This window comes from Halomonas sp. MCCC 1A13316 (assembly GCF_014931605.1).
Classification (GTDB): Bacteria; Pseudomonadota; Gammaproteobacteria; order Pseudomonadales; family Halomonadaceae; genus Halomonas.
In genome coordinates this window covers 4,252,121-4,307,062 of the sequence record NZ_CP053382.1, presented here as the reverse complement: position 1 = coordinate 4,307,062, position 54,942 = coordinate 4,252,121, and the positions used below count along the sequence as shown (strand labels likewise).

The 54,942-nt window shown below is 65.2% G+C and carries 54 protein-coding genes and 2 pseudogenes (2 of these 56 only partly in view); 22 read left to right on the top strand and 34 right to left on the bottom strand.

Annotated elements, in window-relative coordinates; all coding sequences use genetic code 11:
• On the top strand, positions 1–1,802 hold the 3' portion of the coding sequence (locus HNO52_RS20065; RefSeq protein ID WP_197566917.1) for a methyl-accepting chemotaxis protein. 268 nt of this gene lie to the left of the window's left edge; 1,802 of the gene's 2,070 nt are visible here — the last part of the coding sequence; its start codon lies beyond the left edge, outside the window; the stop codon is at positions 1,800–1,802.
• Between the two features lie 10 nt (positions 1,803–1,812).
• Here the strand turns inward: HNO52_RS20065 and HNO52_RS20060 are convergent, their stop codons facing one another.
• Entirely contained in the window at positions 1,813–2,739 is a 927-nt protein-coding gene (locus tag HNO52_RS20060) for a LysR family transcriptional regulator (RefSeq protein ID WP_197566916.1), read from the bottom strand.
• A gap of 146 nt (positions 2,740–2,885) precedes the next feature.
• Between HNO52_RS20060 and HNO52_RS20055 the strand changes: the two genes are divergently transcribed.
• Positions 2,886–3,662 (top strand): ferredoxin--NADP reductase, encoded by a 777-nt coding sequence (locus tag HNO52_RS20055; RefSeq protein ID WP_197566915.1) that lies wholly within the window; start codon positions 2,886–2,888, stop codon positions 3,660–3,662.
• Positions 3,663–3,767: 105 nt separating this feature from the next.
• Here HNO52_RS20055 and glnK read toward each other — a convergent pair whose 3' ends face one another.
• The 3 genes from glnK to HNO52_RS20040 form a co-directional block, all read right to left on the bottom strand.
• Positions 3,768–4,106, bottom strand: a complete 339-nt coding sequence (glnK, locus tag HNO52_RS20050) for a P-II family nitrogen regulator (protein ID WP_086509163.1) — start codon at positions 4,104–4,106, stop codon at positions 3,768–3,770.
• Positions 4,107–4,240: 134 nt separating this feature from the next.
• Complete coding sequence (locus HNO52_RS20045; protein WP_197566914.1) at positions 4,241–5,566, bottom strand: ammonium transporter AmtB; 1,326 nt, start codon at positions 5,564–5,566, stop codon at positions 4,241–4,243.
• Positions 5,567–5,603: 37 nt separating this feature from the next.
• Positions 5,604–5,942: a P-II family nitrogen regulator gene (locus HNO52_RS20040; RefSeq protein ID WP_163559241.1), complete on the bottom strand. Its 339-nt coding sequence runs from the start codon at positions 5,940–5,942 to the stop codon at positions 5,604–5,606.
• A 291-nt stretch (positions 5,943–6,233) separates the two neighbouring features.
• Between HNO52_RS20040 and HNO52_RS20035 the strand changes: the two genes are divergently transcribed.
• From HNO52_RS20035 to HNO52_RS20025, 3 genes are all read left to right on the top strand, one after another.
• Positions 6,234–6,563 carry an accessory factor UbiK family protein gene (locus HNO52_RS20035; protein WP_197566913.1) on the top strand — a complete coding sequence of 110 codons (330 nt, stop codon included), beginning with the start codon at positions 6,234–6,236 and terminating at the stop codon, positions 6,561–6,563.
• Between the two features lie 75 nt (positions 6,564–6,638).
• Positions 6,639–8,144 carry a YifB family Mg chelatase-like AAA ATPase gene (locus tag HNO52_RS20030; RefSeq protein ID WP_197566912.1) on the top strand — a complete coding sequence of 502 codons (1,506 nt, stop codon included), beginning with the start codon at positions 6,639–6,641 and terminating at the stop codon, positions 8,142–8,144.
• A 133-nt stretch (positions 8,145–8,277) separates the two neighbouring features.
• Positions 8,278–9,318, top strand: coding sequence for a sodium:calcium antiporter (locus HNO52_RS20025; RefSeq protein WP_197566911.1), 1,041 nt, complete (start codon positions 8,278–8,280; stop codon positions 9,316–9,318).
• 30 nt (positions 9,319–9,348) lie between these two features.
• Here the strand turns inward: HNO52_RS20025 and HNO52_RS20020 are convergent, their stop codons facing one another.
• Both HNO52_RS20020 and HNO52_RS20015 read right to left on the bottom strand, forming a co-directional pair.
• Entirely contained in the window at positions 9,349–9,828 is a 480-nt protein-coding gene (locus tag HNO52_RS20020) for a hypothetical protein (RefSeq protein WP_197566910.1), read from the bottom strand.
• Positions 9,822–10,805, bottom strand: coding sequence for an alpha/beta hydrolase (locus HNO52_RS20015; RefSeq protein ID WP_197566909.1), 984 nt, complete (start codon positions 10,803–10,805; stop codon positions 9,822–9,824). The genes HNO52_RS20020 and HNO52_RS20015 overlap by 7 nt, the downstream gene beginning before the upstream one ends.
• Before the next feature lie 306 nt (positions 10,806–11,111).
• Between HNO52_RS20015 and HNO52_RS20010 the strand changes: the two genes are divergently transcribed.
• Entirely contained in the window at positions 11,112–13,286 is a 2,175-nt protein-coding gene (locus HNO52_RS20010) for a malate synthase G (RefSeq protein WP_197566908.1), read from the top strand.
• Positions 13,287–13,439: 153 nt separating this feature from the next.
• Positions 13,440–13,853, top strand: a complete 414-nt coding sequence (locus HNO52_RS20005) for a PaaI family thioesterase (RefSeq protein ID WP_197566907.1) — start codon at positions 13,440–13,442, stop codon at positions 13,851–13,853.
• Here the strand turns inward: HNO52_RS20005 and HNO52_RS20000 are convergent.
• The gene (locus HNO52_RS20000; RefSeq protein WP_197566906.1) at positions 13,829–14,233 is read right to left on the bottom strand and encodes a DUF423 domain-containing protein; all 405 of its coding nucleotides are present in this window, start codon (positions 14,231–14,233) and stop codon (positions 13,829–13,831) included. The genes HNO52_RS20005 and HNO52_RS20000 overlap by 25 nt on opposite strands.
• Positions 14,234–14,335: 102 nt before the next feature.
• On the opposite strand from HNO52_RS20000, the gene thiS reads away from it, so the two are divergent.
• Genes thiS through trmB form a run of 3 tightly spaced genes read left to right on the top strand, consistent with a single transcriptional unit; the run spans position 14,336 to position 16,159 of the window.
• The gene (thiS, locus tag HNO52_RS19995; RefSeq protein WP_197566905.1) at positions 14,336–14,536 is read left to right on the top strand and encodes a sulfur carrier protein ThiS; all 201 of its coding nucleotides are present in this window, start codon (positions 14,336–14,338) and stop codon (positions 14,534–14,536) included.
• A 60-nt stretch (positions 14,537–14,596) separates the two neighbouring features.
• A complete protein-coding gene (locus tag HNO52_RS19990) occupies positions 14,597–15,394 on the top strand; it encodes a thiazole synthase (RefSeq protein ID WP_197566904.1) in 798 nt (265 codons plus the stop codon).
• Positions 15,395–15,418: 24 nt separating this feature from the next.
• Complete coding sequence (trmB, locus tag HNO52_RS21155) at positions 15,419–16,159, top strand: tRNA (guanosine(46)-N7)-methyltransferase TrmB (protein ID WP_232090416.1); 741 nt, start codon at positions 15,419–15,421, stop codon at positions 16,157–16,159.
• Between the two features lie 10 nt (positions 16,160–16,169).
• Here trmB and HNO52_RS19985 read toward each other — a convergent pair.
• A pseudogene (locus tag HNO52_RS19985) lies at positions 16,170–17,024 on the bottom strand (DMT family transporter); the annotation flags it as partial.
• An 88-nt stretch (positions 17,025–17,112) separates the two neighbouring features.
• Here HNO52_RS19985 and HNO52_RS19980 point away from each other — a divergent pair.
• Positions 17,113–18,021: a LysR family transcriptional regulator gene (locus tag HNO52_RS19980; protein ID WP_197566902.1), complete on the top strand. Its 909-nt coding sequence runs from the start codon at positions 17,113–17,115 to the stop codon at positions 18,019–18,021.
• A 637-nt stretch (positions 18,022–18,658) separates the two neighbouring features.
• Here the strand turns inward: HNO52_RS19980 and HNO52_RS19975 are convergent.
• A complete protein-coding gene (locus HNO52_RS19975) occupies positions 18,659–19,576 on the bottom strand; it encodes an AEC family transporter (protein WP_197566901.1) in 918 nt (305 codons plus the stop codon).
• Positions 19,577–19,762: 186 nt separating this feature from the next.
• Here HNO52_RS19975 and HNO52_RS19970 point away from each other — a divergent pair, with 186 nt between their 5' ends.
• Both HNO52_RS19970 and HNO52_RS19965 read left to right on the top strand, forming a co-directional pair.
• Complete coding sequence (locus HNO52_RS19970; RefSeq protein ID WP_232090413.1) at positions 19,763–20,218, top strand: hypothetical protein; 456 nt, start codon at positions 19,763–19,765, stop codon at positions 20,216–20,218.
• On the top strand, positions 20,215–20,805 hold the full coding sequence (locus tag HNO52_RS19965) for an SCO family protein (RefSeq protein ID WP_197566899.1): 591 nt from the start codon (positions 20,215–20,217) through the stop codon (positions 20,803–20,805). The genes HNO52_RS19970 and HNO52_RS19965 overlap by 4 nt, the downstream gene beginning before the upstream one ends.
• Positions 20,806–20,855: 50 nt before the next feature.
• Here the strand turns inward: HNO52_RS19965 and HNO52_RS19960 are convergent, their stop codons facing one another.
• The 7 genes from HNO52_RS19960 to HNO52_RS19930 form a co-directional block, all read right to left on the bottom strand.
• Entirely contained in the window at positions 20,856–21,890 is a 1,035-nt protein-coding gene (locus tag HNO52_RS19960) for an alpha/beta hydrolase family protein (RefSeq protein WP_232090411.1), read from the bottom strand.
• Positions 21,891–21,900: 10 nt separating this feature from the next.
• Positions 21,901–22,584 (bottom strand): BamJ family beta-barrel-assembly machinery protein, encoded by a 684-nt coding sequence (gene bamJ, locus HNO52_RS19955; RefSeq protein ID WP_197566897.1) that lies wholly within the window; start codon positions 22,582–22,584, stop codon positions 21,901–21,903.
• 104 nt (positions 22,585–22,688) lie between these two features.
• Positions 22,689–23,132 carry a universal stress protein gene (locus tag HNO52_RS19950; RefSeq protein WP_197566896.1) on the bottom strand — a complete coding sequence of 148 codons (444 nt, stop codon included), beginning with the start codon at positions 23,130–23,132 and terminating at the stop codon, positions 22,689–22,691.
• 33 nt (positions 23,133–23,165) lie between these two features.
• Positions 23,166–24,449 (bottom strand): TRAP transporter large permease, encoded by a 1,284-nt coding sequence (locus tag HNO52_RS19945; RefSeq protein ID WP_197566895.1) that lies wholly within the window; start codon positions 24,447–24,449, stop codon positions 23,166–23,168.
• A 30-nt stretch (positions 24,450–24,479) separates the two neighbouring features.
• Positions 24,480–25,058, bottom strand: a complete 579-nt coding sequence (locus HNO52_RS19940) for a TRAP transporter small permease (protein ID WP_197566894.1) — start codon at positions 25,056–25,058, stop codon at positions 24,480–24,482.
• 239 nt (positions 25,059–25,297) lie between these two features.
• Positions 25,298–26,326 carry a TRAP transporter substrate-binding protein gene (locus tag HNO52_RS19935; RefSeq protein WP_197566893.1) on the bottom strand — a complete coding sequence of 343 codons (1,029 nt, stop codon included), beginning with the start codon at positions 26,324–26,326 and terminating at the stop codon, positions 25,298–25,300.
• A 142-nt stretch (positions 26,327–26,468) separates the two neighbouring features.
• Positions 26,469–27,032 (bottom strand): TIGR02444 family protein, encoded by a 564-nt coding sequence (locus HNO52_RS19930; RefSeq protein WP_197566892.1) that lies wholly within the window; start codon positions 27,030–27,032, stop codon positions 26,469–26,471.
• Positions 27,033–27,069: 37 nt separating this feature from the next.
• Here HNO52_RS19930 and HNO52_RS19925 point away from each other — a divergent pair, with 37 nt between their 5' ends.
• Positions 27,070–29,022: an ATP-binding cassette domain-containing protein gene (locus HNO52_RS19925; protein WP_197566891.1), complete on the top strand. Its 1,953-nt coding sequence runs from the start codon at positions 27,070–27,072 to the stop codon at positions 29,020–29,022.
• 189 nt (positions 29,023–29,211) lie between these two features.
• Here the strand turns inward: HNO52_RS19925 and dtd are convergent, their stop codons facing one another.
• The 3 genes from dtd to thiD form a co-directional block, all read right to left on the bottom strand.
• Positions 29,212–29,649 carry a D-aminoacyl-tRNA deacylase gene (gene dtd / locus HNO52_RS19920; protein ID WP_197566890.1) on the bottom strand — a complete coding sequence of 146 codons (438 nt, stop codon included), beginning with the start codon at positions 29,647–29,649 and terminating at the stop codon, positions 29,212–29,214.
• A gap of 266 nt (positions 29,650–29,915) precedes the next feature.
• A complete protein-coding gene (locus HNO52_RS19915; RefSeq protein ID WP_197566889.1) occupies positions 29,916–30,761 on the bottom strand; it encodes a universal stress protein in 846 nt (281 codons plus the stop codon).
• An 80-nt stretch (positions 30,762–30,841) separates the two neighbouring features.
• Positions 30,842–31,654, bottom strand: coding sequence for a bifunctional hydroxymethylpyrimidine kinase/phosphomethylpyrimidine kinase (gene thiD / locus HNO52_RS19910; RefSeq protein ID WP_197566888.1), 813 nt, complete (start codon positions 31,652–31,654; stop codon positions 30,842–30,844).
• Between the two features lie 41 nt (positions 31,655–31,695).
• Between thiD and HNO52_RS19905 the strand changes: the two genes are divergently transcribed.
• A complete protein-coding gene (locus HNO52_RS19905) occupies positions 31,696–32,127 on the top strand; it encodes a YqaA family protein (RefSeq protein WP_197566887.1) in 432 nt (143 codons plus the stop codon).
• Positions 32,128–32,167: 40 nt separating this feature from the next.
• Here the strand turns inward: HNO52_RS19905 and HNO52_RS19900 are convergent, their stop codons facing one another.
• From HNO52_RS19900 to HNO52_RS19880, 5 genes are all read right to left on the bottom strand, one after another.
• On the bottom strand, positions 32,168–33,571 hold the full coding sequence (locus HNO52_RS19900; RefSeq protein ID WP_197569320.1) for a TRAP transporter large permease: 1,404 nt from the start codon (positions 33,569–33,571) through the stop codon (positions 32,168–32,170).
• Positions 33,572–33,581: 10 nt separating this feature from the next.
• On the bottom strand, positions 33,582–34,130 hold the full coding sequence (locus tag HNO52_RS19895) for a TRAP transporter small permease subunit (protein WP_197566886.1): 549 nt from the start codon (positions 34,128–34,130) through the stop codon (positions 33,582–33,584).
• A gap of 122 nt (positions 34,131–34,252) precedes the next feature.
• Complete coding sequence (locus HNO52_RS19890) at positions 34,253–35,008, bottom strand: endonuclease/exonuclease/phosphatase family protein (protein ID WP_197569319.1); 756 nt, start codon at positions 35,006–35,008, stop codon at positions 34,253–34,255.
• A gap of 83 nt (positions 35,009–35,091) precedes the next feature.
• Positions 35,092–35,742, bottom strand: a complete 651-nt coding sequence (locus HNO52_RS19885; RefSeq protein ID WP_232090409.1) for a thiol:disulfide interchange protein DsbA/DsbL — start codon at positions 35,740–35,742, stop codon at positions 35,092–35,094.
• A 188-nt stretch (positions 35,743–35,930) separates the two neighbouring features.
• Positions 35,931–36,551 (bottom strand): c-type cytochrome, encoded by a 621-nt coding sequence (locus tag HNO52_RS19880; RefSeq protein WP_197566885.1) that lies wholly within the window; start codon positions 36,549–36,551, stop codon positions 35,931–35,933.
• Between the two features lie 260 nt (positions 36,552–36,811).
• Here HNO52_RS19880 and yihA point away from each other — a divergent pair, with 260 nt between their 5' ends.
• Positions 36,812–37,429, top strand: a complete 618-nt coding sequence (gene yihA / locus HNO52_RS19875) for a ribosome biogenesis GTP-binding protein YihA/YsxC (protein WP_197566884.1) — start codon at positions 36,812–36,814, stop codon at positions 37,427–37,429.
• 8 nt (positions 37,430–37,437) lie between these two features.
• On the opposite strand, the gene HNO52_RS19870 is transcribed toward yihA, so the two are convergent.
• The 7 genes and pseudogenes from HNO52_RS19870 to argH all read right to left on the bottom strand — a co-directional run bounded on the left by HNO52_RS19870 (position 37,438) and on the right by argH (position 43,585).
• Positions 37,438–38,199: an HAD family hydrolase gene (locus HNO52_RS19870; RefSeq protein WP_197566883.1), complete on the bottom strand. Its 762-nt coding sequence runs from the start codon at positions 38,197–38,199 to the stop codon at positions 37,438–37,440.
• Positions 38,196–39,110 (bottom strand): tyrosine recombinase XerC, encoded by a 915-nt coding sequence (locus HNO52_RS19865; protein WP_197566882.1) that lies wholly within the window; start codon positions 39,108–39,110, stop codon positions 38,196–38,198. The genes HNO52_RS19870 and HNO52_RS19865 overlap by 4 nt, the downstream gene beginning before the upstream one ends.
• Positions 39,103–39,840: a DUF484 family protein gene (locus tag HNO52_RS19860; RefSeq protein WP_197566881.1), complete on the bottom strand. Its 738-nt coding sequence runs from the start codon at positions 39,838–39,840 to the stop codon at positions 39,103–39,105. The genes HNO52_RS19865 and HNO52_RS19860 overlap by 8 nt, the downstream gene beginning before the upstream one ends.
• Positions 39,841–39,874: 34 nt before the next feature.
• On the bottom strand, positions 39,875–40,708 hold the full coding sequence (gene dapF / locus HNO52_RS19855) for a diaminopimelate epimerase (RefSeq protein ID WP_197566880.1): 834 nt from the start codon (positions 40,706–40,708) through the stop codon (positions 39,875–39,877).
• Positions 40,708–42,000 carry a diaminopimelate decarboxylase gene (lysA, locus tag HNO52_RS19850; protein ID WP_197566879.1) on the bottom strand — a complete coding sequence of 431 codons (1,293 nt, stop codon included), beginning with the start codon at positions 41,998–42,000 and terminating at the stop codon, positions 40,708–40,710. The genes dapF and lysA overlap by 1 nt, the downstream gene beginning before the upstream one ends.
• A 59-nt stretch (positions 42,001–42,059) precedes the next feature.
• A pseudogene (gene lptM / locus HNO52_RS19845) lies at positions 42,060–42,170 on the bottom strand (LPS translocon maturation chaperone LptM); the annotation flags it as partial.
• Positions 42,167–43,585: an argininosuccinate lyase gene (gene argH / locus HNO52_RS19840; RefSeq protein ID WP_197566877.1), complete on the bottom strand. Its 1,419-nt coding sequence runs from the start codon at positions 43,583–43,585 to the stop codon at positions 42,167–42,169. The pseudogene lptM and the gene argH, both read right to left, overlap by 4 nt.
• 256 nt (positions 43,586–43,841) lie before the next feature.
• Here argH and hemC point away from each other — a divergent pair, with 256 nt between their 5' ends.
• Genes hemC through HNO52_RS19820 form a run of 4 tightly spaced genes read left to right on the top strand, consistent with a single transcriptional unit; the run spans position 43,842 to position 48,379 of the window.
• On the top strand, positions 43,842–44,780 hold the full coding sequence (gene hemC / locus HNO52_RS19835) for a hydroxymethylbilane synthase (RefSeq protein ID WP_197566876.1): 939 nt from the start codon (positions 43,842–43,844) through the stop codon (positions 44,778–44,780).
• On the top strand, positions 44,781–45,578 hold the full coding sequence (locus HNO52_RS19830) for a uroporphyrinogen-III synthase (RefSeq protein ID WP_197566875.1): 798 nt from the start codon (positions 44,781–44,783) through the stop codon (positions 45,576–45,578). It abuts the gene before it with no gap.
• Between the two features lie 6 nt (positions 45,579–45,584).
• Positions 45,585–47,132 carry a uroporphyrinogen-III C-methyltransferase gene (locus HNO52_RS19825; protein WP_197566874.1) on the top strand — a complete coding sequence of 516 codons (1,548 nt, stop codon included), beginning with the start codon at positions 45,585–45,587 and terminating at the stop codon, positions 47,130–47,132.
• On the top strand, positions 47,129–48,379 hold the full coding sequence (locus HNO52_RS19820) for a heme biosynthesis HemY N-terminal domain-containing protein (RefSeq protein ID WP_197566873.1): 1,251 nt from the start codon (positions 47,129–47,131) through the stop codon (positions 48,377–48,379). The genes HNO52_RS19825 and HNO52_RS19820 overlap by 4 nt, the downstream gene beginning before the upstream one ends.
• 96 nt (positions 48,380–48,475) lie before the next feature.
• Here HNO52_RS19820 and HNO52_RS19815 read toward each other — a convergent pair whose 3' ends face one another.
• Positions 48,476–50,002 carry an outer membrane protein assembly factor BamB family protein gene (locus HNO52_RS19815; protein WP_232090408.1) on the bottom strand — a complete coding sequence of 509 codons (1,527 nt, stop codon included), beginning with the start codon at positions 50,000–50,002 and terminating at the stop codon, positions 48,476–48,478.
• 592 nt (positions 50,003–50,594) lie between these two features.
• Positions 50,595–52,841: a mechanosensitive channel protein gene (ybiO, locus tag HNO52_RS19810; protein WP_442907186.1), complete on the bottom strand. Its 2,247-nt coding sequence runs from the start codon at positions 52,839–52,841 to the stop codon at positions 50,595–50,597.
• 349 nt (positions 52,842–53,190) lie between these two features.
• On the opposite strand from ybiO, the gene HNO52_RS19805 reads away from it, so the two are divergent.
• Together HNO52_RS19805 and crcB are read left to right on the top strand one after the other, a co-directional pair.
• On the top strand, positions 53,191–53,583 hold the full coding sequence (locus tag HNO52_RS19805; protein ID WP_197566871.1) for a fluoride efflux transporter FluC: 393 nt from the start codon (positions 53,191–53,193) through the stop codon (positions 53,581–53,583).
• Positions 53,580–53,978 (top strand): fluoride efflux transporter CrcB, encoded by a 399-nt coding sequence (gene crcB, locus HNO52_RS19800; protein WP_197566870.1) that lies wholly within the window; start codon positions 53,580–53,582, stop codon positions 53,976–53,978. The genes HNO52_RS19805 and crcB overlap by 4 nt, the downstream gene beginning before the upstream one ends.
• Before the next feature lie 23 nt (positions 53,979–54,001).
• On the opposite strand, the gene pgi is transcribed toward crcB, so the two are convergent.
• A protein-coding gene (gene pgi / locus HNO52_RS19795; protein WP_197566869.1) for a glucose-6-phosphate isomerase crosses the window boundary here: on the bottom strand, positions 54,002–54,942 show its 3' portion. 712 nt of this gene lie beyond the right edge of the window; only the last 941 of its 1,653 coding nucleotides appear in the window; the start codon falls outside the window, past its right edge — the gene reads right to left on this strand; its stop codon occupies positions 54,002–54,004.

The following is a 54,942-nucleotide window of genomic DNA, read 5'->3' as shown; positions in this document are numbered from 1 at the left end:
AGCAGGACGCCAGCGGCCGGCGCGCCCTCTCCCTGAGCCGGCGCGAGCTCTCCAACCTGGTGCGTCAGACGGTGGTCGAGAATCCTTCGCTGCTGGATGCCTTCATCGGCTGGCAGCCCGATGCCTTCGGGCGTGATGCCCTGTATGCCGAACTTGGCGAAAGCGAAGGCTACGATGGCAGCGGGCGCTTCATGCCCTGGTGGTATCGCACCGGGGATGGCGACGTCGAGGTGCTGCCGCTGGGCGAGACCATGGAGAGCACTACGCCACTCGCCAGCGGCGTACGCGAAGGCGAGTACTACCTCTGCCCCCGCGAGACGCTTGCCCCCTGCATCATCGACCCGGCGCCCTATGAGTATGGCGACGAGACGCTGCTGGTCACCTCGTTCAACGTGCCGATCCTGGTCGACGGCGAATTTCGCGGTGTCGCCGGGGTCGATCTGGCGCTCGATTTCATTCAGGAACTGCTGCTCGAGGCCAGCCAGTCACTCTATGGCGGCGCGGGTGAGATGGCGCTGATCGCGGGGCGGGGAGGCTTGGTGGCCCACACTGTCGATGACGGTCGGCTCGGTGCTGCGGCGAGCGAGGCGTTCGATGCCGAGGCGCTCGGCGCCATCGATCGGGCGCGAACGGAGAATACCAGCGTGAGCCAGGTGCGGGAGGGCATGCTGGAGCGCTACCAGCCATTCACCATCGGTGAGAGCGAGTCGCCCTGGACACTGCTGATCCGCCTGCCCGAGGAAGCCGTGATGGCCGAGTTGGCAGCGCTGCAGGAGGTGCTGGGTGAGCAGCGTCGCGCCGACACCCTGGGCATGGCGCTGGTCGGCCTGTTGCTGGCGGCCCTGGGGCTCGCGGCACTGTGGTGGGTCGGGACCCGGGTCTCGCGCCCGCTGCGCCTGCTGGCCGAGCGCATGAGCGAGATCGCCACCGGCAACGGTGACCTGACCCAGCGGCTGCCGGTGCGCGGGCGCGACGAGAGCGCTGCGCTTGCCACCCAGTTCAATGCCTTCGTCGACAAGATCCATGACGTGCTGCTCGACGTGCGCGACAGCAGCGAGTCGGTGCGCATGGCGGCCAGCGAGATCGCCAGCGGTGGAGAGGATCTCTCTCGGCGTACCGAGCAGGCTGCCGCCAGCCTGCAGCAGACCTCGGCCTCGATGGAGGAAATCTCATCCACCGTGGAGCACACCTCGGCCTCCTCGCGCGAGGCCAACGGCCTGTCGAAGTCGGCCGCCGAGGTGGCTCAGCGCTCGGGCGAGACGGTCGGTCAGGTGGTGGAGACCATGGACGAGATCAGCCGTTCGTCGGAGAAGATTGGAGAGATCGTCAAGGTCATCGACGGCATCGCCTTCCAGACCAACCTATTGGCGCTCAATGCCTCGGTCGAGGCGGCAAGAGCCGGCGAGCATGGACGCGGCTTCGCCGTGGTGGCCGGCGAGGTGCGTCAACTCGCCACCCGCAGCGCCGAAGCCTCGCGCGACATACGCGCGCTGATCGACGCCTCGACCCAGCGTGTCGCCACCGGCACCGAGCTGGTGGGCCGCGCCGGAGAGAGCATGGGCGAGCTGATGGCCAGCGTGAACCGGGTGGCCAACATGCTCGGTGAGATCAGCATGGCTGCCGGCGAGCAGAGCGACGGTATCGGCCAGGTCAGCGTGGCGGTAGCCGACCTCGACCGCATGACTCAGCAGAACGCGGCGTTGGTGGAGGAGTCGACCACCGCCGCCGAGCAGCTGAGCGAACAGGCGGACCGTCTGGCCCAAGTGGTGGGCGGCTTCAAGCTGAGCCAGCGCGACCGGTAACGGCGGGAGATCAGGATACCGGCGGCAGGTCGATTTCGTCGCTGCGCCTGATCCCTTCGGTCATCTGCCGGCACAGCCGCAGAAATTCGCGCATGCCGGTGGCCAGGTACTTGTGGCGGTGCCAGATGAAGGCGAACTGGCGGCTCAGGTCGAGTTCCGGCGTGGGAATCGGTACCAGGCTGCCGCGGCGGAAGGCATCACGCAACGCCAGCTTCGAGACGCAGCCGATGCCGAGCCCCGATTCCACCGCCCGCTTGATGCCTTCGGTGTGCTCCAGCTCCAGCAGGGTATTGAAGCGGCCGCGCCGATGCCGCGCGGCTTGCTCCAGAGTCAGGCGTGTGCCCGAGCCCTGCTCGCGCATGATCCAGGCTTCGCGCAGCAAGCGGTCGAGCTCCACCGATCCCTGCCCGGCCAGCGGATGGCGGGGTGAGCAGAACACCGACAGCTCGTCTTCCACCCAGGGCTGCGTGATGACGTCCTCCTCCTCGCAGTGCCCCTCGATGAGCCCCAGATCGAGCTCATGCTGGCGCACGCGATCGACAATATCCCGCGTATTGCGTACCGCCAGCCGTACCCGACTGCCCGGGTGTCGCTGCATGAAGTCACTGATCAGCAGGGTCGCCAGATAGTTGCCGATGGTCAGGGTCGCACCCACGTCGAGCGAGCCGATGCCCTGCTGGCCGTGCAGGATCTCCTCGATCTCCTCGGCGCGGTCGAGCAGCGCCACGGCCTTGGGCAGCAGCTGGAAGCCCAGGGCATTGAGCCGCAGCCGCTTGCCGACGCGGTCGAGCAGCTGGCAGTCGAACTGGCGCTCGAGTTCGGCCAGGGCAGTACTGGTGGCCGACTGTGACAGGGAGAGGGCGCGCGCGGCGCGCGAGACGCTCTCGTGCTGGGCGACGGCGACATAGACTTCGAGTTGGCGCAGGGTGAAATGCATGAAACGGCTCGGTATTGATCTATATCAGTAGTCTAGATAAAGGATATCCATACAATCCAATTAACAGATAAACCTTGCCCTCTTATAATGCAAGCAAATCAATTTTTCCTTCGTGTTATTCGATATTGGAATAGATAGGAGCCGGCATGAGCAAGTTCGCCCTGGAAGACGTTCTCAGCGTTCACCACTGGAACGACACCCTGTTCAGCTTTCGCACCACCCGCGAGCGCAGCCTGCGCTTCAAGAACGGTCAGTTCGTGATGATCGGCCTGGAAGTGAACGGCAAGCCGCTGATGCGTGCCTACTCCATCGCCAGCCCCAACTATGAGGATCACCTCGAGTTCTTCAGTATCAAGGTGCCCGACGGCCCGCTGACCTCACGCCTGCAGCACCTCAAGGTAGGCGACCAGATTATGGTCAGCCGCAAGCCTACCGGCACCCTGGTCACCGACGACCTGCTGCCGGGGCGCAATCTCTATTTCCTCTCCACTGGTACCGGCCTGGCGCCATTCATGAGCCTGATCCAGGACCCCGAAGTATACGAGCGCTACGAGAAGGTGATCTTGGTGCACGGCGTGCGCAGCGTCAGCGAACTGGCCTATGCCGACTTCATCCAGAAGGAGCTGCCGGCGCACGAGTACCTGGGCGACGATATTCGCGAGAAGCTGGTCTACTACCCCACCGTGACCCGTGAGGAGTTCCACACCATGGGGCGTCTCACCGACCATATCCGCAGCGGCAAGCTGTTCGAGGACACCGGCGTGGCGCCGATGGATCCCAAGCAGGACCGCGCCATGATCTGCGGCAGCCCGGCGATGCTCGACGAGACCAGCGCGCTGCTCGACGACTTGGGCTTCAATATCTCGCCGCGCATGGGTGATCCGGGCGACTACGTCATCGAGCGCGCCTTCGTCGAGAAGTAAGCCTTAAGTCGTAAGACTGAAGAAAAGACCCCGGGGCAGGCCTCGGGGGTTTTTGTATAAACTGTCTGGCTTCGAGCTTCGAGCTTCGAGCTTCGAGCTTCGAGCTTATACCGCATCCTTGCCGGTTTCACCGGTGCGGATGCGGATCACCTGCTCCAGCGGGGTGATGAAGATCTTGCCGTCGCCGATCTTGCCGGTATTCGCGACCTGGGTGATGGCGTCGATGACCTGCTCGACAAGGTCGTCGTCGATGGCGATCTCGACTTTCACCTTGGGCAGGAAGTCGACCACGTACTCGGCCCCGCGGTAGAGCTCGGTATGGCCCTTCTGACGGCCGAAGCCCTTCACCTCGGTAACGGTGATGCCCTGTACCCCGATTTCCGAAAGCGACTCGCGAACGTCGTCGAGCTTGAACGGCTTGATGATGGCGGTCACCAGTTTCATGGTCTGTTTCCTCATGGTCGGACGGGGTTCATGGTGAACCCGAGCGGGTACGGATCGTTGGCCTCAAGCATACACCGCCCTCGGCAGGAAGAAAAAAGGCTCCCCCGCGGGGAGCCTTGGCAAGTCGGTCGCACTCACTCGGCGTGCGGCTGGCCAACCGCTGCGCCGGTTGCATAGCCGCCAGACTGCGGCCGGCCGCCGCTGCCGCCATAGACTCTGGCGACGCTGAACTCGGGATAGGCTTCCATGCCGCACTCGGCCAGGTCGACCCCTTCGTACTCCTCCTCCTCGCTGACGCGAACGCCCATGATGGCCTTGATGACCAGCCACACGACCAGGCTGGCAGCGAAGACCCAGGCGAAGATGGCGATCGCTCCGACGATCTGGGGACCGAAGGTGGCGTCCCCGTTGGTGAGCGGCACCGCCAGCAGGCCCCAGACGCCGACCACGCCGTGCACCGAGATGGCGCCGACCGGATCGTCGATCTTGAGCTTGTCCAGAGTCACGATGGCAGCCACCACGATGATCCCGCCCACGGCACCGATCAGCGTGGCGCCCAGCGCGGAGGGTGTCAGCGGGCCGGCAGTGATGGCCACCAGTCCGGCCAGCGCGCCGTTCAGCGCCATGGTCAGGTCGGCCTTGCGGAACCACAGCTTGGCCAGGATCAGCGCAGCGATGACGCCACCCGCGGCGGCAGCATTGGTATTGACCAGCACCTGGGCCACGTTGTTGGCCGAAGCGACGTCGGAAAGCTTGAGCTCGGAGCCGCCGTTGAAGCCGAACCAGCCCATCCACAGGATGAAGGTACCGACGGTGGCCAGCGGCAGGTTGGCGCCGGGGATGGCGTGGATGCTGCCGTCCTTGCCGTACTTGCCCTTGCGCGGGCCAAGGACCAGCACACCGGCGAGGGCTGCGGCGGCGCCGGCCATGTGCACGATGCCGGAGCCGGCATAGTCGGAGAAGCCCAGCTCGGAGAGCCAGCCGCCGCCCCAGGTCCAGTAGCCTGATACCGGATAGATGACCCCGGTCATGACCACGGCGAAGGCGAGGAAGGCCCACAGTTTCATGCGCTCGGCCACGGCGCCGGAGACGATCGACATGGCGGTGGCGACGAACACTACCTGGAAGAAGAAGTCGGCGCGCATGGAGTAGTAGGGGGCATCGTCGCCGCCGGCGATGACGGCGTCGACGCCGTTTTCGCTGCCGATCAGCACGCCCAGGTTGGGCAAGATGCCGCCGGCATCGCTCGAATACATGATGGCGTAGCCCACCAGCAGGTACATGGTGCAGGCGATGGCGAACAGCGCGATATTCTTGGTCAGGATCTCGGCGGTGTTCTTGGCACGGACCAGGCCGGCCTCGAGCATCGAGAAGCCGGCGGCCATCCACATGACCAGCACGCCGCATATCAGGAAGTAGAAGGTGTCGAGCGCGTAGCTCAACTCGGCAAGTTCGTTCATGAGAGTTTCTCCATCGCTCTTGTAATGTTGGAAGCCGTTACACGGCGTCGGCGCCACGTTCGCCGGTACGGATGCGGATCACATCCTCCAGCGGAGTCACGAAGACCTTGCCGTCGCCAATCTTGCCGCTGTTGGCCGCACTGCAAATGGCATCGAGTACGGATTCCAGGCGCGAGTCGTCAACGGCGACTTCGACCTTCACCTTGGGCAGGAAGTCGACCACGTATTCGGCGCCACGATAGAGCTCGGTGTGACCTTTCTGGCGGCCGAAGCCTTTGACTTCGGTCACGGTGATGCCTTGGACGCCGTTGTCGGCCAGCGCCTCGCGGACGTCGTCGAGCTTGAACGGCTTGATGATGGCGGTGATGAGCTTCATCGCGTCTCTCCCTGCTGGAATAAAGGCGGCGAGGGTCGCCAGCCGGCTGTATGACGCGTCATGCGCAGACCGTGCCAGGCTCAGCTTTTGCATCTCATAAACAGTAGTTTGCAGCAATGTTCCTCTGTGCAATGCGCTCCAATGGCGCAATGGCTACCGCCGCCTTGCACCAGGCTGGTGCTTGGGCGCAGTGCAGGTGCGCCATGAGGGGGCGGGAGAAGGGCATGCGTCGATGCGGGGCCTTGCGTATGCTGTAGGGCAACATGTGCAGGCCAACAGGAGAAGCGCACCATGGCGAATCAGGATCCCATCAGCCGGCTGGCACAACAGCTGGGCGAACGCCTGCAGGGGGCAGCCCAGGCGCCGGAGGAATTCCAGAAGGGCGTGCAGCAGATCGTGCGCGGTACTTTCGACCGCCTCGAGCTGGTATCGCGCGAAGATTTCGACATCTTGATGGACGTGCTGCAGCGCACGCGAATTCGCGTCGAAGCCCTGGAGCAGCAGGTCGCGGCCCTGGAGACGGCGCTGGCGGCCCGCGAGACGCCGGTGACCCAGGCCACTCTCACGTCGCCCGAGGCCAACGACACGGATGAAACCGGGCCCGACGAGGCCCAGCGCTGAGCCAGCGTGGAGAGCCCGCTGCGGCATAGTGCTAGTATCTAGCCCTTACGCTAATGGACTGCGAGGGACTGCACGATGCTGGCGATCGTTGCCACACGGGCCGGCCTGGGGCTGGAAGCGCCCGAGGTACAGGTCGAGGTACACCTGGCCAATGGCCTGCCGGGGATGACGTTGGTGGGCCTGCCCGAGGCCGCCGTCAAGGAGAGCCGTGAGCGGGTGCGCAGCGCCCTCGTCAATGCCGGCTTCGATTTTCCCAATACGCGAAGAATCGTGCTCAACCTGGCGCCCGCCGACCTGCCCAAGGTCGGCGGGCGCTTCGATCTGCCCATTGCACTGGGCATCCTGATCGCCTCCGGCCAGCTTCCCGGCGAGGCCCTCGAAGAGATCGAGAGCGTCGGCGAGCTGGCGCTGGACGGTCGCCTGCGCCCCATCAACGGCGTGTTGCCGCTGGCCCTGGCGGCACGCCGGGCGGGGCGCAAGCTGATCGTGCCCAAGGAGAACGCCGACGAAGCGGCACTGGCCGGAGATCTTCAGGTACTACCGGCCGAGCACCTGCTCGACGTGATGGCGCACCTGCTGGGGCAGAAGCCGATCGCCGCGCATCGCCTCGAGGCGCCACCCGTCACCGATAACCGCGAGGGCGACCTGGCCGAGGTACGCGGCCAGCACCAGGCCCGCCGTGCGCTGGAGATCGCCGCGGCCGGTTCGCACAACCTGCTCTTCGCCGGCCCGCCCGGCACCGGCAAGACCATGCTGGCCAGCCGCCTGCCGGGTATCTTGCCGGAACTCACCGAGGAGGAGGCGCTGGAAGTGGCCGCCATCCGTTCGGTGTGCGGCCTGCCGCTGGCCGAACAGTGGGGGCGTCGGCCCTTCCGCGCGCCGCACCACACCGCCAGCGCCGTGGCCCTGGTCGGCGGCGGCTCCTGGCCGCGGCCTGGAGAGATCTCGCTGGCTCACCACGGCGTGCTGTTCCTCGACGAGCTGCCGGAATTCAGCCGCCACGTGCTCGAGGTGATGCGCGAGCCGATGGAGTCGGGGCGCATCCACATCGCTCGCGCCAATCATGAGCGCCGCTTCCCCGCCCGCTTTCAACTGGTAGCGGCAATGAACCCGTGCCCCTGCGGTCACTTGGGCGATCCGCGCCAGGCCTGCCAGTGCACCGCCGCGCAGATCCAGCGCTACCAGTCGCGGCTCTCGGGACCGCTACTCGATCGTATCGACCTGCAGATCGAAGTGCCGGCGCTGCCGCCGGAGCAGCTCACGTCTCGCGAAGTGGGCGAAAGCTCGGCGGAGGTGCGCGCCCGGGTCATGGCTGCCCGCGAGCGCCAGTATGCGCGCGGTGCGCTCAACGCCCACCTCGGCGGGCGCGAGCTGGAGGCCGCCTGTGCCCTGTCGACGGCCGACCGTGTCTGGCTGGCCGGCGTGCTAGAGCGCCTGCGCCTCTCGGCGCGCGCCTATCACCGGGTGCTGCGGGTGGCGCTGACGCTGGCCGACCTGGCCGCCAAACCGCATCCGGAGCGCGGCGAGCTGATGGAGGCGATTGGGTACCGCCAGCTCGATAGGCAGTTGCGCCAGGGTTGAGGGCATTCGCGGGAGGCGACTACGCTTAGAAGCGACTCGCCACGAGGATGGCGAGCCGCTTCGTCATCCAAGGCCAGGGAGGCCGTATGTGTAATTATCTCTCAATTCTTGCCCGCCGCCGCTGCGGTGTTGCATGTTCCTGAACCCGACAAGCCTGCCGCTGGCCATTGGGTTGTTCATTGCCATGACCGCCGTGATCGGCGTGGTGGGAACTCGGCTTGCGCGTGTCGTCGACGAACTTGCCGACCGGACCGGGCTGGGGGAAGCTATCGCCGGTGCGGTTCTGCTGGGCATGGTGACTTCATTGTCAGGCATCATGGTCTCGGTCAGCGCCGCCTGGGGAGGACGTCCCGAGCTCGCCATGAGCAATGCCTTGGGGGGCATTGCCGCCCAGACCCTGTTCCTGACCATTGCTGATATCTGCTACCGGCGCGCCAACCTCGAGCACGCCGCCGCCTCGCTGGGCAATATCATGCAGGGCGCGCTCCTGCTCTGCCTATTGGCCCTGATCATGGTGGGCCGATTCGCACCCGAGCTAACCCTGTGGCAGGTGCACCCCGTCACCCCGTTACTCTTCTTCGCTTATGTATTCGGCTTGCGCCTGGTGAGCCAGACCCAGAGCGATCCCATGTGGAATCCCGCCCGTACTTACGAGACGCGAGTCGACGAGCCTGAAGAGGACAACCTGAAGCGCTCGCTGGGTCGGTTGTTGGCCACATTTGCCATCTTCGGCGCGTTGATCGGCTTGGCCGGATGGCTGCTTGAACGCAGTGCCACGGTCATCGCCGAGGAATCTGGGATCAGCCAGGCGGCAGTAGGGATCTTGCTGACATCGGTGGCCACGTCGCTGCCAGAACTCGTCACCACCGTAGCAGCCGTACGCCGCGGTGCACTGACACTGGCCGTGAGTGGGATTATCGGTGGCAATGCTTTCGATACCCTGTTTGCCGCTGTTTCCGATGTCGCTTACCGTGATGGGTCCATCTACCATGCCATACCGGATTCAGTATCACTCTGGATCGCCCTGGCCTTGCTGATGAATACCGTCTTGATTGCCGGTCTGGTGCGGCGACAACGAGAGGGACCGGGGCGGATCGGGTTCGAAAGCGTAGCGATAATCGTCTGTTATCTGATCGGCATAGCGATAATGGTCGGCAGTGGTGGCAAGGCTTGATCATGGCGGTCGTGCGGCCAGGCCTTTCCGCTACAGTGCGGTGGCGTCGAAGGCCCCCTCGATCTTGGTCTGCCACAGCGCGCTGTCGGTATCCGAGCGATAGAGCGACAGGATGAGGCGATAGGGTAGCAGGTCGCGATCGGTCAACTGCAGGCGAGGCGCGGTGGCTTCCAGGCGGCTCTCCAGACGCCAGTGATGGTCGCCTCCCTCACCGCTCATGGCGGGACGCCAGTCGAGTACCTGGGGGCCCTCGCTTGCGCTCAGCAGCGCGCGAGTCAGGCTCTCCAGGAAGCTTTCGCTGCCGATCTCGAGGCTGTCATCCACTTGCGGTGATACCAGCAGCAGTACTTGGTCTTCGGGGGGCTGCAGGGCGTCCACGTCCAGCACTCTGGCGACGGCACGGTCGCTCAGGTTCTGCAGCGCGCGGCGAATGGGATCGGGCTCCGGGGGCTGGGTGGCGCATCCGGCGAGTAGCGCGCTCAGCACGAGCAGTGCGATAGGTCTCAGCATCGGAAGCGGCGCTCCTGGGTGGACAGCGCAAGGTCTCGTTCCAAATCGGCAACGAAAGCGTCCAGGCTGGCGAACAGCGCAGTGCGGATGGGCTCGGCCTCGTTGACCAGGTGATGACGCGCTTCCGGATGGCGCTGGATGCGGGCGTTGGGAAACTTGCGCTCCAGCACCGCCAGGTTCCACTCCCAGTCGACGGTGAGGTCCTGCTCCCCTTGCAGGATCAGGGTGGGCAGGTTGCAGGGGGGCAGGGCGAGCAATTGGGGCATCCACCGGCGCATGGCGCCGACCCAGTTGAGCGAGAGGTGGACCGGCTGTAGCGGGTCGCGTTCGCGCAGGAAGGCGGCGAAATCGGCGTCGGTGGAGTTGGCGCGGAACTTGCGCGGCACGCTCCCGACGAAAGGACCCACCAAGGTATGCAGCCATCCCGCCTGGGGCCAGCCGAAGGGGCGTACCAGGGGGGCGAGCAGGGCCAGGCCCGACCAGTGTCCTTCGCCGGGCCGGCTCAGGGCATCGGTGGCGAGGATGGCGGCACCGGTGCTTTGGCCGATGCCGAGCCAGGGCCGTGGGGCAAGGCCCGCGGCATCCAGTTGGCCCTGCAGGGCATGCAGGCATTCTCCGTAATGCGCAAAATCATCGATGCAGGCGCGCTTGCCGCTGGACAGCCCATGCCCCGGCAGGTCCCACAACACTACCCGCCACTGGCGTTCCAGCAGCCGCTCCAACAGATGGCGGTAGAGCCCGAGGTGATCGTAATAGCCATGCACTACGAATACCGTGCCGATCGGTGCCGCCGGGCTCCATACCTGGGTCCAGAGCTGATAGCGCTGTGCATCCACGTAGCCGACGTAGAGCCCGACGCGTTCGGTGAGCAGCGGGGCGAGGCCGTAGTGGGCCAGGTACCCGGCCAGCGAAGGATCTCCATCGGCCCGGAGGGGGGCGATCGGTCCCAAGGACTGCAGGGGGGTGAAGTCGGTCATGGCGTTCTCCAGCGGGTCAAGACATAGTCCCCTCGAATCCTTTCGTCTGCAGCGGCACGCAAGCGTGCAGCAAGTTTAACTACCGACCATGCTGTTGGGTGAGCTATCACTGTGATGGGTCGCATTTTTTCTGACCATATGGTCAGAAAATCGGGCCTTAACCCTATGTCTAGTAGGGTAGCCCCTCCTTCGGGTTTACATGTGGAACAGTTTTCCACAAAATTGGCGCCTTCGCAGTGGTATCACCCCCACGAATTGCGGCTGGCCGAGAAGATTCATCGGCCGCCACGCAGGAGGAGACCTCCCATGTCCGAACGAGTTACTCGCCATCGTCTCCAGGTGGCCGCTGAACTGGACCGCTTCATCAACGACCAGGCCCTTCCCGGCACCGGCCTGGATGCCGCGAGCTTCTGGGCCGGGGTCGATGCAATCTTTCATGATCTGACACCAAAAAATCGTGAATTGCTCGCCGAGCGGGAGCGCCTGCAGGAACAACTGGATTCCTGGCACCGTGAAAATCCCGGCCCGGTCCGGGACATGAGCGTCTACCGCGCCTTCCTCGAGGAGATCGGCTATCTGGTGGAGGCACCCTCTCAGGTCACGGTGTCTACCGCCAACGTCGATCGCGAGGTCTCCATTCAGGCCGGCCCGCAGCTGGTGGTGCCGGTGAGCAATGCCCGCTATGCGCTGAACGCCGCCAACGCCCGCTGGGGCAGCCTCTACGACGCACTCTACGGCACCGATGCCATATCCGAGGAGGACGGCGCCGAGAAGGGCACCAGCTATAACCCCAAGCGCGGCGAGAAGGTCATCGCCTACGCTCGCGGGGTGCTCGACCTGGCTGCACCGCTGGCGAACGGCTCCCATCGTGACGCCGTCAAGTACGCCCTGCGTGACGACCAACTGGTGGCGACCCTCGAAGGTGGTAACGAAACCGGCCTGAAGGAGCCGGGCAAGCTGATCGGCTACCGCGGTGATGCCGCCAGCCCCGAGGCGATCCTGCTGGCCAACCACGACCTGCACCTGGAGATCCAGTTCGACCCGCAGCATCCGATCGGCCAGACCGACCCGGCCGGCATCAAGGATCTGCTGGTCGAGGCCGCGCTGACCGCCATCATGGACTGCGAGGACTCGGTGGCCGCGGTGGACGCCGAGGACAAGGTCGGCGTCTATGCCAACTGGCTGGGGCTGATGAAGGGCGATCTCTCCGAGCCGGTACAGAAGGGCGGCAAGTCCTTCACCCGTCGCCTGCACAATGACCGCACCTACGCCACACCCAACGGCGGCAGCCTGACCCTGCCGGGGCGCGCGCTGATGTTCGTGCGTAACGTCGGTCACCTGATGACCACCCCGGCGGTGCTCGACGCCGACGGCAACGAGTTGCACGAGGGCATCCTCGACGGCATCTTGACGAGCCTGTTGGCCATGCACGACCTGAAGAAGGGCGACAAGGATCCACGCAACTCGCGCCAGGGTTCGGTCTACATCGTCAAGCCGAAGATGCACGGGCCCAAGGAAGTCGCCTTCTCGAACGAGCTGTTCGGCCGCATCGAGGATCTGCTCGGCCTGGCCCGCGACACGCTCAAGATGGGCATCATGGACGAGGAGCGTCGCACCTCGGTCAACCTCAAGGCGTGTATCAATGAGGCCGCCTCGCGCGTAGTTTTCATCAATACCGGCTTCCTCGACCGCACCGGCGACGAGATGCACACCGCCATGGAAGCGGGTCCGATGATCCGTAAGGGCGACATGAAGAATTCCGCCTGGATCGGCGCCTACGAACGCAACAACGTCCAGGTCGGCCTGGCCTGCGGCCTGCGCGGTCGCGCCCAGATCGGCAAGGGTATGTGGGCCATGCCGGACCTGATGGCCGCCATGCTCGAGCAGAAGATCGGCCATCCCAAGGCCGGTGCCAACACTGCCTGGGTGCCGTCACCCACTGCCGCTACCCTGCATGCGCTGCACTACCATCAGGTCGACGTGACCGCGATCCAGCGCGAGCTGGAGGCCCAGGGTGAACCCGACCTGCTCGACGATCTGCTCACCGTGCCGGTGGCCGAGAAGGCCGGCTGGTCCGACGAGGAGTTGCAGCAGGAGCTCGACAACAACTGCCAGGGCATCCTCGGCTACGTGGTGCGCTGGGTCGAGCACGGCGTGGGCTGCTCAAAGGTACCCGACATCCACGACGTGGGCCTGATGGAGGATCGTGCCACGCTGCGGATCTCCAGCCAGCACATCGCCAATTGGTTGCACCACGGTGTGGTCGATGCCGAGCGTGTGCAGAAGACGCTGGAACGCATGGCCAAGGTGGTCGACGAGCAGAACGCCGGCGACCCGACCTATACGCCGATGTCGGCCGACTATGCCAACTCCAGCGCCTTCCAGGCCGCCAGCGACCTGGTCTTCAAGGGCCGCGTGCAGCCCTCCGGCTATACCGAGCCGCTGCTGCACCACTGGCGTGCCGTGCACAAGGCCAAGTGACGGCCGGCGCCGTCGTCAGGGGGTAGTGCAGGTCATCTGCCGCCTGGCGAAATCGTACGAAGCGCCCTGGGTACTCGCCCGGGGCGCTTTGGGTTATGTTGGCAGCGTTTCCATTGCGGCCAACGCAATCGACCAATCACCAGGAGCCTGCCGATGACCGTGATGACCGCCGCCGCCATCGAGGATTTTCTCGACGAGGTCTTTCCCCAGCGTATCGGGACCATCGAGGCAGTCGACGACATGCGGGCGACCATGAGCCTGGCCATCGAGGACGAGCATCTGAGGCCCGGGGCCAGTGTCTCCGGCCCTACCCTGATGGGGCTGGCCGATGTCTGCCTCTACGTGGCCATTCTCGGACAGATCGGCCCCGAGCCCATGGCGGTTACCAGCGACCTGCACTGTCGATTCCTGCGCCGTCCGCGGGGCGATCGCGACATCATCGCCACGGCGCGCTTGCTCAAGCTGGGCCGTCGCCTGGCGGTGGGAGAGGTGCAGTTGTTCTCCGCCGGCGACGAGCGTCCGGTGGCGCTGGTCACCGCCACCTATGCCCTGCCAGATTCCGACTGAACCTCGGGCCTTGCGCGTAGCGCACAGACGGCAAGTGCCAGCCAGCCGGCGATCATCATCACGCCGCCAAGTGGCGTGACCATGCCCAGAGCACGCACGCCCAGCAGCGCCATGGCATAGAGAGAGCCGGAGAACAGCACGATTCCCGCTGTCCAAAAACCAAGTACGAGATGCTGGCCGCGGAAAGGCCGCGCGGCGCGCCAGGCCAGTACGCCGAGCATCGCCAGGGTATGCCAGGCCTGGTAGCGTACGCCGGTCTCGAAGGCCGCTAGCATGCGCTCGGGCAACAGGCCCTGCAGGGCATGGGCGGCGAAGGCGCCTGCCATTACCGCCAGCGCACCCGAGAGTGCCGCCAGGCACCACCACCCGCGGTCGTGCATCGTGTTCTCCTCCTGCGGTTTGGGTTGCGCCTACCGTACCGCGGGGGGCGCTAAGGAGCTACAATATCGGCCCGCGACACTCGTCAACCTGGAGAGTACGCCATGCAGATCCAGCTCAACGGTGAGGCCCAAGACCTTGCCCCCGGTCTCACGGTGGCGCAGTTGGTCGACAGCCTTGGTCTGAGCGGACGGCGTATCGCCGTCGAGCGAAACGAGGAGATCGTGCCCAAGAGCGAGCACGACACCACCTCCCTGACCGACGGCGACCGTATCGAGATCGTCCACGCCATCGGCGGCGGCTAGAGGGGCTCCTCGCTCAACCGTTTCCCGACCTAGACCCCGCTACAGACACAGGCTCATGCGATGACAGACTTCTATCAGGATCAACCGCTGCGGATTGCCGGCCACGCCTTCACTTCTCGCCTGCTGGTCGGTACCGGCAAGTACAAGGATTTCGACGAGACCGGCGATGCCATCGCCGCCTCGGGGGCCGAGGTGGTCACTTTCGCCGTGCGCCGCACCAACCTTGGTCAGGAGGCCGGGCAACCCAATCTGCTCGACGTGGTGCCGCCGGATCGCTTCACCCTGCTGCCCAATACCGCCGGCTGCTACACCGCCAAGGACGCCGTGCGTACCTGCAAGCTGGCGCGTGAGCTGCTCGACGGCCACAAGCTGGTCAAGCTCGAGGTGCTGGGCGACGATGCCACGCTCTACCCCAACGTGACCGAGACACTGAGGGCGGCCGAAGAGCTGCTTGCCGACGGTTTCGACGTCATGGTCTACACCAGCGACGACCCCATCGTCGCCAAGGAGCTCGAGCGCCTGGGCTGCTGCGCGATCATGCCGCTGGGCTCGCTGATCGGCTCCGGTCACGGCATCCAGAATCCGCACAACATCCGCCTGATCATCGAGCAGGCCGGCGTGCCGGTGCTGGTGGACGCCGGTATCGGCACCGCCTCCGATGCCGCCATGGCCATGGAGCTGGGCTGCGACGGCGTGCTGATGAACTCCGCCATCGCCCATGCACGCCAGCCGGTGCTGATGGCCAGCGCCATGAAGAAGGCCGTCGAGGCCGGGCGCGAGGCCTTCCTCGCCGGGCGCATGCCGCGCCGCCAGAGTGCCGCACCCTCCTCGCCCTTTGCCGGCCGCATCAACGGCTGAACCACCGGAGCAGCAGTGAATTCCATGAATGACCCGCAACGCGACACCGCTACTACCGGCCCGGAAGGGCCGGACGCCCCGCTGCATCGTCGCGGCATCAAGAGCTACGTGCTGCGTGCCGGGCGCATGACCCAGGCCCAGACTCGCGGGCTGGAAGAGGTCTGGCCGCGGCTGGGCCTGACCCTGGCCGAGGGGCGCCAGGATCTCGACGCACTGTTCGGGCGTGTGGCGCCGCGGGTAGTGGAGATCGGCTTCGGTATGGGGGCCACGCTGATCGAGCAGGCCGAGACCCATCCCGACACCGACTTCGTTGGCATCGAGGTACATGCACCGGGTGTGGGCAAGCTGCTCGACGAGGCCGACAAGCGCGGCCTGAGCAACCTTCGCGTTTATCGCGAGGACGCCTTGGCGGTACTCGAGCAGTGCCTGCCGGAGGCCAGCATCGATACCCTGCAACTGTTCTTCCCCGATCCTTGGCCGAAGAAGAAGCACCACAAGCGGCGTATCGTCCAGCCCGCCTTCGTCGAGCTGATTCGCACGCGGCTGAAGCCCGCCGGCAAGCTGCACATGGCCACCGACTGGCAGGCCTATGCCGAGTGGATGGCCGAGGTGATGGCGGCCGCACCGGGCTACATCAACATTGCGACGCCCGAGACGGCGCCCTATGTGCCGCGTCCGGACTTTCGACCGCTGACCAAGTTCGAGGCACGTGGGGCGCGTCTGGGTCACGGTGTGTGGGACCTGATCTTCGCGCGCTGCGAATAGCCAGGCCGGCGCCCACGCCGGCGAGCGCCATTCCCACCAGTCCTGCCGGGCCGAGGCGCTCGCCGAACATCGCCGCGGCCCAGACCAGGGTCACTGCCGGCGTGAGATGCACCAGCGCTGAAGTCAGCGTGACGCCCAGCCGGCGCAGGCTGGCGACGAAGAATCCGTAGCCGCCCAGGCTCGACAGCACCACCAGCCAGCCGAGCGTAGCCAGGAAGGATGGCTCGAGCGTCGGCGGGCTCAATGCTCCCCGCTCGGCTATCAAGGCCGCCAGCAGGAAGATTCCCGAGGCGGCAATCAGCTGGGCCAGCAGCGCTGACGGCAGCGGCATCGACGGCGCCTGGCGCACCGCCAGCACGCTGCCCAGCGTGATCGAGACCACCGACAGCAGCGGCAGCAGATAGGCCCACCACGGCGCGCCCAGCGCCCGCTGCATGTCGTCGACCACGCACAGGGATACGCCCAGGGTGGCGACCGCCATGCCCAGCCAACCGAGCGCTCCCAGGCGTTCTCCCAGCCATCGCCCCGCCATGGACGCCGCCAGCAGCGGCTGCAGGGCGGCGATCAGTGCCGTGACGCCGGCGCTGACGCCCAAGTCGAGAGCGAGAATCACGCCCAGCAGGTAGCCGCCCATGGTCAGGCTGCCAATGATCACTTCCCGGCACATGTCGCGAACCGTCGGCACAGCGCCAAGCGTCAGACGACACCATGCCGCCACCAGCAGGGCAGCGAGCAGGAAGCGCCAGGCGAACAGGCTGAGCACCGGGGTGTCGAGTGCGCTGGCGAGCCGGCCACCGACGAAGCCTGAGCTCCAGCACAGCACGAAGCCGGTGGCGATCAGCAGCGATAGGGCTTGTGTCGGCATCGTCATGCTCCTTCATGATTGCGCTGGCTTGAGCTTGACGGTTATTACGGCTTCAATGAAGCGACATTCTTTGCAGGCAGAGTTCAATATGGCTGAAGTCTCGACGGCGACGCTGGATCTCGAACTCCTGCGCAGCTTCCAGGCGGCGGCCCAGCTTGGCTCGCTGGCGGCAGCGGCCGAGCAGCGGCACCGCACCGTCAGCGCCATAAGCATGCAGATAAAGCGTCTGGAAGCGTTGCTCGATGCCCGGCTGCTCGAGCGCGGCCCGCGTGGGGTCGTGCCGACCGCCACGGGAGAGGCGCTGTTACAGGAAGCGCGTGAACTGCTGCGCATGCATGACGGCATCGTCGCCCGATACGCCGGGCAGGGGCTGAGGGGTAAGGTTCGCTTCGGTCTGCCCGAGGACTATGCCCGTGAGCTACTCGGCGATGTGCTGCCCGAGTTCACTTCGCGCCATCCCGAGGTACTGCTGCAGGCAGTGACGGCTACCAGCGGGGAACTCGCGCGCCAGTTGGGACGCTCGCGGTTGGACCTGGCGGTGGTGTTGGACCGCCCCATTCCGCTCTCCGGCGGTGAGTCGCTGTGGCGCACCACGCCGGTCTGGGCCGCGCCACGGGCCGCCAACCTGACCGAGCGGGCGAGCCTGCCACTGGCTTTGCACGAGGTCGACTGCCCGTACCGGACGCTGGCGAGCGAGGCGCTGGAGCGGCTGGGCAGGCCCTGGCACGCCGTCTTCACCAGTACCAGCATCCACGCCATCGAGCGCGCAGTGGAGCGAGGCCTGGCGATCAGCGTGCTCGATCGTGAACGCCTGACCCCCGCCATGCGTGAGCTGAGTGAGGCCGAGGGATTACCCGCTCTCGGCCGCTGCGAGGCGCGTCTGCACTTCGCTCGGGTCATCGAGCCGGGCTCACGCCCTGCTGCGGAGGCCCTGGCCGAACTGTTACGCGAGCGTCTGCGTGGACGTGGGCCTTGGCGTGGTGCCATATCGTCTTGAGTTAAGCGAAAAGCAGCAATGAGGGAAGCCGCATTTCTTGGCAAAGTGCGTTGAACCAAAAAAAGCGCCCCCATAGGAGGTGCAGGCAAGACCCTGGGCTTGTGAAAAGCAGCAATGAGGGGGGGTCGAATCTTCAAGGCAAAAAAGCGCCCCCATAGGAGGCGCAGGCAAGACCCTGGGCTTGTGAAAAGCAGCAATGAGGGGGGTCGAATCTTCAAGGCAAAAAAGCGCCCCCATAGGAGGTGCAGGCAAGACCCTGGGCTTGTGAAAAGCAGCAATGAGGGGGGTCGAATCTTCAAGGCAAAAAAGCGCCCCCATAGGAGGTGCAGGCAAGACCCTGGGCTTGTGAAAAGCAGCAATGAGGGGGGTCGAATCTTCAAGGCAAAAAAGCGCCCCCATAGGATGTGCAGGCAAGACCCTGGGCTTGTGAAAAGCAGCAATGAGGGGGGGCGAATCTTCAAGGCAAAAAAGCGCCCCCATAGGAGGCGCAGGCAAGACCGTGACTAGCAATGAGGGGGAGAAACCATAGCGGGAAACTGGCGGTTCCCCTAATGGCCGTGATGCCTCATCAACACCACGCCCTCAATGTAAGATATTCTCATTATCGCTGTCAACACGAATGCGAATGTTTTTTATTTCAGATGCCTGCCAGGTGCAGCCACGCGGGAAGCGTGAGCATGGCGAGCAGTGTCTGGCCGGTAATCAGGGCGGCCATCAGCTCGGCATCGCCGCCCAACTGGCGTGCCAGGATATAGGCCGAAGTGGCAGTAGGCAGGGCGGCGAACAGCAGCGCCACGTCGCGGCTGATGGCGTCCAGCCCCAGCAGCAGTGCCACGCTGAGTACCAAGGCGGGCATCAGCATCAACTTGACCAGGTTGGCCGCCCATACGCCGCGGTCGAGGCGTAGCAGGGCCTGGGGGCGCAGCGCAACGCCCACCGCAACCAGGCCCAACGGCAGGGCGGCCCGCCCGAGCAGCTCAACTGTCGCGCCGCTCCAGCCGGGCAGGCCGATGCCGGAAAGGTTGAGGCCGATGCCGACCAGGCAGGCAATGATCAATGGATTGCGTACCAGCGCCGCCAGGCTCTTGCCCAGGCTGGAAGGGCCGAGTGTGCCGGCGGCGATGAAGCTGGCCACGCACAGTACATTGACCACCGGGACCATCAGTGCCACGGCAACCGCTGCCACCGTGGCACCGGCCGAGCCATGCAGCGCGGCGGCGCCGGCGACCCCCACATAGGTATTGAAACGCAGGGCACCCTGGAACACCGAGGTAAATGCGGCAGGCTCGAGGCCCAGGCGACGCTGAGTGGCCCATAGCAAGGCGGCGAAGGCCAGCATGCCACCGAGCAGGGCCAGTGCCAGGCGCACCACGGGCACCTCGCCCACGTTGGCGGTCGCCAGGGTGGCGACCAGCATGGCGGGGAAGAGCAGGAAGTAGATGACTTTTTCGAGCTGGGCCCAGAACTCGCCGTTCGGCTGACGCAGCCGCCCCAGCGCGGCGCCGAGCAGTATCAGCAGGAATAGCGGGCCCAAAGCATCGGCGACGCCTTGCATATCGGGTTCCTTGAAGCCGTTTGGCCATTAATTGAGCGTTAAACCCTGCGACAACGGTACACGCCGGGCCGTGAAGAAAATGCTGTTAAGCTTACCCGCTCTATCCGTTAAAGTGCTGCTTTCGCTGCCATGACCTCATCCTTATTGCCCGAGTCTGGTCAATCCCGCTTTCCGAGATTGCGCCTGATGATGCTCGCAACGCTGCTGACCCTTTGCGTGGCGCTGTGGTATCTGGCAGCACATCTGCTGCGCGGCGAGTCCGACGTCGACTGGTATCTCGCCACGCTGCCCTGTGATCTTCACCGGGGCGCATGCAGTGCCAGCCTCGGCGAGGGGCGCACGCTTACCCTGAACGTCGATGTTCCCGGCGATATCCATGCGCTGGAGCTGTTGCCATTGGCGGTGCGGGTGGATGGCGTCGAGGTACAGTCGGCCAGTGTCGACTTCATCGGCCGCGATATGGACATGGGCTTGAATCGCTTTCCCCTGAGCGAGCAGGATGAGGGGCGTTTCGAGGGGGTTGGCCAAGTGCCGATCTGCACCGAGTCGGTCATGCCCTGGCAGGCGCAGGTCGTGGTGCAAACACCTGACGGCCGGCTGGGAAGCCGATTCGATTTCACGGTGGAGCGAAGTTTGCCATGAAACGTCAATATATCTGGGTAATGAGTGCACTGGTCGTCGTGGTGGTCCTCGGTGGATTGTTCGGCTATCAGCAGTTCCAGCAGGCCGATGACGGCCACCCACGGGGCGGGCCGGTGGAGCTGCCTTCGACCCAGGGCGATTTCTCGCTGACTCAGCTCGAAGACGATCAACTGGCCGTGCTGTTCTTCGGTTACACCTACTGCCCGGACGTGTGCCCAATGAACATGGCGGTCATGCGTCAGATAATGCAGGGGCTGGATGAGGAGCAGCGGAGCCGTGTGGTCCCGGTGCTGGTTTCGCTGGACCCCGAACGCGATACGCTGGAGCGGCTCGGTGAGTACGTGGCCTATTTCGGCGCCGATTTCATCGGCGCCACCGGCAGCCAGGAGCAGCTCGAAGAGCTGGCCGGGCGTTACGGCGTGATGTGGCGCCGGGTGGAAACGCCCGATTCGGCGATGGAGTACACCATCGACCACAGCTCTTCGCTTTTTCTGGTCGACCGCAATGGCTCGATCCTGCAGCGGGTACTCTACTCACCGACGCCGCATCCGTTGCGGGCGGCGCTGGAACAGGAACTCGGCGGGTAGCACCTCGTCTCGCGGCTCGCGGCCACCCTCCGTTCGCCCACCCCCGCAACCTACTCCTCCGGGGCTTCCTCGAGCCGCTCGATCATGGCCATCAGCGCCTTGACCTGCGTGCCTTGCCGGGTGTCGTGCAGCGGGTCGAGTTGCCAAGTGCTCTCGGCAAAGCCCCACCAGTCCCAGCAGCCCTGGGGATTGCCGAGGCTGGAACTGGCCTGGGGATAGAGCACGACGCGGCGGTTGGCAACGGCCCATTCGTTGAGGCCGCTGTAGCGTACGAAGGCCTCGTCGATCTGCTCCTCGGTCATCCCGCAGCCATGCAGCGCCAGCGTCAGGCTGCAGCCTCCCGCCTTGCAGTCGTCCGGAATCAGCACGTAGCCGGAATCGGCCAGGCCGCGGGCATCGAAGGGAGCCTGGTCGAAGCGCAACAGTTGGGCCGATGGCGCCTCGGCGGGGGGCTCCTGTGTGCCGTGCAGCCAGCTCAATGCCTGGCCGGCGATGTCCATGCCGCAGTCCAGGATGTGGGTGCCGCCACCGCTACGACACTGGGCCAGCTGGCCCGGCGGGATGCGTTCACCGGCTTCGATGGGCCAACCATGGCCGACACCAGGCGACTCGACCACCTTCAACTGCCCCTCGGGGTCCGTCAGCCAGCCGGTCATCTGCTCGGCCAGCGCCAGGCCGAGAGAGGGGTCGACCACGCTATCCGCTTCACCATGCCAGATGAAGACACGCAGTTCGCCGAGGGTATCGTCGTCACCTACCAAGTCGCGTGCCTGATAATCACTCAGGCGGGCACTCAGGGCGTCGAGATCGGGGCTACCCCGACGTAGCGACATGCATTGACCGAGCGCCTGGCCCAGGCCGCCTTGGGCGCAGCTCCAAGGGCCGGCGGCGAGCACAGCCACCCCCTTGAACCGCTCGGGCCAGGCGACGGCCAGCTGAGTGGCCATGTAGCCCCCCGAGGAGACGCCGATCACGCTGGTATCGTCAGGGACGGTGGCGAGTCTGGGCAGCTCCGGCAGCCGCTCCTCGGCGCTTGCGGCAGACGCCAGCAACAGTCCGGTGACCATCGCGATGCAGGTTTTCACTCGGCTGGCATCACTCCACGACATCGAGCAGCTCGACGCGGAAGATTAGCGTCTCGTTGGGACCGATGGGGCCCTGGCCCTGGGCGCCGTAGCCAAGCTCGGGGGGGACGAAGAGCATCCAGGTATCACCCACGCTCATCATCGGCAGCGCTTCCTGCCAGCCCTCGATCACCTGGTCCACCCGGAAGCTCAGCGGCTGGCCGCGCTCAAAGGAGCTGTCGAACACCGTACCGTCGACCAAGGTGCCCTCGTAGTGCACTTCCACGTTGGAACTCGGCCCGGGGCTCTCGCCGTCGCCGCTTTCCAGTACTTCGTACTGCAGGCCCGAATCGGTGGTGGTGACCTCTTCACGTTCGGCATTCTCCTCCAGGAATGCCTTCCCTTTGGCGAGGTTCTGCTCGGCCATTTCTTCGGCCTCGGCCTGGCGCGCGGCCAGTGCGTCCTGCTGGAACTGGCTCAGGGTTTCGGCCATTTCATCCGCTTCCATGGCCAGGTCGTTACCCTCGATGAGGTCGCGAATGGCGTCGGTGAAGGCCTCTATGTCGAGCTCGGGATATTCCTGGGCTATGCTCTGGCCGTAAGCCACACCCAGGCTATAGCTGAGACGTTCATCCTCGGTTTCCGGCGCCGCCAGAGCGAACGGCGCCGCAGCCACCAATGCAACCATGGAGGCGGAAGTCAGCAATTTCTTCATGCAGAGTCCTATCGATTAGTTGTTGAGCGGCGTGCAACAGTATTCGGACTCTATCAGGGCGGGGCAGGTTCCGCACTTGCCGAACGGTACCGGCTCCGGCGGGCTTACACCACCAGGGTGGGGCAGTGGGCGGAGCCCGCCACGCGCTGAGCCACGCTGCCCAACAGCAGGCTCTTCTCGCCATTGGTGCCCTGGGCGCCGATCACGATCAGGTCGCACTCCCGCTTGCGAGCGAAGCGCACGATGGTGCGCGAAGGGCGTCCGCCCTTGACGAAAGCGCGCAGCTTGGCCGAATCGGCACCCAGCTCCACGGCCTCGCTCTTGGCGTGTACGGCGATTTCGGTAGCGTATTCCTTCAAGGCGTCGTCGGGAATGTCGAGCCTGGATGGGCGCACCATGGAGAGCGATGCCTCAAGCAGGCTGTGGTGCTTGAACACGCACAGAATATAGAGTTCGGCACCGGTCAGCAGGTGCAGCGCCACGGCCTTGTGGAGGGCCTTGAGCGCCCCCTTCGAACCGTCCACCGGAACCAGTATGCGATCGAACATTGCCGTCTCCTAAAGTATCGGTCGACCCCGCCACTACCTGAAGGCGATATCGCGAAGGAACAATGCGATCTGCGGGAATATGATGATCAGCGCCGCCGCCAGGATCAGCATCAGCACGAAGGGCGGTGTGCCGCGTATCACCTCCCAGTAAGGCCGCTTGAATATGGCGATAGCGGTAAAGATGTCACAGCCGAATGGCGGCGTGGCCGACCCGATCGCCACCTGCAAGGTAATCAATACCCCCACCAGCACGGGATCGAGCCCGGTTGCTGCCACGGCCGGTGCAAAGATCGGCGTCAATACCAAGATCACCACGATCGGGTCGACGAACATGCAGGCGACGAAAAATGCCACGCAGATGGCGATCAGCACCCCGGTGGGGCCTGCCTCGTTGATGCCGACCGCCTCGAGGATGGTTTGCGGTATCTGGGCGAAGGAAATGATCCAGGAGAAGCCGTTACCCACGGCGACCAGGATGAATACCACGGCGGTGATCAGTCCGGTGGACTTAGCGATGGCATAGATGTGGGGCATCTTGAGGGAACGGAAGACCCCGAACTCCAGTATGATCGCGTAGAGTACGCAGGCGGCGGCGGCCTCGGTGGGGCTGAAAATCCCGCCATATATACCGCCGACGATAATTACCGGGAAGCCCAGTGGCCATAATGCGTCGCGCACCGCTCGGCCACGCTCACGCCAGTTGGACCTGGCCTCCGTCGGTACGTCCTTGATGACAGCGTAAGCCACGCAATAGATGGCAAACATCACCAGGATCAACAAGCCCGGGCCGATGCCGGCAATGAACAGTTCGCCGATCGAAGTACCCGAGATGACGCCATAGATGATCATGCCGATGCTCGGCGGTATCAGGAAGGCGATATCGCTGGCATTGATGATCAGGGCCAGCGTGAAGGAATCGGAATATCCCGCTTTGAGCATCTTGGGCCGCAGGGGCGAGCCGATGGCCACCACCGTGGCCTGAGTCGAGCCCGACACGGCCCCGAACAGCGTGCAGGAGGCCGCGGTACTCACGGCGAGCCCGCCTTTGATGTGGCCGATAAAGGCCATCACCATACTGATGAGGCGTTCTGCCGATTGCCCGCGAGTCATGATATCAGCAGCGAGGATGAACATGGGTACCGCTATCAGGGATGCGGGGCGAATGCCGGCCATCATCTGCTGGATCAACGTATCCATCTGATCCAGACCGCCGAACATCATGAAGAAGCCGATGACCGCCGCCGTGATCAATGGAATCATCATGGGAAAGCCCAGCAACAGCAGGGCGATCATTGTCGTAACCATTATTGTCGTCATGCTGTGTTCCCCCGAACACTCATACCTGCGTCAGACTTCCGTTTCCGTGTCCTTGTACCCATCGAGTACTCCCGTCGACAGGTAGACGTCGCGTGACGTCATGTTCTTGATCGCCGTGAGCAGATATTGAATGCCCGTGATCAGGAAACCCATGGGTACCCAGACATAAATAATCCAGATCGGCATGCCGAGTGCCGGCAGGACGCGTCCCTTGTCGTAGAGGTCGAGGATATAGACGATGGAGTAATAGAGCAGAAAGAACATGACCAGCGAGGTAAACAGCGCGATGGTGATCATGAGTACCCGGCGTCCACCGACTGGCAGCGCATCGTAGACGGCCGACATTCTGATGTGTCGTCCATGGCGCGCCGCATAGCCGATACCGGCAAAAGTAATCATGATGATGAGTATCCGATTGATTTCGCCGGAAAAGAAAATGCTGCTGCCGAAGACGAAGCGACCCACCACATTGGCAATGGTATTAAGGGCCATGAGTAGTACCCCCAATGCCAAAATGACCGCCTCGACCTTGCTGATTAGCGTATCGATGGTGCCAAGAATGCCCGGCAGACCGGAGCGATAGTTCTTTTCGGACTCTTCTTCGGACATGGCTGCTCTTCCTTTCGGCGCTCGAGCGAATTCAGAATGGCAAGGCTTCAGCGTAGCCAGCGGGGCATGAGGTGGGACATGTAGATCCTCAACGCTCAGTATACGTTACTGCCGGCCCTCCTCCAGACGCTCCAGCCGGGCCATGATGCTCGGCGACTGGCCTATCTTTATTCAGACTGCTTGAAACGACTCGGGGGCAGCGTCAGCTGCCCCCGGGTGCGGTGGCGAGGTTTTCGACCTCAGCCGTTACTGCCGTTTTCGGTGACCGCTTCCAGGTCAGCCTTGAACTGCTCGAGCAGCTCACGCCCGGTTTCACCGGTCATTTCGAGGAACTCCTCCTCGACCTGCGGGGCGCGCTCGCGGAAGGTCTGGATCTGCTCCTCGTCGAGACGGGTCACGCTGCACTCGTCACAGGCTTCCATGATCTTGTCCAGTGACTCTTCGGCCAGCCCCTGGATGTGCTTGATAGTATGATCATAGGCCGCCTCTGACGCTTCGCGCACCAGTTGCTGGTCTTCCTCGGAGAGTCCTTCGAAGAAATCCTGGTTGGCCATCATGGCGGTGGTGAACCAGCCGTGCCCGGTGAAGGTGAGATGAGGTGAAACCTCATAAAGACCGCCGGATTCGATCCAGAAGATCGGGTTTTCCTGACCATCGATGATGCCGGTCTGCAGGCCGCCGTAGACCTCGCCCCACGGAAGCGGCGTCGGCGTGGCACCAAAGGCGCTGTAGGTTTCGGCCAACAGCGGGTTGGTCATGGTGCGGATCTTCTTGTTGTCGAAGTCCTCCGGCGAGGTGATCGGCGCGTCAGCGGTGACCACCATCTCCCCTTCGGGATACATCTTGAGCAGTTCCAGCCCATGCTCGGCGTAGAGCTCGGGGAACATCTCGTTGATAGCCTTGCTCTCCTCGAAGAACTCGAGCACGGTCTCTTCGTCGGTGGGCAGCAGGTAGGGAATGAAGAAGATCTGTGCGGCGGGGATCAGGGAGCCGGTGAAGCCGGGAGATTGGTTGACGAATTGCAGGATGCCGTTCTGTGTCTGCTCCATGATGTCGTCGGATTCACCCAGTTCGCCGAAGCGATAAACCTGGACGGAGTGATCGGAGTTCTCTTCGATGTGCTCCTTGAAAGCGTAGGCGAAGACATCCTGGACGTCCCCTTCGTATTCCTCGTGCGCATAGCGCCAATTATCGGAGTACGCTGCGGCTGACATGCCGAACAGTGCTGCACCGATACTGGCCGTGGTCAACAGCTTGGTTGCCTTCATTATTATGTTCTCCTCGCAAGTTGGGCCCGTGAAAGCTTTGGTTCTTCGTTCCGTTGGAACTTCTTCGTTCTGTGGAACAAACGCATCAGCAGGCATCTGCAGTCGCTTGGACTGCACAGCTTTTTTCAGGCTAGCGTGCCCCCTACAGAGGGTCAAGCTGGCATTCGAGGGTTTTAGCTGCCAAAACTTGCGCTTTTTTCTGTAATTTCCAGCGCCTTATCAGGCAAATTTCGAGGCTTGTTGCATCAAGATGAAGAACGGCCAGGTCGATGGAATACTCTGCCAGGCGCTGTAGCCGTTCTAGCGTCTCGCGCTCGGCAGCCAGTTCGGCCCGCTTGATATAACGGCGGACCTCGGCGGTGCCGGCATCGCTGACGGCCGCGGCCTTGAGCTGACGGCGCAGGCCGCGCAGCGGCAGCGTAACTTCGCCTTGCCAGCGGCGAATATCGGCGAGGCCTGGCGTCTCCTCGGCCGGTACGAGACCGTGGCGGAACAGCCAGCAGTGCCACAGCAATTCGCAGACATCGACGTTCGCCTCGTCCTGCAGTAGCAGGCATGCAGTTTCCACTCCGGGGCGGGCGTAAAAGGACAGGGCGAAGTCCCAAAGCGGATCGGCGGCAAGTCCGGCCCGCAGAGCAGCGGTGGTTGCGGTAGAATCGTCACTCATGATTCGGCTGTCGCCGGCGGTCGTCACGATAGTGAACACCCGGCGGCATCCCCCTGTCTTGTCAGTTGGAGCCTGCATGATTGCACTGCGCCAGGTTGCCCTGCAACGCGGCACCCAGACCCTGCTCGAAGAAGCCGAGCTGACCCTGCACGCCGGTCACAAGGCCGGTATCGTCGGACCCAATGGGGCCGGCAAGTCCAGCCTGTTCGGCCTGCTGCTGGGTACCCTCGCTCCCGACCGCGGCGAGATAGAGATGAGCGGCGGCCAGCGCATTGCTCACATGGCCCAGGAGGTCGATGCACTAGACCGCCCCATCGTCGACTACGTGCTCGACGGCGACCACGAGCTGCGCCAGACCCAGGCCGAGCTGGACGCGGCTCGGGAGCGTGACGATGCCCATCGCGAGGCTGAGTTGCACGGTGTCATCGAGGCGTTGGACGGCTACAGCGCCCCGGCCCGTGCCGCCCAGCTGCTGATCGGGCTGGGCTTCGCCCAGGCCGACCTGGAGCGGCCGCTGTCGGCCTTTTCGGGTGGCTGGCGCATGCGCGTTAACCTGGCCCGCACGCTGTTCATGCCCTCGGACCTGCTGCTGCTGGACGAGCCCACCAACCACCTCGACCTCGATGCCCTGCTGTGGCTCGAGCAGTGGCTGATACGCTACCCCGGTACCCTGCTGCTGATTTCCCACGACCGCGACTTCCTCGATGCCGTGTGCGATCACATCGTTCACTTCGATCGTCGGCAGCTGGTGCTCTACCGCGGCAACTACACGACCTTCGAGCGCACGCGCGCCGAAAAGCTGGCCCTGCAACAGGCCGAGGCGGCCAAGCAGCAGGCCCGGCGCGAGGAGATCGAGCAGTTCGTAGCACGCTTTCGCGCCAAGGCGACCAAGGCGCGTCAGGCCCAGAGCCGCCTCAAGATGCTCGAGCGCATGGGCGACATCGCCGTGGCGCATGCCGACTCGCCGTTTCACTTCACCATTCCCGCGTCAGACAAGACCTCGCACCCGCTGCTGGTACTCGACCAGGCCCGGCTTGGCTACCGCGATACAGCGGGCAATGAGAAGGTTCAGCTCGACGAGGTCAAGCTGACCCTGCTTCCGGGCCAGCGGATCGGCCTGCTGGGACCCAACGGGGCCGGCAAGTCGACCCTGATCAAGTCGCTGACCGGCGAGCTGCGGCTACTGGCAGGCAAACGCATCCCGGGCGAGCACCTCGCCGTTGGCTACTTCGCCCAGCATCAGCTTGAGGGGCTTGACCTGTCCGCCACGCCTTTCATGCATGTGCAGCGGCTTTCTCCCACCGCCAGCGACCAGGCGATCCGCAATTTCCTGGGCGGTTTCGGCTTCCAGGGCGATGACGCCTTCGGCGAGGTGGGGCGCTTCTCCGGTGGCGAGAAGGCGCGCCTGGCGCTGGCCCTGGTGGCGTGGCGCAAGCCCAACCTGTTGCTGCTCGACGAGCCCACCAACCACCTCGACCTGGAGATGCGCGAGGCGCTCACCGAGGCGCTGGCGAGTTTCGAGGGCACGGTGATTCTGGTCTCCCACGACCGCCACCTGCTGCGCGCTACGGTGGACGAGTTCTGGAAGGTGGCCGACCACCGCGTCGAACCCTTCGACGGCGACCTGGAGGACTATCGTGCCTGGCTCAAGGCGCGGCTGGAGGGTGAGCGCCGCGAGGCGCGGGCCGACAAGGCCGAGCGCCAGGCGGAGAGCGCTGCGCCCAAGGAAGACCGCAAGGCCAGTCGCCGCGCCGCTGCCGAGCTGCGCGAGAAGCTACGTCCGCTGAAGAAGGCGCGCGACCGTGCCGAGCAGGCCATGGAGAAGGTGCAAGGCGAGCTCGCCGTCGTCGAAGAGTCGCTGGGCGATGCCGAACTCTACACCGACCCGGCGCGCAAGGCCGAGCTCACCGAGAAGCTGGCCCGCCAGGGTGAGCTCAAGGCGCGGCTCGAGGCGCTGGAAGCCGAATGGCTCGCCGCCGAGGAGGCGCTCGAGACGATGGAGACGGAGCTGCTGGAAAGCGGGGCCTGACATACCCAGAGCAAGACATTAGGGTACCGATGGCTGCCTAGGCGAGCGGCGCCGGGGACAGGCCGAAGAGGAGGTCCGGTTCCAGGGAGGGAATCGGTAGCGTACAGGGAAGTATTCACAGCCCCTCATCGACGGTCCGGCGCCCCGGGGCCTGCCACCGGATCAGCCTCGGGATGCTACCTGGATGACTCAACTCTCCAGCAGAAACGTCACCGGGCCATCGTTAACCAGTTCGACCTGCATGTTGGCGGCGAATTCACCACTGGCAACCATTGGCCAAGCCGACTGGGCGCGCTCGAGCAGATAATGGAACAGCCGCTCGCCCTCGGCCGGTGGCGCGGCGCTGGAGAAACTCGGGCGCAGCCCCTTGCGGGTATCGGCGGCCAGGGTGAACTGCGACACCAGCAACAGGCCACCCTCGACCTGCTGCAGGTCGAGGTTCATCTTGCCGGCCTCGTCGGCGAAGACCCGATAGTGCAGCAGCTTGCGCAGTAGGCGCTGGGCGGCGGCCTCATCGTCGCCCTTCTCCACCCCCACCAGCGCCAACAGGCCGTGACCGATGGTGCCCACCACTCGCTCATCCACCGTTACGCTGGCGCGACGTACGCGCTGTATCAGGGCCTTCATACGGCGAATCTCCTCCTGTCGTGACATCGCGCCAAGATAGTACGAAGAGTGTGTTTACAAACGTGACGAGCAAGGCGAAATCGGCCGACAAATCGGCAGGAGAGCCGATTTGGGCAGCTCCGCTGCTCGAAGAGCGAGCGACATGGATGTCGCGAGTCAAAAAGCGCAGTTTACGAGTTTGTAAATGAGCATTTTGATCGAACTCGCGCACGAGGCTGATTTCAACGCCGCATAACCTAGCGCAGTAGTTTGTAGACGCTCTCTAATTACCAGGCGCGGCACAACATGATGTCACAGTGCGGTTCGGAGAGCAGCGCCTCGGTGATATGGCTCTGGCGGCCCAACTGGCCGCGGCTGCTCAGGGCCAGCAGGTCGGGCGTCTGGCGCCGCAGCTGGGTCAGCAGCACCTCGAGCGGTTCGCCCTGCTCGAGGACCAGTTCGACCTCCGGGACACTGTCGAGCTCGCCCATCAACTGGTCGGTCTCGCGCTCGAGCTGGCAGCGCAGACGCTCGACCTCGCGATCGCGCCAGCGGGCGTAATCACTATCGGAGCCCAGCTCTCGCTCGCCGGGAATGTCCCACGCGTGAAGCAAAGTCAGGCGGGCTTCGGGAAAGCGTTTGAGTGCCTCTCGCAGGGTGTTGCGGCTGGCCAGCGAGAAGTCCACCGGCACCAGGATCTCCTGCCAGTCGCGGTTGGCCGGCTGAGAGACCGAGAGTACCGGGCAGGGCGCGCTGCGCAGCACGCGCGCCAGGGTCGTGCCGGCGACCAGGTCGGGTTGGCCGCGCTTGCGGTGGGAGCCCAACACGATCATGTCCACTTCGCGGTCGTGCGCTTCACGGATGATCTCGGCATAGGTGGCGCCGGCTACCGTCTGCAGCATCACGCTCGGCTCCGGCAATGCGTAGTCCTCGCGCACATCCGTCAGGATGGCCTGCATGTCGGCCACCACCGCCGCTTCCAAGTCACGGAGCGCCCGTCGGGGCAGGTAGGGGTCGAGCACGTGAATGACGTCCAGGCGTGCGCCGCTCTCAGTGGCCAGGCGTATGGCACGAGCAAAGGCGGCGCGATTCTCGGCCGAGAGGTCGCAGGCAAACAGCAGGGTCTGTGTCATCGAAGTCTCTCCGTCACGGATGAGCCGGCAGGACAGACTTCAGCATGGGCGGCACCCGGAAAAGGCGCAAGGTCCGGTTGCTACCACCAGCGGTGGAAATGATGCACCGGGCCGTGGCCTTGGCCGACATCGAGCCGCCGGCTCTCGATCAGTGCCGCCTCGAGCCATTGCTTGGCCGCGGCGATCGCCTGCGGCAAGGTATCGCCCTGTGCCAGGTGGGCGGCAATGGCCGAAGAGAGCGAGCAGCCGGTACCGTGGAGATTCGAAGTCGCGATGCGGGTTCCTGCAAGCCATGTCGCCCGGCCGCTCTCGACCAGCAGGTCGGGGCAGTCCTCGTCATCCAGGTGTCCGCCCTTGAGCAGTACGGACTCGGCCCCCAGCCCCGCCAGCCCTGGCGCCATGGCCAGCATCTCGTCTCGGCTGGTGGCTGTCGGGGTCGCCAACAGCACCGCCGCCTCGGGCAGGTTGGGTGTGATCAGGTCGGCGAGCGGCACCAGGACTTCGCGTACCGCGGCAATGCCGGCATCGTCGACCAGGATGTCGCCGCTTTTGGCCACCATCACCGGATCGAGCACGATCCAGCGGGGGCGGCGCGACTGCAGGGCATCGCGGATGGTCTCGGCCACTTCGCGGCTGGCCACCATGCCGATCTTCACCGCATCGATCATCACGTCGTCGAGCAGGGTGTCGAGCTGCAGGCGGATGAATTCTACCGGCACCGGGTGCACGCCGCGTACGCCGCAGGTGTTCTGCGCGGTCAGCGCGGTGATGACACTGGTACCATAGGCGCCCAGCGCCGAGAAAGCCTTGAGGTCGGCCTGGATGCCGGCACCCCCGCTGGGGTCGGAGCCGGCGATGGTGAGAACGTTGGGGATAGGGCGGTCATCCATCATGGCGTCTCGTCCTGCAGGCAAAAAAGTGTATGGAGGCCCTGATGCTGAGTCTGTTCCTGGTGGCCTTCTTAAGCGCCACGCTGCTGCCGGGCGGCTCTGAGGTCTGGCTGGCGCGCCAGTGGTGCCTGGGCCAGCCGCTATTGGCAATGTGGCTGGTGGCCACCGCGGGCAATACCCTGGGTAGTCTGGTCAATGTCTGGCTGGGGCGCTACGCACGACACTTCGAGGACCGGCGCTGGTTCCCCGCCTCTCCCCAGGGCCTGGCCCGTGCCGAGCGCTGGTACGTTCGCTTCGGCGAGTGGAGCCTGCTGCTGTCCTGGGCACCACTGGTCGGCGACCCGCTCACCGTGCTCGCCGGCATCTTTCGCCTGCCCTGGTGGCGGGCCGTTCTGCTGATCGGCCTGGCCAAGGGAGCGCGCTACGCCTTGGTGCTGTATCTGGCCCAGGCGTGGCTGGCTCCCCTGTGTCAGTAGGCGCACCGGAACGGGCTGCAGCTGACCTGCCGCCCTGGCGTTACAGCAGTGAGGGCAGCCAGGTGGCCAGCCCCGGGAACAGCGCGAGAGCCACCAGCATACAAAGCTGCAACACGATGAACGGTATCACACCGCGATAGATGGCCGTGGTCGGCACCGTCTCCGGGGTCACGCCTCGCAGGTAGAACAGCGCGAAGCCGAACGGCGGCGTCAGGAACGAGGTCTGCAGGTTCACCGCGATCATGATGCCCAGCCAGATCGGATCGAGGCCCATCATCAACAGTACCGGCCCGACGATCGGCACCACCACGAAGGTAATCTCGATGAAGTCGAGAATGAAGCCGAGCAGGAAGATCACCAGCATCACCACCAGGGTGGCACCCACCACGCCGCCCGGCAGCGACTCGAACAGATGAGTGACCAGCTCCTCGCCGCCGTAGGCACGAAACACCAGCGAGAACAGCGTGGCGCCGATCAGGATCAGGAACACCATGCTGGTGACCTTGGCCGTGGTATGGACCACCTCGCGCAGCATCGCCAGGTTCAGCCGGCGGTTGGCCAGTGCCAGCAGCAACGCCCCCATGGCTCCCACCGCCGAGGCTTCGGTAGGCGTGGCGAAGCCGCCGAGGATCGAGCCCAGCACGGCGACGATCAGCAGCACGGGGGGCAGCAGCCCCTTGACCAGCAGCGGCAGGATAGAGCCGGTATGGCCAAGCTCCTGCTTGAGCGCTTCGCGATCGGCGGGCGGTGCGCTTTCCGGCTTCCACCAGGCCACGGCCAGCAGGTAGAGGACGTAGGCCACCACTAGCAGCAAGCCCGGTATCAGGGCACCGACGAACAGGTCGCCTACCGACACCGTCTTGGGGCTCCATACGCCCATGGCAAGCTGGGCTCGTTGGTAGGCGTTGGACAGCACGTCGCCCAGCAGCACCAGGGCGATGGAAGGCGGAATAATCTGGCCCAGCGTGCCGGTGGCGCAGATGGTGCCGGTGGCAAGCGCAGGCGAATAGCCACGTTTGAGCATCGTCGGCAGCGACAGCAGCCCCATGGTGACCACCGTGGCGCCGACGATGCCGGTAGAGGCGGCCAGCAGCATGCCGACCAGAATCACCGAGATGCCAAGCCCCCCACGCAGCGAGCCGAACAGCATCGCCATGGCATCGAGCAGCGTTTCGGCAACCCGCGACTTCTCCAGCAGCACGCCCATCAGCACGAACAGCGGCACGGCCAGCAGCGTCTGGTTGGTCATGATGCCATAGAGGCGATTGGGCATGGCGCCCAGCATGCTCGTCTCGAAGGGCACCGGCATGCCCATCTGTACGAGCAGGTGGCCGAGGCCGGCGAAGATCAGCGCGGTGCCGGCCAGCGACAGGGCGACCGGATAACCCAACATCAGCACCGCGCAAACGGTGAAGAACAGGAACAGCGGCATGAACTCGAACAAGGCTTCCACGTCAGACCACCTCGTCGTGATCGGGAGTGTTGCCCGGCGCCTTGCCGCGCAGGATCAGCACCTGGCGAATCACCTGTGCCACGCTCTGCACCAGCAGCAGGGCCATCATGACCAGGATCAGCGATTTGAGCAGGAAGACGCCGGGAATACCGCCGTCGGACGAGCGCTCGAGAATCGCCCAACTGCTGCTCACGTAGCCGAAGCTCGAGATGGCGATGAACAGCGTTACCGGAAACAGCAGCAGCAGCGTGCCCAGCAGATCGATCCAGGCGCGGCCGCGGGCGGAGAGCTTGCGGTAGAAGATGTCGACGCGGACATGCCCGTCGTGGCGCAGCGTCCAGGCGGCCCCGAGCATGAACACCGTGGCGTGCATGTACATGACCGACTCCTGCATGACGACGCTGTGCAGGCTGAAGACGTAGCGCATCACCACGATGGCGAACTGTACCGCCATCATGAGGATCACCAGCCAGGCGATGGAGCGGCCCACGACCTCGGTAAAGCCGTCGAGCCATGCGAGCAGGACCGGATCGCGGTTCGCGGTTTGCATGGTGGGGTCTCGTGTCGAAGCAATTCAGGGAACGCATCATCGCCGATTACGCGGCGGGCGTCATCCCCACGCCTCAACGCCCTCGCCACGTGAAAACAGGGCTGGGCGTTGCGATGAGGCAATTAGCGGCGCTGGTGTCGGCGCAACTCCTGAAGTATCTCCAGGCAACGGGAGGGCAATTCCACGTCGACCGCGATGGGCAGATGATCGGAGAACAGATGGTCGAGAACGCGCACGTCCCGGGCCTTGAGCGAACTGGAGATCAGGATGTGGTCCAGTGCGCGCCGTGGCTGCCAGGAGGGATAGCTGAGCAGCGGGCGTACCGGATGCAGCGGCAGCGAGGCGCAGAAGCGTGTGTGGGTATGCAACTGGTCCGGCGTGCAGTTGAGATCGCCCATGACGACGACGTGCTGAAGTGGCTGGATGATCTCGCTCAGGTAGTCGAGCTGGCGCACCCGGCCCCGGTGGCTCAGTGCCAGGTGGGCGACGAACAGGTGCAGTGCGTCGGGGCCGTCGCCATAGCGGGCATGGATGGCGCCGCGCCCGGGCAGGGTGCCAGGCAGGCGATGCTCTTCGATCTGGGTCGGGACGAGGCGCGACAACAGCCCATTGCTGTGCTGGGCGAAGCGTCCCAGGTTGCGGTTGAGCTGTTGGTAGTGATGCGGAAAACCGCCGCGCGTGGCCAGGTACTCGATCTGATTGACGTGGCTGGAGCGAAAGCTGCCGCCATCGACCTCCTGCAGGCCGACGATATCGAAGCGGCTCAGTACGTTGCTGACCATGGCCAGCCGCCGCACCCGCTGGGGGTGCGGCAGCAGGTGCTGCCAACTGCGGGTCAGGTAGTGATGATAGGCCGACGTCTGGATACCTACCTGCATGTTGAAGGTGAGCAGCTTGAGGTGCCCGCCTTCCAGGGTTGGGGTCCTGGCGTCGGCCAGATGCGAATGCTCGACGGTCACGATCAGTCTTCGCGCTCCTGGCGCACACGTTCGACCAGCGCGCCGGCGACCTGCGGCATGTTCTCGAGGCTGCCGGCGCTGCTCGGCGTCACCAGGTAGCGACCGTCGACGACCAATGCCGGCACCCCCATCAGGCGCATGGTACGCATGCGCGCGTTTGCCTTGTTGACCTGCGCCTTGACACCGAAGGCGTCCAGTGCCTGGTGCACCTCCTCCTCGCTGACGTCGTACTGGCTGAGAAAGCTGGCGATGCTATCGGCGTTGTTGAGACGCTCCCCTTCCTCATGGATGGCATGGAAAATGTCGTCATGGGCCTCCTCGCGAATGCCCAATTCCTCGGCGGCATAGAACATCACCGCATGGGTATTCCAATCGCCGCCCATGGTGGCCGGCATGCGGTTGAAGGCGACGTCGTCGGGTTGCTCGCCGACCCAAGCATTGAGCGGCTCCTCCAAGTTGTAACAGTGCGGGCAGCCGTACCAGAACACCTCGGTCACCTCGACCTGGCCTTCCCCGGCTTGAGTCTCGATAGGCTCGGGCAGCTTCTCGTAGTGCTGTCCCTCGACCAGGTTGTCGGCGACGGCCAGTGTCGCCAGGCCCAAGCCGGCGATGGCCAAGACGGCAGACTGAAGGATACGGAAGGGTTTGAACATGAACTAGGACTCCTTGGAAGATGGCCGGCATAGGTCGCGGCTGGACCCGCTTGACGTTTGCATCGAACACTTTGAGCGTGGATGCCGCTTACGGTTCCCGATCGATGGCGAGCGCAAAGACGGAGAAGGCGGCTCAGGGCCGCCTTCATTGCCGGCCGAGAGCCAACAATTGCCTGTCGTCGATGTGCTCAGTGCAGGCCGTTGATGTAATTGGCCACGGCTTCCATGTCGGTATCGCTCATCTTGGCGGCAATGTCGCCCATCATATTGCCGGGGTCATTGGTGCGCTCGCCGGCGGCGAATTTCTGCAGCGAGGAAACGATGTACTGCGGGATCTGGCCGGAAAGTGCCGGGTAGACAGCGGTATGGATGCCGGCGCCGCTGGGGCCGTGGCAGGCCGCACAGGCGGGGATGCCCTTGGCCATATCGCCGGCGCGATAGAGTTCCTGGCCACGCATCAGCGCCTCCTCGGCCGGGTCGGCCTGGCCGATGTTGGCGTCCTGCTCGGCAAAGTAGGCAGCCACGTCCCAGGCATCCTGGTCGGAGAAGTCATCAACCTGGCCGACCATCTCCGGCACCAGCCGGTCGCCATCGCGGATATCCATGATCTGCTTGGCCAGGTAGGTCATCTGCTGCCCGGCGATATGCGGGAAGGAGGGCGCGGAGCTGATGCCGTTCGGGCCATGGCAGGCCGCACAGCTTTGGGCTTTTTCGCGACCAGCGGCAGCGTCGGCGTCTGCTTCCAGGTCGGCGTGAGCGACGCCAACGGCGCCGAGGGTTATTGCCAGGCTTGCCAGTAACTTTCTCATCGCAGATTCACTATGCCGTTATGGATTATACCGGTACGCATTCCCGGGAGCTGCCCAGCCGTGCTGATACCAGGCCGGCCTTGCCCTGCTGCCGGAGCGCCGCTCGGGTCGGTCGCTGCCGGCTAGAGCACGATGCTACACTAGCGCGCCCCGGTCGCAGAAAAAAGACACCGCATTATAACGAAACAAGCCGGCATCGGAAATGCAGGGCATGTACCCGACGGTGCCCCCTTCGCTACCACCGGCAGGAAGTAGAGGCCATGACCCGAATGAACTACCAGAGCGCGCGCTTCCTGACCAGCGCGCCCACGCTTGCCCAGTGCCCGTCCGACGACGGCGCCGAGGTGGCCTTTGCCGGGCGTTCCAACGCCGGGAAGTCCAGCGCGATCAATACCTTGACCCGGCAGAAGGCGCTGGCACGCACCTCGCGCACTCCGGGGCGCACCCAACTGATCAATTTCTTCACCCTGGGCGACGACATGACCCGCCGTTTGGTCGACCTGCCCGGCTACGGCTATGCCAAGGTGCCGGAGGCGGTCAAGCTCGAATGGCAGCGCCACCTGGCCGAGTACCTGCACGGGCGCGGCTCCCTGCGCGGCCTGGTGTTGGTGATGGACGTGCGCCATCCGCTGACCGAGTTCGACCAGACGCTTCTGGGCTGGGCCGACGACCAGAACATGCCGGTGCATATCCTGCTGACCAAGGCCGACAAGCTGAAGTCCGGCGCGGCCAAGAGCGCCCTGCAGCAAGTGCGAAATCGCCTGCGGGAGTGGGAGGATATGGTGACGATCCAGCTGTTCTCGTCGCTCAAGCACGAGGGTATCGACGAAACCTGCGCTCGCCTTGATGCCTGGCTGGCCGGCCCCGAACCCGCCTAGCGTGACTCTCACTCCGGCGCTTTCTGGCCCAGCCGGCGCAGCAGTGCAGGCAGTTCGCGCACGTGATCGAGGCGATAAATGCCGGGCGGCAGGGGCAGGTCGTCGACGTGCGGTGAGATCCAGGCCACCTGCATGCCCAGCCGGCGTGCCGGTTCGACGTCCTCGCGCCAGGAGTCGCCAACGTGCAGAGCCCGGCTCGGCGCAGTGCCCAGCTGAGCCAGTGCCGCCAGGAAGGGGCGCGCGTCGGGTTTGGGGGCAAGCAGTTCACCGGCGGCGATGGCCACCGGGAAGTGCCGGCCGAGCGCCAGGCGCTGCACGTCCACGTTGCCGTTGGTGATACTGGCCAGGCGGTAATGTCGGCCGAGCTCCACCAGCAGCGCTTCGACCTCGGGATGCGGTGCGACCTGGTGACGCAGCTCCATGAAGCGTGCCATTGCCCTTCTGGCCCACTGCTCCGCCATGGCTGGATCAAGGCCATGCTCGCTCAGCAGTTCTCGCAGCGCCTGCTCGCGCAGCCAGGTGAAGTCGCCGCGGCGCAGCGGATGGGCTCGGGCCAACGCCCGGCGGCGCCGTTCGAAGCACTCCAGCGGGAACTGCTCCACAAAGCGCTGAGAGAAGGTGCGCCCGTTGCGTGACACCCATTCGTGCAGGGCTTCGTCGAGCCACTCGTAGTGGCCGGTCTCGGTGGCGACCATGACGCCGTGGTTGTCCCACAAGGTGTCGTCGAGGTCGAAGGTAATGGCCTCGAGGTGAAGAGTCTGGCGGGTCATGGCGTATCCGATTCGTTGCGGCGGCGGCGCGCGCGAGGATGCGCCGCATCGTAGCTGGCGGCCAGGTGCTGCCAGTCGAGCTTGGTGTAGACCTGGGTGGTGGCGAGGTTGGCATGCCCCAGCAGCTCCTGCACCGCGCGCAGGTCCTGGCTCGATTCCAGCAGGTGGCTGGCGAAGGAGTGGCGCAGCCGGTGCGGGTGCAGGTGCTCGGGCAGGCCGCGCCGACGGGCGACTTCGGTCATCCGCTTCTGGATGGCGCGATGGCCGAGCCGCTGGCCACGGTTGCCGACGAACAGCGCCGTCTCGGCGGGGGCGGCCAGCACCGAGCGATAGGCCAGCCAGGCCTCCAGCGCGCGCCGGGCACTGCGTCCCACCGGCACCTGGCGTGGCTTGCCGCCCTTGCCGAGGACCCGCACGCGGCGGCTGTCGAAGTCGCCGAGGTCGAGGCCGGCCAGCTCCGCCAGGCGCAGGCCGCTGGAGTAGAACAGCTCCAGCATGGCCTGGTCGCGCATCGCCAGCGGCGAGCCGTCGTGGGGCGTGTCGAGCAGCCGGGCGAGCTGGTCGACGTCCAGCGGCTTGGGCAGGTGGGCCGGCTGGCGTGGCGTCGGCACCAGCTCGGCGGGATTGTGGGTCAGGGTTCCCGCCTTCACCAGAAAGTTGCCGAAGTGTGAAATGGCCGCGCGCCGGCGGGCCAGGCTGCGTGGCGCCAGGCCGCGGCTGCGCTCGGCGCCGAGAAACCGGCGCACCAGGCCCACGTCCAGTTGGCCGGCGTCGAGGACGTCACGCGTCTCGAGGAACTCCGCCAACGCCTCGAGGTCGCGGCGGTAGGCGCTCAACGTCGCCGGGCTGGCGGTGGGCGCAAGTTGCGCCAGGCATGCGGCCAACTGCCGACGCAGAGGGCTGTCAGCCATGCTTCGGCGGGGTCTCATGGGTTGGCGGAGCATGGCGCAGCAGCAGCCGGGCCAGCACGTCGCCGAGGTACTCGGTGAACAGTGTGTCCATGCTGGCCCGGAAGTGATCGGGATCGGGACTGGCCAGTACCAGGAAGCCCATCGGCTCGCCCAGGGTCAGCCGAGCCAGGGCGCAGGAACCGGCCTGGCGCGGCGGCCGTACGTGGGGCAACAGGCGGCCCCAGTCAGTGGGCGTGAGCCGGGTGCAGCGGCTGCTACGACTGTCGAGCAGTGCGGCCAGGCGCACGCCGGCGTGCTCATCGAGAACATGGCGCGGCGGCTGGGGCGGCAGCGGTTCATGGTCGGTGAACTGGGCCGGGCACCACAGCGCCACGGCCGGGATCTGGAAATGCTCGGCCATCTGGGTGGCCAGCGCCTGTCCCAGGGCATCGGCATCTTCGGCCTCCAGCAGAGCCAGCACCAGCTCGCGGGTGCGGCGATACTGCACCTCGTTGTGACGCGCCGACTCCAGCAGCTGCTCGAGCCGCCATTCGGCCTGCTCGGCGCGACGGCGCAGATCGTAGACCAGGCGCTCCAGCAATGAAGTCGTACCATGGGCCTCGGGGTGGGGCACCTTGAGCTGCTGCAGCAGACCTTCTCGGCCAACGAAGAAGTCCGGATGGCGGGCCAGCCACTCGGCTACCCGGTCCGGATCGAGGGTCTTGCGCGGTTCGGGGACGGCTCGGGTCATGCTTGACTCCTTCGGTTCGGGTGTTCCCGGCAGGTCAGGCCAGGGCGATGCGTCCCTCGAAGACGCGCTCGGCAGGGCCGGTCATCAGCAGCGGGGCATCGCCACCGGGCCAATCGATGCTCAGGTCGCCGCCGCGCAGGTGCACCGTGACGGGATTCTCCAACAGGCCCTGTCGCATGCCGCTGGCCACGGCGGCACAGGCACCGGTGCCGCAGGCCAGGGTCTCGCCGCTGCCGCGTTCGAAGACACGCAGGCGAATCTCGTGGGGCGAGATCACCTGCATGAAGCCGACGTTGACCCGCCGCGGAAAGCGCGGGTGGTGTTCGAGCATTGGACCGAGGCGCTCGACCGGCGCCGTGTCGACACTGTCGACCCGCAGCACCGCGTGAGGGTTGCCCATCGAGACGGTACCGATTTCCACGGTTTCGCCGTCCACCTCGAGGCGGTGCAGCGGGCGGTCCTCGGCGGCATCGAAGGGCAGTGTCTCCGGGGCGAAGCGCGGAGTGCCCATGTCCACCGTCACCTGACCGTCTTCCTGCATCACCAGCGTCAACGGGCCGCCGGCGGTTTCGACATGAATCTCGCACTTGTGGGTAAGACGCTGGTCACGCACGAAGCGGGCGAAGCAGCGTGCGCCGTTACCGCAATTCTCCACCTCGCTGCCGTCGGCATTGTAGATGCGGTAGCGAAAATCCATCTCGGGGTCGCGGGGCGGCTCGACGACCAGTAGCTGGTCGAAGCCGATGCCGAAGCGACGATCGGCGAGCTGGCGGATCTGCTCGTCGCGCAGCCGTGCCCGCTGGGTGACCAGATCGACCACCATGAAGTCATTGCCGAGGCCATGCATCTTGGTGAAGTGCAGCAGCATCAGCGCTTTTCTCCGTCCTGTGCCGCCGCCGGTTCGGGCAGCAGCGACTCGCCCGCCCACAGCGACTCCACGCTCTCGCGGCGGCGCACGACGTGGAAGGTGTCGCCGTCGACCATGACCTCCGCGGGGCGTGGCCGGCTGTTGTAGTTCGAGGCCATGACGAAACCGTAGGCGCCGGCGGAGCGCACCGCCAGCAGGTCGCCGGCGCTGATCGCCAGTTCGCGATCCTTGCCCAGGAAGTCGCCCGTCTCGCACACCGGGCCGACCACGTCATAGGTGGCCTTCTCGCGCACATGCCGGGTATCCACCGGGATGATCGCCTGCCAGGCCTGATAGAGCGCGGGCCGGATCAGGTCGTTCATGCCCGCGTCGACGATGGCGAAGTTCTTGGTCTCGCCGGGCTTGAGGAACTCGACCCGGGTCAACAGCACGCCGGCATTGGCGGCGATCGAGCGGCCCGGTTCGAACAGCAGGGTCAGGCCGGTGCCGTGTTCCCACTGGGCCAGGCGCTCGAGCAGCGAGGCGGCGTAGTCGAAGGGTTGCGGCGGTCGCTCGCCGCGATAGGGCACGCCGAGCCCGCCGCCGAGGTCCAGGTGCTCGACCGTGATGCCGCGTTCGCGCAGCCGCTCGAGCAGCACCAGCAGGCGATCCAGGGCGTCGAGGAAAGGGGCGAGCTCGGTGAGCTGCGAGCCGATATGGCAATCCAGGCCGACGACCCTCACGCCCGGCAGGCGCGCGGCCAGCTCATAGACGGCCAGCGCCTCGTCCACCGGTATGCCGAACTTGTTGTCCTTGAGTCCGGTAGAGATGTAAGGATGGGTACCGGCGTCGACGTCGGGATTGACGCGCAGCGACACCGGCGCCACCTTGCCCAGCCGCTCGGCCACGGCGCTGAGGCGTTCGAGCTCGGGGCGCGACTCGACGTTGAAGCACTTGATGCCGACCTCGAGCGCACGGGCCATCTCGGCTTCCTGCTTGGCCACGCCGGAGAACACCACCTTGGCCGGATCGCCGCCGGCGGTCAGTACGCGTTCGAGTTCGCCCATTGATACGATGTCGAAACCGGCACCCAGGCGCGCCAGCAGGCCCAGCACCGCCAGGTTGGAGTTGGCCTTCACCGCGTAGCAGATCAGGTGGGGGTGGCTGCCCAGCGCTTCGGTATAGGCACGAAAGTGGCGCGTCAGGGTCGCCTTGGAGTAGACGTAGCAGGGCGTGCCGAGGTCGGCGGCTACCTGCGTCAACGGGACCTCCTCGCCGTAGAGCACGCCGTCGCGATATTCGAAGTGATCCATGTTCAGTTCGTGTCCTCGTCGTCGGCGTCGTTCTGCTCTTGCTGCCGGGTCGCGCTGTCGCCGTAGCGCTCCTCGGCGGCTTCGTCGCCGGGCAGGTAGAGCGGCCCTTTCTGGCCGCAGCCGGCCAGCAGCGCGAGCGTCAGCGCTGCCAGCGCCAGCGCCCGGCTCATGCCTCGCGCCCCAGCGCCGTCAGTGTCTCGCGGGCGCGCTGCGCAGCGGCGCGCACCTGATCCGGTGCGGTACCGCCGATATGGTTGCGCGCCGCCACCGAGCCCTCAAGGGTCAGCACTTCGAAGACATCGGCCTCGATCGTATCGGAGAACTGGCGCAGCTCGTCGAGGCTCATCTCGGAGAGATCCTTCTTCTCGCGCAGGCCGAAGGCCACCGACTGGCCGACGATCTCGTGAGCGTCGCGGAAGGCCACGCCGCGGCGCACCAGGTAGTCGGCGAGATCGGTGGCGGTGGAGAAGCCGCGGCGAGCCGCTTCATACATGCTCGCCTTGCGCGCCTCGATGGCGGGGACCATGTCGGCAAAGGCCTTGAGGCAGTCGCGCACCGTGTCGAGGGTATCGAACAGCGGCTCCTTGTCCTCCTGGTTGTCCTTGTTGTAGGCCAGTGGCTGCGACTTCATCAGCGTCAGCAGGCCCATCAGGTGACCGTAGACGCGCCCGGTCTTGCCGCGTACCAGCTCGGGCACGTCGGGGTTCTTCTTCTGCGGCATGATCGAGCTGCCGGTGCAGAAGCGGTCGGGCAGGTCGATGAAGTCGAACTGAGCGCTGGTCCATAGCACCAGTTCCTCGCTCATGCGCGACAAGTGCATCAGCAGAATGCTGGCGAAGCTGGTGAATTCGATGGCGAAGTCGCGATCGCTGACGGCGTCGAGCGAGTTCTCGGCGGGGCGCGAGAAGCCTAGCAGTTCGGCGGTGACGTGGCGGTCGATGGGGTAGGTGGTGCCGGCCAGCGCCGCGGCGCCCAGCGGCATCACGTTGACCCGGCGGCGGCAGTCGAGCAGGCGCTCGTGATCGCGGGCGAGCATCTCGTGCCAGGCCAGCAGATGGTGGCCGAATGTCACCGGCTGGGCGGTCTGCAGGTGAGTGAAACCGGGCATGATGGTGTCGGCCTCGCGCGCGGCGAGCTCGATCAATCCTTCGCGCAGTCGCTTGAGCTCCGCCTCGACCACGTCGATCTCGTCGCGCAGGAACAGGCGGATGTCGGTGGCCACCTGGTCGTTGCGCGAACGCCCCGTGTGCAGTTTCTTGCCGGTGATGCCGATCTTGTCGGTCAGGCGCGCCTCGATATTCATGTGCACGTCCTCGAGCTTCACCGACCACTGGAACTCGCCGCGCTCGATCTCGCCACGGATCTCGGTGAGGCCCGCGACGATGGCGTCGCGCTCGGCATCTGTCAGTACGCCCACCCGGGCCAGCATGGTGGCATGGGCGATGGAGCCCTGGATGTCCTGCAGGGCGAGGCGTCGGTCGAAATCGACCGAGGCGGTGAAACGTTCGACGAAGGCGTCGGTGGGTTCGCTGAAGCGACCGCCCCAGGACTGGTTGGTGCCGGGGGTTGCGGAACTAGTGCTCATCGGCGTGGGCATCCTGCGTGTTGCATGTTGTGGCGTTCTCGGAAGCCGCGTCGGCGGCATCATTCAGGTCTTGCAGTGTACCAGAGTCGGCGCAGGTGGCGAGGGGCGGCGGTAGTGGACGAAGCGCCCAATTTTTCCTGCTTCGCCCGGTGCTTTATGATGGGCGTCAATGACCGTCTACCGGCCCGTGACGGATAATGTTGCGGCGACGACCGCTGAGCAGGGGCCGCCCGGGCCCGCTGAATGGGAGAACCACGTGCGATCCAACACAACGCTGCGCATTGCCACCCGCAAGAGTCTGCTGGCCATGTGGCAGGCCGAACACGTTCGCGACCTGCTCATGGGCGAGCATCCTGGGCTCGAGGTGGAGTTGGTCGCTCTCTCCACCCGTGGCGACAAGATACTCGATACGCCGCTGGCGAAGATCGGCGGCAAGGGCCTGTTCGTCAAGGAGCTGGAGGAGGCGATCCTGGATGGTCGCGCCGATATCGCCGTGCACTCGATGAAGGACGTGCCCATGCATTTCCCCGAGGGCCTGGGATTGTCGGTGATCTTCGCCGGCGCCGAGCCCACCGACGCCTTCGTCTCGAACCACTATGGCTCGCTCGACGAGCTGCCCGAGGGCGCTCGCATCGGCACTTCGAGCCTGCGTCGCGGTCTGCAGATGCGCGAGCAGCGCCCCGATCTGGAGATACTCACCCTGCGCGGCAATGTCCAGACCCGCCTGGCCAAGCTCGATGCCGGTGAATTCGATGCCATCATCCTGGCCACCTCCGGGCTCAAGCGCCTGGGGCTTGGCGAGCGTATCAGCCAGGAGCTGCCACCCGAAGTGTGCCTGCCCGCCTGCGGCCAGGGCGCGCTGGGCATCGAGTGTCGCATCAGCGACCCGGAGCTGATTGCGCTGCTGGCGCCGCTGGACGACCCCATCACGGCGACTCGGGTGCGCGCCGAGCGGGCCATGAACACCCGCCTGGAAGGTGGCTGCCAGGTGCCCATCGGCGGCTATGCCGTGTTCGAGGATGACGGCCAGACCCTGTGGCTGCGGGCGCTGGTAGGTAACCCCGAGGGCACCGAAGTGCTGCGCGCCGAGGGGCGCGGTTCGATCCACGAGCCGGAGGCGCTGGGTGTACGAGTGGCGGAAGAGCTGCTGGAGCAGGGTGCCGGTGAAATCCTGGCGCAGGTCTACGGCGCCTGAATGGCTACCGGGCTTCCCGTCCTGATCTGCCGGCCGGGCGAGCGTGCCGCGGCCTTGGCGGCGGCCATCGAAGCCGCCGGCTTCCCGGTGGCGAATCTCGATGCCATGGCGCTGGAGGCGTTGCCGGAGGAGCCGGCGATGCGCCAGGCGTGGCTCGACTTCGATCACTTTCACAAGGTGGTGGTGGTGAGTCCCTTCGCCGCCGAGTGCCTCTACCAGGCGCTTGACCGCTACTGGCCGCAGCTGCCGCTGGGTACCGCCTGGTATGCGGTGGGGGCAGCCACGGCCGATACCTTGCATGAAAGGTTCGGTGCCAGGGTGCACCTGCCACCGGCCGCTGCCGGAGAAGACACCAGCGAGGCATTGCTGGAGCTCGCCTCGCTGCGTTCGCTCGAGGGCCAGCGCGTGCTGCTGGTGGCGGGCGAGGGCGGGCGTGAGATGCTGAGCGATACACTGCAGGCGCGCGGCGCGCGGGTCACGCGCGTGGCGCTCTACCGGCGGCGCCTGCGACCGCCGCCACCCGACCTGCAGCAGCGCCTCGTAAGGGGTGAGTACCGGGCGCTGGTAGTGAGTAGCGGAGAATTACTCGAACATCTGGCAAGATGGTGCACCAAGGCCACCTTGAACCAACCGTTAATCGTGTCCAGTCGTCGCTTGGCTACACTGGCCGACGACCTGGGGTTCCGCACACCCGTGGTGGCACCGGGAGCCACACCGGCGGCGCTTGCAGGCGCAGTGGCTGCGGCCTGTGACCAGGAGGATGCCGATGTCGATCAAGATGATCTCGAAAAGGGCTAGCGACAGATGAGCAAGCAGACCAACGAGCAGGACGAACAGAAGGCGCCTTCCGCAAAGGGCCAGGGCGACAAGAGCCGTGAGGGCGGGGTCAAGGACAAGCCCGGCAGCGACGCCGGCAAGGGCCGTTCTCAACGTGGCAGCTCATCGTCGCCGCCCGCGGCAGGCGAGAAGCCACCGGCAGCCCCCGCCAATGCTCCCGTGAGTCAGGGCAAGAGCGCTACGGCAGACTCCTCTGCTCCGTCCGCCGCCAAGTCGGCAGACGCCTCGTCGACCTCGGACAAGGCCGGGGACAAGTCCGCCAGCAATGGCAAGCCCACCGGCAGCGACAAGCCCACCGGCGGTGAAAAGGCTGCGGCCGTGAAGCTGGAGAGCGACAAGCCGAGCGCGACGAGCGGCAAGAGTGCCGATACCAAGCCGGCCGCTTCCGGCAAGCCCTCCGGGGACGGCTCGGCCAAGGCGGCACCGGCCGGAGGCGGCGGCACGCCGGCCTCGACCAGCGCCGACGGCGGTGGCAAGGGCGGCGGTCGTGTTGCCGGCGTGCTGGCGCTGATCCTGGTGCTGTTCCTCGGTATCGGCGCCGGCCTCTTCGCCTGGAACACCTGGGAGCGCCTCGACGCCCAGCAGCAGAATCTGGCCGATCTCGAGGAGCGTGCCGTCACCTCGGCCGATGAGTTCGCCAGCCTGCGTGAACAGCTCGATAGCGGTGAGCAGGAGCGCAATGCGGCCCTGGAGAAGGCGGTCGAGTCCATGCAGGACGAGTTTGCCAGCTACCGCAGCGAGGTCGATGAGACGCTCGACCAGGTGCTTGAGGAGCTCTCCCGCGAACAGGACACCGACGAGCGTGAGTGGCTGCATGCCGAGGCAGCCTACCTGCTGCGCCTGGCCAACCAGCGCTTGCAGCTCGAGCGCGACGTGGAAGGGGCCAAGGCGCTGCTGCGCACCGCCGATGCGCGCCTGAACGAAGCCGACAACCCCGCCCTGCTTTCGGTGCGCCGCGCCATCGCCTCGGAGCTGTCGATCCTCGACGGCGTGCCGGAGGTCGACCGCACCGGTCTCTACCTGGCGCTCAACGCCCAGCAGGAGCGTCTGTCGCAGCTGCCGCTGTCGCGCGAGCTTGAGGAGATCCCGGCGCGCTCGGGCATCGAGGAGGCGCCCAGCGGCGCTTGGCAGGAGCAGCTCTCGCGCTTCGGTCAGGAGCTGAAGGATCTGGTCGTCATTCGTCACCATGACGAGGCGCTCGAAGGCCTGGTCGCGCCGGAACAGGAATCCTACCTGCGCCAGAGCGCACGCCTGATATTGGAACAGGCCCAACTGGCGCTGCTCGAGGAGGAGCAGGCGCTGTACGAGGCCAGCATCGACAAGGCGCTGGAGCTGGTTCGCGGTTACTACGATACCGAAAATGGCGAGGTGCAGTCGGTCATCGAACGACTCGAGGAGCTCAAGGGCAAGAACATCCAGCCCGAGCTGCCTGACATCAGCGGCTCCCACGAGGCCCTGGCCGAGTTCATCGAGCGCCGTTTCGGTTCGCGCAACGGCCAGGGAGATGACGCATGAGAAAAGTGCTGCTGATCGTTCTCCTCGGCCTGGCGCTGGGGGCACTGTTCGGCCAGTTGATGGTTTCGGTGCCGGGCTACTGGCTGGTGCGGGTGGGCGACACCTCCTACCAGACCTCTTTCTGGTTCGGCCTGGTGCTGCTGCTGACGGTGTTCCTGATCCTGCATTTCGTGCTGCGCATATTGATGCGCCTGAGCCATCCCGTCAGCCGGCTCAAGGTGTGGAATCGGCGCACCCGTCACCGCAACGCCATGAAGCGCACCGTGCGCGGCTTGGTGGCGCTGGCCGAAGGACGCTGGAAGCGTGCCGAGAAGTCGCTGGTCAAGGCCGCCGACGACTCCAGTACACCTCTGGTCAACTACCTTTCCGCCGCGCTGGCGGCCCACTATCAGGGCCGCTATGAGCAGGCGGATACGCTGCTCAAGCGGGCCCATCTCTCCACCGAGGGAGCCGATACGGCAGTCGGACTGATGCAGGTTCAGCTCATGCTGGATCGCCAACAGTACGAGGAGGCGCTGGCGATTCTGACCCGCCTCGACCGCCAGTTGCCCAACCATCCCCAGGTGCTCAAGCAGCTCAAGCAGGCCTATCTCAGCGTCAATGACTGGGACGGCTTGCGTCGTCTGATGCCGCGCCTGGCGTCGCGCCAACTGATCTCGCCCCAGGAGCGCAACCAGCTTGAATTGCGTGCCTACAAGGAGCTGCTGGTCCACGAGGCACGCGACCCGAGCAACATCGAGCGCATTCGCAGCCTGTGGGCAGACATGCCGGATTCGCTGCGCGGCAATGTCGAACTGGTGGTGCTCTATACCGAGGCGCTGGTGCGCGGTAACGAGGAGGGCATCGCCGAGCGCCTGCTGCGCCACTCGCTCAAGGAGCACTGGGACAGTCGCCTGGTGCTGCGCTACGGGTTGCTCAGCGTTGATCCGGCGCGCCAGCTGGTACACGCCGAGAAGTGGCTGCAGGAGCGCCCCAACGACCCCGACCTGCTGCTGACCCTGGGTCGCCTGGCGCTGCGCAATGCTTACTGGGGCAAGGCGCAGGAGTACTTCGAGGCCAGCCAGCGTCAGCGTCCCAGCGGCGTGGTGTGCGCCGAGCTGGCGCGGCTCTATGCCAACCTGGGCGAGCACAACAAGAGCCAGCTCTACTATCGCCAGAGCGTCGAGCTGCTCGACAAATCGTTGCCCTCGTTGCCACAGCCCGCCGAGCTGGAAGCGGCCGGCAAGGATGGCAAGGCGTCCTCCTGAGCGGGCCGTGGCTGTGCGGCCCGAGTTGAAATGAAGAAAAAACGGAAGGGTGCCGCATGGCACCCTTCTGTCTTATTCACTGTCGACGTCTGACAGTCACTCAGGCAGGGCGAAGGAGACCACCTGGTCGCTGACCTTGGGCAGCAGGATCGAGTTGCCGCCCACCGCGAAGGTGACATACTGCTTGCCTTGGAAGGTATAAACCGCCGGCATCGACACGGCGGGGGCATCCACCAGGTGTTTCCACAGCACCTCGCCGCTCTCCAGGTCGATCGCGCGTACGCGCGAATCCATTGAGGCGCCGATGAAGATCAGCCCCGAACGGGTGATCACCGGCGCGCCAATGGTGACCGATCCCCACGACTCGGGCATGTAGAAGCCGTGCTTCTGCACTTGGCCGAACGGTTCGTTCCACAGCCTCTCGCCCGACTGCTCCAACTGCTGGTAGTCGTCGCGCGGAACCACCGGTTCCGGAACGTCGACGAAGGGCTGAGTTGGGGAAGCTTGTTCGCCTTCGGCATCCGATGCCGGTACCTCGCGCTCCTCGATGGGGTAAACGGGCTCGCCCGTTTCCCGGTTCAGCACGAAGAGGAAGCCCTGCTTGGACGGCTGTACCAGGGTGGGAACGGTCTCTCCATCCTTCTCGATGTCGACCAGTGTGGGAGGTGCGACGGTATCGTAATCCCAGATATCGTGATGTACGAGCTGGCGGCTCCATACCACCTCGCCGGTCTCGGTGTTCAGCGCCGTCACCAAGGTGGCCTGTGGCAGCTCCTCGGTTCGTTCGCCGCCATAGTAGTTGGGGCTCGGCGAACTGATCGGTATGTAGAGAAGTCCGGTTTCGGGATCCAGCGACATCGAGGCCCAGACGTTGGCCGTGCCGGTCCGGTCGACCACCTCCTCGGGCAGCGCATGGAAGGTCCACTTGCGCTCGCCGGTGCGTGCGTCGAGCGCGAAGTCCGTTCCCGGCGGCGCGACGGCGTCAGTCCAGTCCTTGCCGGCCCAGCCGAGGAACAGCGTGTCGTTGTACACCGTGGGCGGCTGGAACAGCGAGAGTGGCCTCTTGTCGTTTACGGTATTCCACTGGTTGACGTCGACCATCCCGTTGTCGCCGAAGTCGGCACAGCGTTTCCCCGTGTCGGCATCGACGCCGTGGAGCTTGTCGTCCATGGTGCCTATGTAGACCCGCTTCTGGCAGGCCACGCCAACCAGGGGCTCGTCGGCTTCCCAGTAGGCCACGCCGCGGCCCTTCATGTTGGCCTGGGTAAGAGCCTCCAGCGGAGCCTCGGGGTCGAAGGTCCACTTCTCTTCGCCGCTGCCCGGTTCCAGGGCGATGATGCGGTAGAAAGGCGTGCCCAGATAGAGCGTGTCGTTGACGAACAAGGGGGTTGCCGACCATACCGACATGGGCACCTCATCGCTGCCATCCGCGACGTCGCCGGTATGGTACTCCCAGGCCTGCTCGAGCTCGCCGACATTCTCCGGCGTGATCTGGTCGGCCGGGGAGTATTTCTGGGCGCGCAGATCGCCGTTGAGGGTTGCCCAACTTTCCGCCGACTCCATCCAGGCATCCGGGCCCTGGCGCGGCGGTTCGGGTGGGTCGTCCCCGCTTGGCGGCTGCATGCGGCCTCCTGGCGTTGCATCACGGACGGGTCGCGCTTGCCGGTAGCGGGGTCGGCAATCACATGGATGAGCCATGCCACGAGCCCGACTCCATGCAGCCGAGCAGCCACTCGGCCTGCAGCAGGTAGGCCGCGGCCCGTGCCCAGCAGATCGAGCAACAGCAGGAATGTGAGCAGCCCGCCCAGCCAGCGTGGCATGCCGCGCGCAAGCGCTAGCAGCAGTGACCCGAGCAGTATCAGTGCGGTGGAGATCAGTACCAGGTAGGCGCCAGGGGTGTAGGCTATGCTGTTGCCTTCAGTGAACGTGGCGACTGCCTCGAGGACCAGCGAAATGGCCGAAATCGCGAGTAGCAACCAGGCGCCGTAGGCGGTGCCTTGAGGTTTGCTTGTCATGGTAGTCCCAACCCTTGAACGCCTTCGAAGCAGGGCCGGGCTCGTTGGCGAAACGCAGGCAGCGCTTCGCCAGAGCCAAGGGACAGTATAGGCACGTCAGAGATTCTTCCTGCCGGTGCCGGCTCGATTAGAGAGAACGAGACACCACGCCCCCACCGAGCACGGTGTGGGGCGTGGCATGGTGCGGGAGCCGGTGTGGCTTAATCCCGTTCCTCGCCGTAGTCGCCTTGGGGGGGCGGGTCGGATTTGGCGCGCGGGTCGTCCTCGCTTTCGCGGCTGCTCTCGCCGGAGCGGGGCTGGCCGCCGGGTCGGCCGTCGATGTCGAAGTTCTGCCGCATCAGCCGCACGTTGGCCGGCGGCGCCTCGGCTTCCTTGCCCACGCCGAAGTAGAGGGTGGTATGGGGGAAGGGAATCTCGATGCCCTTGGCGTCGAAGTGCAGCTTGACCAGGCGGTTGTAGGCCCGGCCGACGCCCCACTGGGTGCCCGGGGTGGTCTTGATGCGCACGCGTATGTTCACCGAGCTGTCGGCCAGTGCGATGACGCCGGCCACTTCCAGCGGCGCGAGGATGCTCATCTTGTGCTCGTCGTCGGCGGCCAGCTCGTCGAAGGCCTCGCGCAGGGCGACGATCGCCTCGTCGATGCTCTCGCGATAGGCGATGCCGTACTCGCCGACGTGATAGCCGAACTCGCGCATGAAGTTGGAGACGGTATCGACGCTGGAAAAGGGCACGATGTGGTAGGTGCCGAAGAGGTCGCGGATGCCCACCGAGCGGATACTGAGCCGTTCGGCGGTGCCGGTGATACCGCCCACCGAGACCACATCTCCGGTGTTCATGGCGTTCTCCACCTGGATAAAGACGCCGGTGATGATGTCCTGCACCAGCTTCTGGGAGCCGAAACCGATGGCCAGGCCGAGCACACCGGCACCGGCGATGAGTGGCCCGATATTGATGCCGATCTCGGACAGCACGATCATCACGGTCATGGTGATCAGGGCGATGGCGAGTGCGTTGCGGAACAGGCTCAGCAGGGTCTTGGCGCGGGCGTCGGGCTCCCCCTTGCCTGTTTCCGGGTTGAGCTTGTGCTCGATCAGGCTGGCCAGCGCCAGCCATACGGCTATCGCGACCAGCAGGATCACGGCCACGCTGATCAGCTTGCCGACCAAGCCGCGTCCCGCCTCGGAAGCGTACCAGGCGGCCAGGTCGAAGGCGCCCCAGGCGTTGAGCACCAGCATCACCACCGCGATGAGGATCACGGTGCGGATGACCCGCAGCGCGTTGGGCACATAGCTGTTGAGCCGCGGTTCGAGCTGCGGCAGCTTGCGGCGCAGATCGTCGGAGAGCCGGATGCGGCGGCCGATGATCTGCGTCAACAAGTTCGACAGCAGCATACCGACCACCACCACGACCACGGTCTTGAGCGTGGCGAAGAGTACGAACGGCAGGGCATCCACCGGACGCGTCAGGGTCAGTATCAGCACCATCAGGAAGTAAGCCAGGGCGAACAGGTGCCAGGTGCGCGCGAACAGTTGCAGGGAGATCCGGGTGGCGGTGAAGTCGGAGCGTGCCGCCAGGGCATTGAGCTCATCGCGAATGCGGGTACGATTCTTGAGCACGACCGCCACGGCATAGAAGAAGGCGCCGAACATGATCAGCGCGCCGACACCTTGGCCCAGCGTGGGCGCCAGATAGACACTGACCAGCGGCACCACCACCAGCAGGCCGTAGCCCACCAGGCCGACCAGTCGCGCCAGCCAGCGATTCCAGTAGGAGGCCTCACCGGCCGAGATGGGCAGCAGCCTGAGCCCCTCATAGCGCGACGAGAACAGCATGCGCAGTGCCGCCTTGATCAGTTCGATGATCATGAAGGCATTGAGGAACAGCGAGGCACGGGTCGACAGCTCGCCGCTTTCGCCGATGGCGAAGGTGGCGATCAAGTTGCCGCCCAAGTAGGCCAGCGCCACCACCATCGCGTCGGTCAGCGCAGCGACGGCGACACACAGTACCAGGCGGATGGTCGGATTGAGCCCGCTTTCCTGCCGCGACCACCGGCTGAGCCGCGTGAAGAGCGGACGCGACAGTTGGCGAAAACTCATGAACAAGACGAAGGTGGCCAGGACCACCAGCCCCAGGTTGATCACAGCCGTGGTGAAGGCGCCCCAGTCCTGGGCGGTGGTATCGGTCTGCGTGCTGAACAGCCCCGCCACGATATCGAACAAGTTGCGCACCTCGCCGCCGATATCGCTGACGATGCGGCTGGTCATTTCGGCCAGCCGCCTGGGCAGCGATATCGCTTCTTCTGCCTGGCTGGTCTCGGTGGCCAGTTCAGGGTCGGCCGCCTGGCGGCGCAGGTGATCGATCAGTTGCTGCCGCGTCTGCTCGTTCTCGAGCAGCTCGGCCAGGGCTTCCGGAGCGGGAACGGCGGCGTCGTCGGCAGGCTGGGCCATGGCCGGTGCGGCGACCAGCAGGGCGAGTATCAGCCAGCCGAACAGCCAGGGGACAAACCGGTGTGCTATCACGCGTGACCTCCGTCTCGGGCGTGTCGGGCGGGAACCATATGTATTTCGACCCGCTAATGATAGGGCGTTAGGGCTCGGGGGACGAATGCTCGTCATTAATTATGCAGATATTGTACATTAACATCCTTGTGTGTCATATTTGCCATGCGTCCTTCCCCAGGACGCGATTCCCTGAACGAAGCCCTATCTTGGCCATCCGCCCTCCGGATGGCTTCTTTTTTTGTTCGCATGCTTCGACTCGGCTAGCATCGGCGCTTGGTGATGGCGAGGAAGCCGAATGAACGCGAACATCGGGCTGCTCCTGATGATGGCAGCGGGAGGGGCACTGGGGGGCATGGCGAGAATGGCGGTGTCGCAGCGGCTGGCTCGGCTCGCCGGCACCTCCTTTCCCTGGGGCACGCTGGTCGTCAACCTAAGCGGCGCGCTGCTGGCAGGCGGGATGGCCGGCTGGTTGGGCATGTCGCGTGATACGGCCATGTCGGGTGGCTGGTCGCTGCTGGTGGTGGGGCTGTTGGGAGGCTACACCACCGTCTCCTCGCTGAGCCTGCAGAGTCTGACCCTGTGGCAGAGCGGACGCCGAGCTGCGGCGCTCGCCAACGTATCGGCAACGACGATCGCCGGGCTGGCGCTGGCCGCCCTGGGCTGGTGGCTGACGGGAAGGCTGGCATGAGCGGCTGGCGCGACTACGCGGCGGTCGGCGTCGGCAGCGCCCTGGGCACGGTCATGCGCTACCTGGTGTCGCTGGCCATGCTGGCGGCTCTGGGGCCGGCCTTCCCCTGGGGCACGCTGCTGGTCAACCTGTTGGGCTCCTGGCTGATCGCTGCTCTTGCAGCGCACGTCGCCTGCCGGGGCGGCGGCCGGATGGCCCGCTCCCGCTGGCAGCCCTTTCTGGCGGTCGGCTTCTGCGGTGGCTTCACGACGTTTTCTCTGTTCAGCCTGGAAACACTCCACCTGCTCGAAAGTGGCCGTCCCGGCCTGGCGTTGCTCTATGTCTTGCTGAGCGTGCCGCTGTGGCTGGCGGCGGCCTGGCTGGGTGACCGCTTCGTGCGGGCACGCCATGGCTGACGTGCCCGCTGCGCTTCATGCCATCAGCGCTTGGTCTTTTCCGTGGCCTTTCTCTTGACCTTGCTGGCCGTGGCGGGCGCACTGCTGTCGGGGCGGAAATGCTCGCGCACCAGTGCCAGCAGCCCCTGGGTCGAGGCGTCGAAATCCTGGCTGTGCTCATCGATGCGCTCGCTGATCTCGCCGGCGATGCGCTTGCCCAGCTGCACGCCCCACTGGTCGAACGAGTTGATGTTCCAGATCACTCCCTGAACGAACACCTTGTGCTCATAGAGCGCGATCAGCGCCCCCAGGTTTTTCGGTGTCAGCTCGTCGAGCAGCAGCACGCTGGAGGGACGGTTGCCGGGGCAGCTGTAGGGGTCGAGCCGGCTACCGCTCTGGCTGCCCTCCATAAAGGCGTTGGCCTGGGCCAGCATGTTGGTGAGTAGCGCGAAGTGGTGATCTTCCACTCCCGGTTCGGGCTTCAGCGAGGCGATGAAGTCGATGGGCACGTAGCGGGTGCCCTGGTGCAGCAGCTGGAAGAAGGCGTGCTGGCCGTTGGAGCCGGTCTGTCCCCAGACGATGGGGCCGGTTTTGTAGTCGACGGGGTGGCCGAAGATGTCCACCGACTTGCCGTTGGACTCCATGTCGAGCTGCTGCAGGAACGAAGGCAACTGATGCAGCGCCTGGTCGTAGGGCACGATGGCCTGGGTCTCGGCGCCGACGAAGTTGATGTACCAGATACCGATCAGCGCCATCAGTACCGGCATGTTCTCGCGGAAGGGGGCGACCAGAAAGTGCTGGTCCATCTCGTAGGCGCCCTGGAGCATCTCCATGAAGCCGTCGAAGCCGATGGAGAGCGCGATGGGCAAGCCGATGGAAGACCACATCGAGTAGCGCCCGCCGACCCAGGCCCAGAATTCGAAGACGTTCTCCTCGCGGATACCGAACTCCATGGCCGCCTGCCGGTTGGTGGAGGCGGCGATGA

Excerpts from the sequence above, each read along its gene's own strand:
- HNO52_RS20055 (WP_197566915.1), top strand. The coding sequence starts at position 2,886 with ATGAGCAAGTTCGCCCTGGAAGACGTTCTCAGCGTTCACCACTGGAAC.
- HNO52_RS20015 (WP_197566909.1), bottom strand. The coding sequence starts at position 10,805 with ATGACCGACTTCACCCCCCTGCAGTCCTTGGGACCGATCGCCCCCCTC.
- HNO52_RS19825 (WP_197566874.1), top strand. The coding sequence starts at position 45,585 with ATGAGCAAGCAGACCAACGAGCAGGACGAACAGAAGGCGCCTTCCGCA.
- HNO52_RS20000 (WP_197566906.1), bottom strand. The coding sequence starts at position 14,233 with ATGCACGACCGCGGGTGGTGGTGCCTGGCGGCACTCTCGGGTGCGCTG.
- HNO52_RS19895 (WP_197566886.1), bottom strand. The coding sequence starts at position 34,130 with ATGCAAACCGCGAACCGCGATCCGGTCCTGCTCGCATGGCTCGACGGC.
- HNO52_RS19965 (WP_197566899.1), top strand. The coding sequence starts at position 20,215 with ATGAAACGTCAATATATCTGGGTAATGAGTGCACTGGTCGTCGTGGTG.
- HNO52_RS19870 (WP_197566883.1), bottom strand. The coding sequence starts at position 38,199 with ATGACCCGCCAGACTCTTCACCTCGAGGCCATTACCTTCGACCTCGAC.
- thiD (WP_197566888.1), bottom strand. The coding sequence starts at position 31,654 with ATGATGGATGACCGCCCTATCCCCAACGTTCTCACCATCGCCGGCTCC.
- bamJ (WP_197566897.1), bottom strand. The coding sequence starts at position 22,584 with ATGAAGAAATTGCTGACTTCCGCCTCCATGGTTGCATTGGTGGCTGCG.
- glnK (WP_086509163.1), bottom strand. The coding sequence starts at position 4,106 with ATGAAACTGGTGACCGCCATCATCAAGCCGTTCAAGCTCGACGACGTT.
- HNO52_RS19940 (WP_197566894.1), bottom strand. The coding sequence starts at position 25,058 with ATGTCCGAAGAAGAGTCCGAAAAGAACTATCGCTCCGGTCTGCCGGGC.
- HNO52_RS19950 (WP_197566896.1), bottom strand. The coding sequence starts at position 23,132 with ATGTTCGATCGCATACTGGTTCCGGTGGACGGTTCGAAGGGGGCGCTC.
- HNO52_RS19805 (WP_197566871.1), top strand. The coding sequence starts at position 53,191 with ATGAACGCGAACATCGGGCTGCTCCTGATGATGGCAGCGGGAGGGGCA.
- argH (WP_197566877.1), bottom strand. The coding sequence starts at position 43,585 with ATGAGCACTAGTTCCGCAACCCCCGGCACCAACCAGTCCTGGGGCGGT.
- HNO52_RS19820 (WP_197566873.1), top strand. The coding sequence starts at position 47,129 with ATGAGAAAAGTGCTGCTGATCGTTCTCCTCGGCCTGGCGCTGGGGGCA.
- HNO52_RS19975 (WP_197566901.1), bottom strand. The coding sequence starts at position 19,576 with ATGCAAGGCGTCGCCGATGCTTTGGGCCCGCTATTCCTGCTGATACTG.
- HNO52_RS20030 (WP_197566912.1), top strand. The coding sequence starts at position 6,639 with ATGCTGGCGATCGTTGCCACACGGGCCGGCCTGGGGCTGGAAGCGCCC.
- HNO52_RS19880 (WP_197566885.1), bottom strand. The coding sequence starts at position 36,551 with ATGAGAAAGTTACTGGCAAGCCTGGCAATAACCCTCGGCGCCGTTGGC.
- HNO52_RS20035 (WP_197566913.1), top strand. The coding sequence starts at position 6,234 with ATGGCGAATCAGGATCCCATCAGCCGGCTGGCACAACAGCTGGGCGAA.
- HNO52_RS20040 (WP_163559241.1), bottom strand. The coding sequence starts at position 5,942 with ATGAAGCTCATCACCGCCATCATCAAGCCGTTCAAGCTCGACGACGTC.
- thiS (WP_197566905.1), top strand. The coding sequence starts at position 14,336 with ATGCAGATCCAGCTCAACGGTGAGGCCCAAGACCTTGCCCCCGGTCTC.
- HNO52_RS19980 (WP_197566902.1), top strand. The coding sequence starts at position 17,113 with ATGGCTGAAGTCTCGACGGCGACGCTGGATCTCGAACTCCTGCGCAGC.
- HNO52_RS20060 (WP_197566916.1), bottom strand. The coding sequence starts at position 2,739 with ATGCATTTCACCCTGCGCCAACTCGAAGTCTATGTCGCCGTCGCCCAG.
- HNO52_RS19935 (WP_197566893.1), bottom strand. The coding sequence starts at position 26,326 with ATGAAGGCAACCAAGCTGTTGACCACGGCCAGTATCGGTGCAGCACTG.
- HNO52_RS19915 (WP_197566889.1), bottom strand. The coding sequence starts at position 30,761 with ATGACACAGACCCTGCTGTTTGCCTGCGACCTCTCGGCCGAGAATCGC.
- HNO52_RS19860 (WP_197566881.1), bottom strand. The coding sequence starts at position 39,840 with ATGACCCGAGCCGTCCCCGAACCGCGCAAGACCCTCGATCCGGACCGG.
- trmB (WP_232090416.1), top strand. The coding sequence starts at position 15,419 with ATGAATGACCCGCAACGCGACACCGCTACTACCGGCCCGGAAGGGCCG.
- HNO52_RS20025 (WP_197566911.1), top strand. The coding sequence starts at position 8,278 with ATGTTCCTGAACCCGACAAGCCTGCCGCTGGCCATTGGGTTGTTCATT.
- HNO52_RS19885 (WP_232090409.1), bottom strand. The coding sequence starts at position 35,742 with ATGTTCAAACCCTTCCGTATCCTTCAGTCTGCCGTCTTGGCCATCGCC.
- yihA (WP_197566884.1), top strand. The coding sequence starts at position 36,812 with ATGACCCGAATGAACTACCAGAGCGCGCGCTTCCTGACCAGCGCGCCC.
- HNO52_RS20010 (WP_197566908.1), top strand. The coding sequence starts at position 11,112 with ATGTCCGAACGAGTTACTCGCCATCGTCTCCAGGTGGCCGCTGAACTG.
- dtd (WP_197566890.1), bottom strand. The coding sequence starts at position 29,649 with ATGAAGGCCCTGATACAGCGCGTACGTCGCGCCAGCGTAACGGTGGAT.
- HNO52_RS19890 (WP_197569319.1), bottom strand. The coding sequence starts at position 35,008 with ATGCAGGTAGGTATCCAGACGTCGGCCTATCATCACTACCTGACCCGC.
- dapF (WP_197566880.1), bottom strand. The coding sequence starts at position 40,708 with ATGCTGCTGCACTTCACCAAGATGCATGGCCTCGGCAATGACTTCATG.
- HNO52_RS20045 (WP_197566914.1), bottom strand. The coding sequence starts at position 5,566 with ATGAACGAACTTGCCGAGTTGAGCTACGCGCTCGACACCTTCTACTTC.
- HNO52_RS19830 (WP_197566875.1), top strand. The coding sequence starts at position 44,781 with ATGGCTACCGGGCTTCCCGTCCTGATCTGCCGGCCGGGCGAGCGTGCC.
- HNO52_RS20020 (WP_197566910.1), bottom strand. The coding sequence starts at position 9,828 with ATGCTGAGACCTATCGCACTGCTCGTGCTGAGCGCGCTACTCGCCGGA.
- HNO52_RS20005 (WP_197566907.1), top strand. The coding sequence starts at position 13,440 with ATGACCGTGATGACCGCCGCCGCCATCGAGGATTTTCTCGACGAGGTC.
- HNO52_RS19970 (WP_232090413.1), top strand. The coding sequence starts at position 19,763 with ATGATGCTCGCAACGCTGCTGACCCTTTGCGTGGCGCTGTGGTATCTG.
- crcB (WP_197566870.1), top strand. The coding sequence starts at position 53,580 with ATGAGCGGCTGGCGCGACTACGCGGCGGTCGGCGTCGGCAGCGCCCTG.
- ybiO (WP_442907186.1), bottom strand. The coding sequence starts at position 52,841 with ATGGCCCAGCCTGCCGACGACGCCGCCGTTCCCGCTCCGGAAGCCCTG.
- HNO52_RS19990 (WP_197566904.1), top strand. The coding sequence starts at position 14,597 with ATGACAGACTTCTATCAGGATCAACCGCTGCGGATTGCCGGCCACGCC.
- HNO52_RS19815 (WP_232090408.1), bottom strand. The coding sequence starts at position 50,002 with ATGCAGCCGCCAAGCGGGGACGACCCACCCGAACCGCCGCGCCAGGGC.
- HNO52_RS19945 (WP_197566895.1), bottom strand. The coding sequence starts at position 24,449 with ATGACGACAATAATGGTTACGACAATGATCGCCCTGCTGTTGCTGGGC.
- HNO52_RS19905 (WP_197566887.1), top strand. The coding sequence starts at position 31,696 with ATGCTGAGTCTGTTCCTGGTGGCCTTCTTAAGCGCCACGCTGCTGCCG.
- HNO52_RS19925 (WP_197566891.1), top strand. The coding sequence starts at position 27,070 with ATGATTGCACTGCGCCAGGTTGCCCTGCAACGCGGCACCCAGACCCTG.
- HNO52_RS19865 (WP_197566882.1), bottom strand. The coding sequence starts at position 39,110 with ATGGCTGACAGCCCTCTGCGTCGGCAGTTGGCCGCATGCCTGGCGCAA.
- lysA (WP_197566879.1), bottom strand. The coding sequence starts at position 42,000 with ATGGATCACTTCGAATATCGCGACGGCGTGCTCTACGGCGAGGAGGTC.